The organism is Enterobacter cloacae complex sp. 2024EL-00711 (assembly GCF_047529885.1).
Taxonomy (GTDB): Bacteria; Pseudomonadota; Gammaproteobacteria; order Enterobacterales; family Enterobacteriaceae; genus Enterobacter; species Enterobacter ludwigii.
The window spans coordinates 1-57,671 of record NZ_JBLIZC010000012.1; the positions used below are offsets into that span (position 1 = coordinate 1).

Here is a 57,671-nt window from a genome sequence, read left to right on the forward strand (position 1 = left end):
TCATTTAGTGTCCGAAGACATTAAGAATCCATGTCACTTTGAGTGCCCACACAGATTGTCTGATAAATTGTTAAAGAACAGTGCCGCTTCGTTTTCGCTGCGGCGCGGGGTGTGCATATTACGCTTTCCCGCTTCAGAGTCAAGCATTTATTTTCGCTCATCTCTGCTGACCCGGCGGCGTGTGTGCCGTTGTTCCGTGTCAGTGGAGGCGCATTATAGGGGGTAATTCTGAAGCTGCAAGGATAAAGTGAAAATTATTTACTGACTGCTCACTTTCCAGGCAATTTGCATCCCAGACCTCAATTCTGGCCTGGTTTTTAAACAAAAACGAGCCGCAAGCGGCCCGTTTTTGCGTTTTGTGACTTACTGCACTGCCACAATTTTGTCGTCGTTGGCTTCCAGACGGATAACTTTGCCCGGAATCAGCTCCCCGGAGAGTATCTGCTGCGCCAGTGGGTTTTCGATCTGTTGCTGAATTGCGCGTTTCAGCGGACGCGCCCCATAAACCGGATCGTACCCATTTGCGCTCAAGAGCTTCAGCGCATCATCGGAGATGTGAATTTCATATCCACGCTCTTCCAGACGTTTATACAGACGCTGCAGCTGAATCTGCGCAATCGACGCAATATGTTTCTCACCCAAAGGATGGAACACTACCACTTCATCAATACGGTTAATGAACTCTGGACGGAAGCTATGGCTTACCACGCCCATCACCAGATCCTTCATATGGCCGTAGTCCAGTTCACCGAAACGTTCCTGAATCAAATCGGAACCCAGGTTCGAGGTCATGATCACTACCGTGTTACGGAAGTCGACCGTTCTCCCCTGGCCGTCAGTCAGCCGTCCATCGTCAAGAACCTGCAGCAGAATGTTGAACACATCCGGATGCGCTTTTTCCACTTCATCCAGCAGGATGACGGAATAAGGACGACGGCGCACCGCTTCTGTCAGGTAGCCACCTTCTTCATAACCCACATATCCTGGAGGCGCACCAACCAGTCGCGAAACGGAGTGTTTCTCCATAAACTCGGACATATCGATACGGACCATCGCGTCATCGCTGTCAAACATGAAGTTAGCCAGCGCCTTACACAGTTCGGTTTTACCGACCCCCGTAGGCCCCAGGAACAGGAACGAACCGATTGGACGATTAGGATCAGACAACCCTGCACGGCTACGGCGAATGGCATTAGAGACCGCTTCAACCGCCTCGTTCTGACCAATCACGCGCTGATGCAGATCCTGCTCCATGCGCAGCAGTTTGTCGCGTTCGCTTTCCATCATGCGCGCAACCGGAATACCGGTCCAGCGAGCCAGCACTTCAGCGATCTCCTCATCCGTTACTTTGTTTCGTAACAGACGCATCGTTTTGCCTTCCGATTGCGTGGCGATCTCAAGCTGTTTCTCAAGCTCAGGAATTTTGCCGTACTGCAGTTCAGACATTCGCGCCAGGTCACCCACACGACGCGCTTGCTCAATGGCAATTTTCGCCTGTTCCAGTTCAGCTTTAATTGTCTGAGTACCCGAGAGTGATGCTTTCTCCGCTTTCCACTCTTCTTCCAGCTCAGAGTACTGACGCTCTTTATCGTCCAGTTCTTCGTTGAGCATATCCAGCCGTTTCTTACTGGCTTCATCAGACTCTTTCTTCAGTGCCTGCTGTTCCAGTTTGAGCTGGATGATGCGACGGTCAAGCCTGTCCAGCTCTTCCGGTTTCGAGTCAATCTGCATACGAATGCTCGAGGCCGCTTCATCAATAAGGTCGATTGCTTTATCGGGCAATTGACGGTCAGCGATATAACGATGCGAAAGCGTGGCCGCTGCAACAATCGCCGGGTCAGTAATCTGCACATGGTGGTGCAGTTCATAACGTTCTTTCAGCCCACGCAAAATCGCGATGGTATCTTCAACGCTTGGCTCAGCAACAAACACTTTCTGGAAACGACGCTCCAGCGCAGCATCTTTTTCGATATACTGACGGTACTCATCCAGCGTGGTAGCCCCTACGCAGTGAAGCTCCCCACGAGCCAGGGCTGGTTTCAGCATGTTACCGGCATCCATCGCGCCGTCCGCTTTACCCGCGCCGACCATGGTGTGCAGTTCGTCAATAAACAGGATGACGTTGCCTTCCTGTTTCGCCAGGTCGTTAAGCACGCCTTTCAGACGCTCTTCGAACTCACCGCGGTATTTCGCCCCGGCCACCAGCGCACCCATGTCGAGCGCCAGTACACGACGACCTTTCAGCCCTTCCGGCACTTCACCGTTCACAATGCGCTGCGCCAGACCTTCGACGATGGCGGTTTTACCGACCCCCGGCTCACCAATCAGCACCGGGTTGTTTTTGGTACGACGCTGCAGTACCTGGATAGTACGGCGAATCTCTTCATCACGGCCGATCACCGGGTCAAGCTTGCCCTGCTCGGCACGCTCGGTCAGGTCGACCGTAAATTTTTTCAAAGCCTGACGTTGGTCTTCGGCTCCCTGATCGTTCACGCTTTCACCTCCGCGCATTTTCTCAATCGCCTGAGTCACATTGGCGGTGGTTGCGCCGGCAGATTTCAGCAGGTCGGTCAAGGTACCGCGTGATTCAAGTGCCGCCAGAACGAAAAGTTCTGACGAAATAAAGTTGTCCCCACGTTTTTGCGCCAGCTTGTCGCAAAGATTCAGCACACGCACCAGATCCTGAGACGGCTGAACGTCGCCACCGGTACCTTCTACCTGGGGTAAACGGCTCAGGGCCTGATCGATGGCGGTGCGTAACTGGCCAGCATTAATGCCGGCAGACGTTAATAACGGACGTACCGATCCCCCTTCCTGATTCAACAAGGCGCTCATTAAATGAAGAGGTTCGATGAATTGGTTGTCGTGCCCCAGTGCAAGGGACTGGGCATCGGCGAGAGCAAGCTGGAATTTATTAGTAAGACGATCCAGACGCATAACTCCTCCCATAACAGGTCAAATTTGCTACTGGAGATTAAATGAGGTCATCCCTCAATTATTCAAGGTTAATGACCTGAATTATGTGAAAAGAAAACGGCACGTTCCGGATCGTCTTGATTCTTTAGGTTATATCAGCCAAATAAAACTTGCCATACGACCTGTCGTCTTGTCGCGGCGATAAGAGAAAAAATCACCCTTTTCGGTGAAGGTACAGCGATCGCCGCCGAAGATCTGCGTCACGCCGACATTATTCAGGCGCTGGCGGGCTAACAGGTAAATATCGGCCAGATATTTTTCACCGGCAGGAAGGAAAGCATCCGCGGCTTGCAGATCTTTCTCCATAAAGGCTTCGCGGACCTCGGGTCCCACTTCAAACGCACGAGGACCAATGGCCGGGCCGAGCCAGGCCATGATATTCGCAGGGTCATCTTTAAAGCAGGCGACGGTCTCTTCGAGCACACCTTCACACAGACCACGCCAGCCCGCATGCGCTGCTGCCACCTCGGTACCGGCACGGTTACAGAACAGAACCGGCAGGCAATCGGCAGTCATTACCGCACATACCGTTCCCGGGGTATCACTGTAAGACGCATCGGCCCGTTTAGACGCATAGGGTTCGCCCGTTAACGGCAGTACCGTTTTACCGTGAACCTGTTCCAGCCAGACCGGTTTCGACGGTAAATTCCCGGCAGCAAACAGGCGTTTGCGGTTTTCTTCAACGTGCTCCAGGTTGTCACCACAGTGTGCGCCGAGATTCAAAGATTCCCACGCGCCCTGGCTCACACCGCCGATACGGGTTGAACTGCAGGCAGCCACGCCCTCAGGCAGTGGCCACTCCGGGACAATCAGTTTGGTCATAACCAGTCCACTTGATCTTTATGTTCTTCAAAATCAACACGCATGGCGTCAATAAGGTCGACCATATCCTGTGGGATCGGCGCGTGCCATTCCATCTGAATACCGGTGATAGGATGGTAAAGACGCAGCATCGTTGCGTGCAGCGCCTGGCGATCAAACTTACGCAGTACGCTAATGAACTCATCCGATGCACCTTTTGGCGGACGCGGACGACCACCGTAGACCTGATCGCCCACCAGCGGATGGGTAATGTGCGCCATATGAACACGGATCTGGTGAGTACGACCGGTTTCCAGACGCAGACGCAGACGCGTATGAATGCGGAAATGTTCCATAATGCGGTAGTGCGTCACCGCTGGCTTACCCATCGGGTGCACCGACATATGGGTACGTTTGGTTGGGTGACGGCTGATAGGTTCTTCCACCGTACCGCCAGCGGTCATATGACCAATGGCCACCGCTTCATATTCGCGGGTGATTTCACGCAGCTGCAGAGATTCCACCAGACGTGTCTGAGCTGGAACGGTCTTTGCCACCACCATCAGACCCGTGGTGTCTTTATCCAGACGGTGAACGATGCCGGCGCGCGGAACATCCACGATAGGCGGGTAATAATGGAGAAGTGCGTTAAGCACCGTGCCATCAGGGTTCCCCGCGCCCGGATGAACAACCAGGTCACGTGGCTTGTTGATCACCAGGATGTCATCATCTTCATAGACGATGTTCAGCGGGATATCCTGCGGCTCGAAGCGGATATCCTCTTCGATTTCAGCATTGATGGCGACGGTTTCCCCACCTAACACTTTCTCTTTTGGTTTGTCCCAGATCTTGCCGTTTACCAGCACGCGCTGGTCAAGGATCCATTCTTTTATGCGTGAACGCGAATAATCAGGGAACAATTCGGCCAAAGCCTGATCTAAGCGTTGACCGAGCTGATTTTCGGAGACTGTTGCGGTGAGTTCTACTCGTTGTGCCATAAACTGCTTCTTCGTTTAACGTTGGGTTTTACGGCTTTGCCGTTTAATATAGTGTGCTATTGTAGCTGGTCTTAATCGGGAGCAGGAACAGAGTTTCTCCCGGACAAACATTTGAGGAAAGTCAAAACGTCATGACGCGCATGAAATATCTGGTGGCAGCGGCCACGTTGAGCCTGGCTTTGGTGGGCTGCTCCGGTTCAAATGAACAGGTCCCTGACAATCCGCCGAATGAAATCTATGCGACTGCACAACAAAAGTTGCAGGACGGTAACTGGAAACAGGCGATAACGCAACTGGAAGCGTTGGATAATCGCTATCCATTTGGTCCGTATTCGCAGCAGGTACAGTTAGATCTCATCTATGCCTACTATAAAAATGCCGATCTGCCGCTGGCTCAGGCAACCATCGATCGTTTCATGCGTCTGAACCCGACTCATCCTAACATCGATTACGTCATGTACATGCGCGGTCTTACCAACATGGCGCTGGACGACAGTGCCCTGCAAGGTTTCTTCGGTGTGGATCGCTCTGACCGTGACCCGCAGCATGCGCGTGATGCTTTCAACGACTTCTCCAAACTGGTGCGCGGCTACCCGAACAGCCAGTACGTCACTGACGCGACCAAACGTCTGGTGTTCCTGAAAGATCGTCTGGCGAAATACGAATACTCTGTTGCGGAATACTATACCCGCCGTGGCGCATGGGTTGCCGTGGTTAATCGTGTAGAAGGTATGCTGCGTGATTATCCGGATACACAGGCAACGCGTGATGGCCTGAAGCTGATGGAAAATGCTTACCGTCAGATGCAGATGACCGCACAGGCTGACAAAGTGGCGAAAATCATCGCCGCGAACAGCAGCAACACCTGATATTGCCTCAAAGCAAAACGGCAGCCTTCGGGCTGCCGTTTTTTTATGCGTTCAGAGATCAGCTGAAGCGGTTTAGCCTCAACACATCCTATCAACTATGACCGCAAATCGGGCCTTCCACAAGGTAAATATCACCTCTTCCTGCCCTGCCTCACAAAAAACACTCCCTGACAAAAACCGACAAAATAACGTGATCTAAATCACACATTTTGACATTAGGACAGGTATGCTGGAATCACCAAGACGGAAAGACAAGAGGTAAAATTTATGACAATGAACATTACCAGTAAACAAATGGAAATTACTCCGGCAATCCGCCAACACGTCGCAGACCGTCTCGCCAAACTGGATAAATGGCAAACACATTTGATTAATCCACATATCATCCTGTCCAAGGAGCCGCAAGGTTTCATCGCTGACGCAACTATCAATACTCCAAACGGCCATCTGGTCGCCAGCGCAAAACATGAGGATATGTACACCGCTATTAACGATTTGATCAACAAGCTGGAACGGCAGCTCAATAAAGTGCAACACAAAGGTGAAGCCCGTCGCGCCGCAACGTCGGTGAAAGACGCCAGCTTCGCGGAAGAAGTTGAAGAAGAGTAATCCTTTAAATTGAGTTTACCGCCAACGCGCCTTCGGGCGCGTTTTTTATTGACAGCGTGAAAACAGTACGGGTACTTTAACGGTATCAACGACAGGATGATTTCATGAAACACACACCGTTTTTCTTCGCATTCTTTTTTACCTTCCCCTGATTGGGAGGCGTTTCGTCGTGTGATAAAGAATGCGAAGACGAACAACAAGGCCTCCCACACCGGGAGGCCTTTTTTATTAATAACGATAAACGAGACAGGCAACACTATGACACCGGAAAACCCGTTACTGGACCTGCGAGTGAAAATCAGCGCACTGGACGAAAAATTACTGGCCCTGCTGGCAGAACGTCGCACACTCGCCATCGAAGTGGGAAAAGCCAAGCTGGACTCCCATCGGCCGGTGCGTGATATCGACCGTGAACGCGACCTGCTGGAACGCCTGATTCAGCTTGGTAAAGCGCACCACCTCGACGCCCATTACATCACCCGTTTGTTCCAGCTCATCATCGAAGACTCCGTTCTGACCCAGCAAGCGCTACTCCAGCAGCATCTGAATAAAACGAACCCGCACTCTGCACGTGTCGCCTTCCTCGGCCCTAAAGGCTCTTACTCTCACCTTGCCGCGCGCCAGTACGCAGCGCGTCATTTCGAAGAGTTTATTGAAAGCGGCTGCGCAAAATTTGCTGATATTTTCAATCAGGTCGAAACCGGACAGGCGGATTACGCCGTCGTACCGATTGAAAACACCAGCTCAGGCGCCATTAACGACGTGTACGATCTTCTGCAGCACACTACGCTGTCGCTGGTTGGCGAGATGACCATCCCTATCGATCACTGCGTACTGGTCTCTGGCTCAACCGACCTGAGCCAAATCGAGACGGTGTACAGTCACCCACAACCGTTCCAGCAGTGCAGTCAGTTCCTCAACCGTTATCCGAACTGGAAAATTGAGTACACCGAAAGCACTTCTGCGGCGATGGAAAAAGTGATGCAGGCAAATTCCCCGACGGTGGCCGCGCTTGGCAGCGAGGCGGGCGGAGCGCTGTATGGGCTGCAGGTACTGGAACGCAACCTGGCGAACCAGACGCAAAATATCACCCGCTTCGTGGTACTGGCCCGTAAAGCCATCAATGTCTCTGAGCAGGTTCCGGCTAAAACGACACTGCTGATGGCGACCGGGCAGCAGGCGGGTGCGCTGGTTGAGGCCCTGCTGGTACTGCGTAACCACAACCTGATCATGACGAAGCTGGAATCTCGCCCGATTCATGGTAATCCGTGGGAAGAGATGTTCTATCTGGATATCCAGGCCAACCTGGAATCTGCATCCATGCAGAAAGCCCTGCGTGAACTGGGTGAAATCACCCGCTCAATGAAAGTGCTTGGCTGCTATCCGAGCGAAAACGTCGTGCCGGTTGACCCCGCTTAACGTTCGATAAAGCGGCTTTTCTTCATCCCTGCCACGCTGACGGGCAGGGTGAAGATGGCGCCGGAGAGCGGATACTGCGCCACTTCATCCGCATCCATATTTTCCCGCGTGGTCGTGATAAACAGGGTCTTCATATCCTCGCCGCCAAAGCAGACCATCGTCGGACAACGAACCGGCATGCGATGCTCTTCCAGTTGCTCCCCCTGCGGTGAAAAGCGCGCAATACGCCAGCCATCAAACATTGCGCTCCAGTAGCAGCCTTCTTCATCCATCGCAGCACCGTCGGGTATGCCCTCCCCCTCTTTAAAGCGGCGGAATATCTCGCGTTTCCCCGGCTCACCTTGCTCATCAAGCGGCGTGCGGTAGATAACGCCATTTGGCGTGTCAGAGGTGAACATCCACTGTTTGTCCGGGCTGAATGCCAGACCGTTGTGCCCGTGAATATCACACTGGATCACTTTCGGCGTCAGGTCATTATCGATACGCATCAGCATGGCGCCGTTGTAATCCCCCGGCCCCCAGAAGGTTCCCGCATAGAACCGTCCATGATGATCGGTACCTCCATCATTAAAACGCGCCAGTTGCGGGTTAGAGGGGTTATCACACACCTTGCGCTGAAGCAGACCGTGCTTGTCAGCAAGCCAGATGCCATTGCGCATCGCGACGATAAAGCCGCCACGCTCACGCAGAGCGAAACAGCCTACTTCTTCATGGAAAGAGAGTACCGTGTGTTCCGCGGTAGGCAGATGATAACGGTGGATCTCCCCCTCCAGAATATCTGCCCAGTAGAGCGCATGCTCTTCGGCACTCCACGTCGGACATTCGGGCAGATGCCCGGTGTAATTCAACAGCGGCTGCGGTTCGGCCATAACAGTTCCCCAAAATGAAAAAAGCCAGCATTGCTGGCTTTTAGTATATACATCATCGCATTACTGGCGACTGTCATTTGCCTGACGCAAAAGCGTGCGGCTCTCACTCTGAAAACGTTGCGCATAATCGCCAAACCAGTTCTCGACTTTACGGAAGCTGTCGATAAACGCCTGTTTATCGCCATGCTCCAGTAAGGTGATCGCTTCACCAAACCGCTGGTAGTAACGTTTGATAAGCGCCAGGTTGTTCTCAGAGGACATAATAATGTCGGCGTAAAGCTGTGGATCCTGAGCGAACAAACGCCCGACCATCGCCAGTTCCAGGCGATAGATCGGTGAAGAGAGCGCCAGCAGCTGTTCAAGCTGCACATTCTCTTCCGCCAGATGCAAACCGTAGGCAAAGGTCGCAAAGTGGCGCAGCGCCTGAATGAACGCCATGTTCTGATCGTGCTCTACCGCGCTGATCCGGTGCAACCTGGCACCCCATACCTGAATCTGTTCCAGGAACCACTGATAGGCCTCCGGCTGACGACCATCGCAGTACACCACAACCTGCTTCGCCAGGCTGCCACTGTCCGGACCAAACATCGGGTGCAGGCCAAGCACCGGGCCAGTATGCGCCGCCAGCATCGCCTGCAGGGGGCCATTTTTGACCGATGCAAGGTCAACCAGGATGCAATCTTTCGGCAACGGTGGAAGCTTGCCGATGATCTGCTCCGTCACGTGGATAGGCACGCTGACGATAACCATCCCCGCATCGGCCATCAGCGCTGGCGCGTGTTCCCAGTCCTCTTTTTCCAGAATGCGAACCTGATAACCAGAAAGCGTCAGCATTTTTTCAAACAGACGCCCCATCTGGCCCGCACCACCCACAATAACCACCGGGCGCAGGGACGGACAGAGGGTTTTGAAGCCCTTATCGTTTTCGCTGGAATAGGATTCCCGCATTACGCGACGCAAGACATCTTCAATCAGATCCGGCGAGACGCCCAGCGCCTGGGCCTCTTTGCGCCGCGAGGCCAGCATGGATGCCTCACGCTCCGGGACGTAAATCGGCAGGCCGTATTTGCTTTTTACCTCACCCACTTCGGCAACCAGAGCCATACGGCGCGCCAGCAGGTCCAGCAACGCCTTATCCACTTCATCAATTTGATCGCGTAACGCGGTCAATTCAGCAACCATAACTACCCTCTTAAGCCAGACGCGTCGCCAGCTGGCCGCTTACATCTTTATGGATCTCACGCAGCAGCGCGTCGGTGGTTTCCCAGCTGATGCAGGCATCCGTGACGGATACGCCGTGCTTCATTGCGCTGCGCGGTTGTTCAGATGACTGATTGCCTTCATGAATATTGCTCTCAATCATCAGACCGATAATAGAACGGTTGCCGTCTTTTATCTGTGCCACCACAGATTCCGCAACCGCAGGCTGACGACGGTAATCTTTATTCGAATTACCATGACTGCAATCTACCATCAGTGCCGGGCGCAGTCCCGCCTGCTCCATCTCTTTTTCACACTGTGCCACATCTGCCGGGCTGTAGTTCGGTGCTTTACCACCGCGCAGGATCACGTGACCATCCGGGTTACCCTGCGTTTGCAGAAGGCAAACCTGCCCCGCCTGGTTAATGCCAACAAAACGGTGCGGCATTGCCGCGGCACGCATGGCGTTAATTGCGGTGGCCAGGCTGCCATCGGTACCGTTTTTAAAACCAACCGGCATCGACAGACCAGACGCCATCTCGCGGTGGGTTTGTGATTCTGTGGTGCGTGCCCCAATGGCAGACCAGCTAAACAGGTCGCCCAGGTACTGCGGGCTGTTCGGATCCAGCGCTTCAGTGGCCAGCGGCAGCCCCATGCTGACCAGCTCCACCAGCAGGCGACGCGCAATTTTCAGCCCTGCTTCCACATCAAACGAGCCATCCATGTGCGGATCGTTAATCAACCCTTTCCAGCCAACGGTGGTACGTGGCTTCTCAAAATAGACGCGCATTACCAGATAGAGGCTATCGCTGACCTCCTCCGCTAATGTTTTAAATCGACGAGCGTACTCAATGGCGGCTTCAGGATCGTGAATAGAACAAGGACCACATACCACCAGCAGGCGCGGATCGCGGCCAGCGATAATGTCTGAAATGGTCTGACGCGAGTGCTCAATTTGAGCCTCCTGCGCGACGCTAAGCGGGAATTCCGCTTTCAGTTGATCCGGAGTAATCAAAATCTGTTCGTCAGTGATATGTACGTTGTTCAGCGCGTCTTTTTGCATGATTGCGATCCTGTAGAGCTCGTTTGCGATAGTTGTTTTCCTCGAAGAGGTGAAACAACGATATCATAACAAGTAAAGATTTCAATCCAAAATACGTACACCTTTCTTTACGAATGCCAATTTATTGCAAAAATCAGCCGCCATATCCGTAAACTTTAAATTACACCCCTTCTTTCCGTTACCAGGCTATGCTGAAGAAAAAAGGAGAATGGCTATGCGTTCAATTGCTCTGGTGCTGTTGTCGCTCATTTTATCGGGTTGCCAAATCAATCCTTATACCTTCCACCCGGACTGGACCAGCCCCAGCTGGTTTGATGCAGGTAAAGAAGACGCCATGAATGGTCTGCCGGTTAAAGATAACCAGACGCTGGCCGATAATTTTAATGATCCGCATGTTGATCGTAGTGAATATCTCCGGGGATATGCAGACGGACAGAAGAAAGTGTGTGAAGAAGGTTTTCTCCACGCCTGGGGATTAGCGGGCAAATCTTTTCCTGCCAGCTGCGATACTGCTGAAAATGCAGCAAAACTGCACGAGTCATGGCAAAAAGGCATGGATGAAAGCATGCGCTCCAGCAGACTTAATTAAGCCTCTTTTTATTCACCGGAATATAACAAAGTGTAGGATTTAGCTTAGGTCGAGGCAGGGAAAATTCTGACATAATGACGGCTTTGGTAAACAATGGTATTCTGCCCACAACTCTTAAGGACATCTATTTCCGGAGCGAAGTGGCGGATTCTGGTGAGAAATTTATCCTTGATCTCTTTTTTCCGACTCACTCTGGTGCTAATGCTGTTCCTTATGGTGGGCGCAGCGGCGGCAGGCACGTTCACCGAAACCGATAAATCGGTACGTTCGATCGTTTCAGGTATTGTGAGCTACACCCGATGGCCGTCACTTTCCGGCCAGCCAAAACTCTGTGTTTATGCTTCTTCTCACTACACGCATGCACTCACCAGCAAGGACGGGCAAAGCGAATTACCTTATACCCCCGTTATTGTGCGTAACGATCAGGAAGCCCTGTCCGCGACGTGTGATGCTATTTATTTCGGGGCGGAATCCCCCGTAAAACAACGTGAATTAATAAGTCAGTATCAGGGCAGAGCATTGCTATTAATCTCAGAGCAAAATCCGGAATGTATTATTGGCAGCGCCTTTTGCCTGATAATTGATCGCAACCATGTCCGGTTTTCCGTCAATCTGGATGCGCTGACTCGCAGTGGCGTGAGAGTCAATCCGGATGTATTAATGCTCGCACGGAATAAGCAGCATGGATAAAGATTTCACTTCAGCGCCACGTCCGACGTTTAAAAGAACACTCAGACGAATCAGCATGATAAGCGTCATCATCACGATGACATTAATATGGCTGCTCCTCTGTTTTGCCTCCGTCGTGACATTAAAGCAATACGCACAAAAGAATCTCGAATTAACCGGCGCCACCATGAGCCACAGCCTTGAAGCCTCCCTGGTGTTCAACGATTCAGTGGCAGCCAATGAAACGCTTGCCGCCCTTGGCAAACAGGGCCAGTTTGCCGTGGCTGAAGTCCTCAACGTGCACAAAAAACGCTTTGCGTACTGGTCGTGGAACCCGGCGGATAACAACGACACCCTGGGTGCACTGGTCAGCCGCTGGCTTTTCCCCGAGCCGATTTCCCAGCCTGTATTCCATAACGGCTCAACGATTGGCGAAATACGCCTTACCGCGCGTGACAGCCTGATAAGCCACTTCATCTGGATGTCGTTTGCCGTTCTCACCGGCTGTATTTTGTTTGCGACGGTGGTCGCACTGACCATTACGCAATCCTTGCATCACGGCATGGTTACAGCGCTGCAAAACATTACTGACGTCGTTCATGACGTACGCACTAACCGTAACTTCTCCCGACGGGTGAAAGACGGGCGCATTGAAGAATTTCACCAGTTTGGCGAGGACTTCAACAGCCTTCTGGATGAAATGGAGGAGTGGCAGCTTAAACTGCAGGCGAAAAACGCCCAGCTATTACGCACCGCCATGCACGACCCGCTGACGGGTCTTGCCAACCGTGCGGCGTTTCGTAACAGCATCGCGGCATTAATGAATGACCCCTCAGCAAAAACAAACTCGGCCCTGCTCTTCCTCGACGGTGATAATTTTAAGTTTATTAATGACACCTGGGGACACGCGGCAGGAGACTGTGTGCTGATTGAAGTCGCCAGAAGAATGGTCGAGTTCGGTGATAAGCGCCATCAGTCATACCGCCTTGGCGGCGACGAGTTTGCCATGGTGCTGTACGGCGTCCATTCAGAGCCTGAGGTTCAATATCTTTGTGCTGCCTTATCGCAGCAGTTTATCCGCCCGTTCGAATTGCATAACGGGCAAAAAGCATCAATGTCATTCAGTATTGGCTTTGCTCTGGCGTGGGAAAATGGTTCTGTGGAAGCATTACTGGAGAAAGCCGACCGCAATATGTACCTGGTTAAAAACCAGCGTACAAAAACGATAAATTAGAAGGGAAACGATATGTTAAAGCGATACTTCGCGCCGTTGTTATTAGCCTCAGTCGTGCTGGCAGGTTGCCAGTCACCGCCGCAAGGCAAGTTCACTCCTGAGCAGATTGCGGCGATGAAGTCTTACGGTTTTAACGAACTGAACGGCGACTGGTCTCTTGGCCTGTCAGATACCATCCTGTTTGATAAAAATGACGCCAGGCTGCGTGCGGAAAGTGAAACGCAGATCAAGACCATGGCCTCTCGCCTCGCGGCAACCGGCCTGAACCATGCGCGTATGGACGGTCACACGGACAACTACGGCGAAGATCGCTACAACGAAGCGCTGTCATTGAAACGTGCAAATGCGGTAGCCGACGCCTGGGCGAAGGGAGCCAATATCCCGCGCAGCAACCTCACCACGCAGGGGTTAGGCAAAAAATACCCTGTTGCGAGCAACAGTACTGCAAAAGGGCGCGCTGAAAACCGCCGGGTTGCGGTGGTTATCAGCACGCCATAAGGTTATTTAACCGATGATTCTGCGAGCGACACGCCTGTTGCCGCTCGCCAGCGCAGCCAGTCGACCAGCACAAACAGGGCCAGACTCACACCCATCACCGGCATCGCCAGCCCCAGCAGGACACTCACTATCGCCGTGACGGCTCTTCCCCATCCCGATAGCGCCAGCCAGCTCTGACAGAGCGTCTGAACCGGGTTCACGACCGATTGCGCCGGACGACGCATCCACCACATCCGGTATCCCCAGACGATCAGCACGCACAGGGCAATACCGAACGCGATCAGCAACAGCTGATTGGCTAACCCAAACAAGATCCCCATATGGAAATCCACGCCCCAGCGGGTCAGTTTTGCCATTAACGGGAAATCTTCAAACCGGGTTCTGTCCAGAATGTGCAGGGAGTGCGGATCGACCGACACCGCGTCGACCTGAGTCGGCCAGCTGCGATCGATTTCCGTCAGGGTCCAGGCCTGTTCAGCCGTTTTCGCCGGGCGGATTTCGAGCTTGCTGGCATCTATACCCGCCGTGCGGGCGGCATGCAGGACGTCATCAAAAAGCGTCGGATCCATCACCATCGCGGGCATCATCATCCCGCTATTATGCCCCCGGTGCTCAGCGTGCTCGTCCATGATGGCAGGCGCACCGGAGAGCGTAGTATTGACCTGCGGCGTAAGCCAGTTCATCCGGGCACGCAGTGTATCCACGTTACCGCCCGCCCACTGAGACCACGTCAGGCCTGTCGCTGAGAACAATAACATTCCCCCCAGCAACACCCAGCCCAGTGCCACATGCACACGACGGCGGTTCTGGAAACGGTTGTTCATCCGACGTTTTGGTCGGGTGTAAAACCACAGGGCGATTCCACCCAGCGCGGCAACCCACATCCAGGAGGCGGCCAGCTCGCTATAGAGACGCCCGACATCGCCAAGCATCAACGAGGTGTGCAGATAATCGATGGTCTGGCGCAACGGCAGAATGCCACTCGTGCCGTACACCGTCATATCGCCCCGCACCTCAAGGCTTACGGGATCCACAAAGATAGCGCGGTTCTCCGACGGGCCAAGCGCCGGGTCAGCGAACATCACGCGGGTAGTATCACCGTCAACCAGCCCCGGACGAACGGCATGCAGGCGCAGATCTGAACCCACGGCTTTTTCCGCCACGGTAATCTGCTCGGCCAGAGGCCGTGCCTCTCCCACCGAATCCGTGTGCAACGCGTGCCGGTAGAGCGTGTTTTCCAGCTGCGGCGTCGCCACATACAGCGTACCGGTCAGCGCGGCGAAGAAGATAAACGGGCCAACAAACAGCCCGACATAGAAATGGAGTCGACGCAGCAGGTTTCCCCATGCCGCGCGCGGAGTGCAGGTAGTCATACTTTTCCTTTTTAAGGCAAAAAGTCATCGATTTTTTTAAAGGGAAAAAGCAGACTGCCGCGGCGGCGCGCGGGTATCAGGAAAGAGCCAGGGGAAAAAGTGCCAGTGGCTGACCGGCGGTTGCGGCGGTGTAACGCGGCTCCTTTGTAGTACCACACTGAGCAGTACAATCAGCGCCAGCATCACGCCCGGCACATGCGCTAACAGTACACAGTAGCCACACGCTTCCGCATGGTCTACGGGCATCGAGTGCGGCATATCGCCATGGTGTTCATCCATCGACATCATGCTCATGTCATGATGCATTCCCGGCATGGCGCTCATGGGATCTTTTTGCAGCGAGATGGAGATAAGCGGCGCAACCACGATCAGCAGGATCGCAAACAGCGCGGTCAAAGCCGCTGCGCGTTTCCAGTTATGCCGATGCAGTACGTTATCCACTTTCCCTCCCGTTAAGAGGCCAGCATTGTAAATGATTTATGACGAAAGGGTTAATGCGAGAGGTGCGATGGAATAAAAAAGGGCCAGCCTTTCGGCCAGCCCTTTTTAACAGGATGTCGCTTAAGCGAATCTTAGTTCAGACGCTCTTTAATACGAGCAGACTTACCAGTACGCTCACGCAGGTAGTACAGTTTAGCTTTACGTACAGCACCACGACGTTTAACAGCAATGCTGTCAACTACCGGAGAGTGAGTCTGGAAGACACGCTCAACGCCTTCGCCGTTGGAAATTTTACGAACAGTGAATGCAGAGTGCAGACCGCGGTTACGAATAGCGATAACCACGCCCTCGAATGCCTGCAGACGTTTTTTGGAACCTTCAACAACCCATACTTTCACTTCCACGGTGTCACCTGGACGGAAGGAAGGTACGTCCTGCTTCATCTGCTCTTGTTCAAGTTGCTTAATAATGTTGCTCATAATTTAATCTCTTATCCTGGGTAAACTGATATTCGGGAGCGTATTACGCATTCCCATCATGTTCATGCTGCTGTTGCGCGTGTTCTTTTTTGAACTCGGCCAGCAACTTTGCTTGCTCTTCAGTCAGAGCCAGGTTTTCCAGAAGTTCAGGTCTTCTAAGCCAGGTTCGGCCCAGCGACTGCTTCAAACGCCAGCGACGTATCTCAGCATGGTTTCCTGACAGTAACACTGCCGGTACTTCCATCCCTTCTAACACTTCAGGACGAGTATAGTGTGGACAGTCCAGCAACCCATCAGCAAAGGAATCTTCCGTTGCCGAAGCTTCATGGCCCAGTACACCCGGAATGAACCGGGCAACGGAGTCAATCAGCGTCATCGCTGGTAACTCACCACCGCTGAGTACGTAATCGCCGATAGACCATTCTTCGTCAATCTCGGTTTGAATTACGCGCTCATCTATCCCTTCGTAGCGACCACAGACCAGAATCAATTTTTGATTCGTCGCCAGTTCGCTGACGCCCGCTTGATCAAGCTTGCGTCCCTGAGGTGACAGATAAATCACCTTCGCGCCTTCACCTGCCGCGGCTTTTGCTGTATGAATGGCGTCCCGTAAGGGTTGCACCATCATTAACATCCCCGGTCCGCCGCCGTAAGGACGATCGTCCACGGTACGGTGCCGGTCATGCGTAAAGTCACGAGGACTCCAGCTCTGGATGTTCAGCAGGCCATTCTTTACTGCCCGGCCAGTTACCCCGTAATCGGTAATCGCGCGGAACATTTCAGGAAACAGGCTAATTATGCCAATCCACATAGCGCCGTCTTTTACCGTTTATCCGGAGAATTTAAAAACCAGGATCCCAATCTACTTCAATCGTTTGAGTAGCGAGATCGACTTTCTTGATAACCTGTCCATCGAGGAACGGAACCAACCGCTCCTTGATGCCAAATGCATCTTTCAGGTTTGCCCTAATGACGAGAACGTCATTTGACCCGGTTTCCATCATGTCGATGACTTTCCCCAGGCTATAACCTTCAGTGGTGACCACCTGGCAACCCATAAGGTCTTTCCAGTAGTAGTCGCCCTCTTCCAGCTGCGGCAACTGCGACGAATCCACGATAATTTCACAATTAGTCAGTGCATTCGCGGCATCACGATCGTCAATGCCTTTCAGCTTGATGATGATGTCCTGATTGTGGTGACGCCAGCTTTCCAGCTCGACTTCTTCCCACTTACCGGCTTTCTGGATAAACCAGGGCTGGTAATTAAAAATGCTATCAGCGTCTTCAGTGGAGGAAAACACTCTGAGCCAACCACGAATACCGTAGCAAGAACCCATTTTGCCCAATACAATCGGTTCAACAGGTGCTTTATTGCTCATCATGACCACCGTGACAGATTAAGCTGCTTTGTTTGCTGCTTTGATCAGCGTAGCAACGCGATCGGAAACAGTAGCGCCCTGGCCAACCCAGTGAGCGATACGATCCAGATCCAGACGGGTTTCTTCTTCAGAACCAGAAGCGATCGGGTTGAAGAAACCAACGCGCTCAATGAAGCGACCGTTGCGTGCATTACGGCTGTCAGTAACAACAACCTGGTAGAACGGACGCTTTTTAGCGCCGTGACGTGCTAAACGAATAGTTACCATAACATCCTCTTGTGTGAATAAAACAACCGGGCCCCATCGAGGAACGGAGCCCGGGTGTCATATTAAAAGCCCGAAAATTTTACTGATTTCTGGGGAAAATGCAATCAGCAGTTAAAACTCTGCTGCAAAACACGGCCAGGGTGCGCTTTTCGGGCACACCCCGGCATCAAAATAGCCAACAGCCAGGCGATTAACGGCCAGGGAATCCTGGCGGCATCATGCCCTTCATGCCACGCATCATCTTCGCCATGCCGCCTTTCTTCATTTTCTTCATCATGCGCTGCATGTCGTCGAACTGTTTCAGAAGGCGGTTTACGTCCTGCACCTGCATGCCGCAACCGGCTGCGATACGGCGTTTGCGGGACCCTTTGATGATGTCCGGGTTAGCACGTTCCTTGAGGGTCATCGAGTTGATGATCGCCTCCATACGCACCAGCACCTTATCATCCATCTGCGCTTTTACGTTGTCAGGGATCTGGCCCATGCCCGGCAGTTTGCCCATCAGGCTTGCCATGCCGCCCATGTTTTTCATCTGACGCAGCTGCTCAAGGAAATCGGTCAGGTCAAAGCCGTCGCCTTTTTTCAGCTTGCTGGCCAGCTTCTCAGCCTGGGCGCGGTCAACCTTGCTCTCGATATCTTCGATAAGCGACAGCACGTCACCCATGCCGAGGATACGGGAGGCGATACGGTCCGGGTGGAATGGCTCCAGCGCTTCGGTTTTCTCACCCACACCGAGGAATTTAATCGGCTTGCCGGTGATATGACGAATCGAAAGCGCCGCACCGCCGCGGGCGTCACCGTCCACTTTGGTCAGCACTACGCCGGTTAACGGCAGCGCTTCGTTAAACGCTTTCGCGGTGTTCGCCGCATCCTGACCGGTCATGGCGTCAACAACAAACAGGGTCTCTACCGGATTGATAGCGGCATGCACCTGTTTGATCTCATCCATCATCGCTTCGTCAACGTGCAGACGACCGGCGGTATCCACCAGCAGCACGTCGTAGAATTTCAGCTTCGCCTCTTTCAGCGCCGCGTTAACGATGTCGACAGGCTTCTGGGCAACGTCAGACGGGAAGAAATCCACGCTGACCTGCTGCGCCAGGGTTTCCAGCTGTTTAATCGCCGCCGGGCGATAGACGTCCGCAGAAACGACCAGCACTTTTTTCTTGTGCTTTTCACGCAGGAATTTACCCAGCTTACCCACACTGGTGGTTTTACCCGCACCCTGCAGGCCTGCCATCAGCACGACGGCCGGTGGCTGTGCCGCCAGGTTAAGCACCTGGTTCTCTTCGCCCATCGCCGAAACCAGTTCGTTACGGACGATTTTGACGAACTCCTGACCTGGGGTCAGGCTCTTGTTAACTTCATGACCAACCGCCTTCTCTTTAACGCGGTTGATAAAATCACGAACAACCGGCAACGCGACGTCTGCTTCCAGCAGCGCCATGCGCACTTCGCGCAGCGTTTCCTTGATGTTGTCTTCGGTAAGGCGTCCGCGGCCGCTGATGTTGCGCAGCGTGCGCGACAAACGATCGGTTAAATTATCAAACATTGTCTCTCGCCTGAGTAGAAACGTTGGGTCGCTGGCAGCGACACATACACAGAATTTTGCCGGAGTATAACATGAAGGCGGCTTTGTTGTTATGCAACGGTTGGAGCAGGCGTCACGTAACGTTATACTGCTTCTCTTTCTTATTAAGACAACTGTCGATGCCTATATGCCTGTTTTCGCACTGATCGCCCTTGTTGCCTACTCTGTCAGCCTCGCGCTGATCATTCCTGGACTGCTGCAAAAAAACAGCGGCTGGCGACGCATGGCTATTCTTTCGGCGGTGATCGCACTGATAAGCCATGCGTTCGCGCTGGAATCGCGCATTATCCCCGGCGATGGCAGCGTACAGAACCTGAGCGTGCTCAACGTCGGCTCGCTGGTCAGCCTGATGATCTGTACGGTGATGACCATTGTCGCCTCTAAAAACCGTGGCTGGCTGCTACTGCCGATTGTGTATGCCTTCGCGCTGATCAACCTGGCCCTGGCCACGTTTATGCCCAATGAGTTTATTACGCATCTGGAAGCGACGCCGGGAATGCTGGTGCATATCGGCCTGTCACTCTTCGCTTATGCAACGCTCATTATCGCCGCGCTCTATGCCATGCAGCTCGCCTGGATTGACTACCAGCTGAAAAACAAAAAGCTGGCCTTTAACCATGAGATGCCGCCGCTGATGGTGATTGAGCGTAAGATGTTCCACATCACGCAGGTCGGTGTCGTGCTGCTGACGTTAACGCTGTGCACAGGCTTGTTTTATATGAAGAACCTGTTCAGCGTAGAGAATATCGATAAAGCGGTCCTCTCCATCATCGCGTGGTTTGTCTATATTGTCCTGTTATGGGGCCATTATCATGAAGGCTGGCGCGGTCGTCGCGTGGTCTGGTTCAACGTCGCGGGCGCGGGCATTCTCACCCTTGCCTATTTTGGCAGCCGCTTCATACAGCAATTTGCTGGCTAAGTAACAAAGGAGTTCCCCCTGGAACACATCTCTACCACCACGCTGATCATTACGCTGATCGTCATGGTGGTCATCTCCGCCTATTTCTCCGGCTCGGAAACCGGCATGATGACCTTAAACCGCTACCGGTTACGTCATCGTGCTAAACAGGGTAACCGTGCCGCCCGTCGCGTCGAAAAACTGCTGCGTCAACCGGATCGTCTGATCAGTCTGGTGCTTATCGGTAACAACCTCGTCAACATTCTTGCCTCTGCGCTCGGTACTATCGTTGGGATGCGCCTGTACGGCAACGCCGGCGTCGCCATTGCCACCGGTGTGCTGACGTTTGTGGTGCTGGTGTTTGCAGAAGTGTTGCCTAAAACCATCGCCGCGCTCTACCCGGAAAAAGTGGCCTACCCCAGCAGCTTCCTGCTGGCACCGCTGCTGATCCTGATGATGCCGCTGGTCTGGTTACTGAACATGGTGACGCGTGTTCTGATGCGGATGATCGGTATCAAAGCAGACGTCACCATCAGCAGCGCGCTCAGCAAAGAAGAGCTGCGCACCATCGTGCATGAATCGCGCTCGCAGATCTCCCGGCGTAATCAGGACATGCTGCTGTCGGTACTGGATCTGGAAAAAGTCAGCGTTAACGACATCATGGTGCCGCGTAACGAGATCGTCGGCATTGATATCAATGACGACTGGAAAGCCATCGTCCGCCAGCTGACCCACTCCCCGCACGGCCGTATCGTGCTGTACCGCGACTCTCTGGACGATGCCATCAGCATGCTGCGCGTGCGCGAAGCTTATCGTCTGATGACCGAGAAAAAAGAGTTCACCAAAGAGGTGATGCTCCGCGCCGCCGACGAAATTTATTACGTGCCGGAAGGAACGCCGCTCAGCACCCAGCTGGTGAAGTTCCAGCGTAATAAGAAGAAGGTCGGCCTGGTGGTCAATGAGTACGGGGATATTCAGGGGCTGGTGACGGTTGAAGATATTCTGGAAGAGATTGTTGGCGACTTTACCACCTCAATGTCCCCTTCCCTTGCGGAAGAAGTCACCCCGCAAAACGACGGCTCGGTGCTGATCGACGGTAGCGCGAACATTCGCGAGCTCAATAAAGCCTTTAACTGGCATTTACCGGAAGATGAAGCACGCACCATAAACGGGATGATTCTGGAAGCACTGGAAGAGATCCCGGCGGCGGGCACGCGGGTGCGCATTGAGCAATACGATATTGATATCCTGGACGTGCAGGACAATATGATTAAGCAGGTGAAAGTCCTGCCGGTAAAACCGATTCGGGAAAGTATTGCAGAGTAGAGAGTAGGCCGGGTACGGCGCAAGCCGCCACCCGGCACTACAGATGGCAAATTACGCTTTCGCTTTCGCCACGGTAACCATTGCAGCACGAATGGTACGACCGTTCAGGGTATAACCTTTCTGCATCACGCCAAGCACTTTACCGGCTTCAACGTCTTCTGATTCCACCATCGCAATCGCCTGGTGTACGTTTGGATCCAGCGGAACGTTGGTATCGCCAACCACTTCCACGCCAAACTTACGTACCACATCCAGCATGGATTTCAGCGTCAGTTCGATACCTTCGATCATCGCGGTGTTGTCCGGGTTTGCTTTATCAGCCACTTCCAGTGCGCGATCCAGGCTATCAATCACCGGCAGCAGTTCGTTGATGAATTTCTCCAGCGCAAATTTATGCGCCTTCTCAACGTCCTGCTCGGTACGACGGCGCAGGTTTTCCATTTCCGCCTTGATGCGCAGAACACTGTCGCGTTCGCGATTCTGTGCTTCTACCAGCTGAGCTTCCAGATTCGCAATTTTTTCATCGCGCGGGTCCACCTGCTCAGCAGATGCGTCCGGCTCTACAGCCTCAACATCATCGTGCTGTTCCGTGATAATTTCTTCAGGGGCTTGCCCCTCAGGCGTTTTCTGTTCTTTACTACTCATGAATTTCTCCGCGTTTTTCTGCATTCATATCGCTAACTTCGCTTATTATGGGGATCAGTTTCCGGGATTCAAGGGAACAAGACAGATTGTCATCATTCATCAGGCACAAGGACCTCCAGAAAATGAATAATCATTTCAGGTGTATTGGGATCGTCGGGCATCCGCGTCACCCTACCGCATTGACGACACATGAAATGTTGTATCGCTGGCTGTGTAGCAAAGGCTATGAAGTGATGGTCGAGCAGCAGATTGCTCAGGAGCTGCAGCTGAAGAGCGTCAAAACCGGCACGCTGGCGGAAATTGGCCAGCAGGCAGATCTCGCCGTAGTGGTCGGTGGCGACGGCAATATGCTCGGCGCGGCCCGAACGCTCGCGCGTTATGACATCAAGGTCATCGGTATCAACCGCGGCAATCTCGGCTTTCTGACCGACCTCGATCCGGACAACGCCCAGCAGCAGCTGGCCGACGTGCTGGAAGGTCATTATATCAGCGAAAAACGCTTTTTGTTGGAAGCGCAGGTGTGTCAGCAGGACTGCCAGAAGCGCATCAGCACCGCGATTAATGAAGTGGTGCTCCATCCCGGCAAAGTGGCGCACATGATTGAGTTCGAAGTCTATATCGACGAAATCTTCGCCTTCTCGCAGCGTTCTGACGGGCTGATTATCTCCACGCCGACAGGGTCGACTGCCTACTCGCTCTCTGCGGGTGGTCCGATCCTCACCCCTTCACTGGATGCCATCACCCTGGTACCGATGTTCCCGCACACGCTCTCGGCGCGTCCGCTAGTGATCAACAGCAGCAGCACCATTCGTCTGCGTTTCTCGCACCGCCGTAACGATCTGGAGATCAGCTGCGACAGCCAGATTGCGCTGCCTATTCAGGAAGGTGAAGATGTTCTCATTCGTCGGTGTGATTACCACCTGAATCTTATTCACCCGAAAGATTACAGCTATTTCAATACATTAAGCTCGAAGCTTGGCTGGTCAAAAAAATTGTTCTGATTTTGCATCCAGTACTTTACTGTATATAAAACCAGTTTATACTGTATGAAAACACAGTCATGGTTTTTCATACAGGAAAACAATTATGCTGGCACAACTGACCATCAGCAACTTTGCCATAGTTCGTGAGCTTGAGATCGATTTCCACAGCGGCATGACGGCGATCACCGGGGAAACCGGTGCGGGTAAATCCATTGCCATAGATGCCCTCGGCTTGTGCCTCGGCGGCCGTGCAGAAGGTGACATGGTGCGCAGGGGCGCAAACCGTGCCGATCTCTGCGCTCGCTTCTCCCTGAAAGATACCCCTGCCGCCCTGCGCTGGCTCGAAGAGAACCAGCTGGAAGACGGACGTGAGTGTTTACTTCGTCGCGTTATCAGCAGCGATGGTCGTTCCCGCGGCTTTATCAACGGCACTGCAGTCCCGCTTTCCCAGCTTCGCGAGCTCGGCCAGTTACTCATTCAGATCCACGGCCAGCACGCGCACCAGCAACTCATTAAACCGGAGCAGCAGAAAGCGCTGCTTGATGGCTATGCTGGTGAGTACGCACTTACTCAGCGCATGGCGGAGCACTATCGCCAGTGGCATCAAAGCTGCCGTGAGCTTGCCCAGCACCAGCAGCAAAGCCAGGAGCGTGCCGCCCGTGCTGAGCTTCTGGAATACCAGCTTAAAGAACTCAACGAATTTAGCCCGCAGGCGGGTGAATTTGAGCTTATCGACGAAGAGTACAAGCGCCTGGCTAACAGCGGTCACCTGCTCTCAACCAGCCAGAATGCCCTTAACATGCTGGCTGACGGTGAAGACGTGAACCTGCAGAGCCAGCTGTATAATGTTCGTCAGCTCATCACCGAGCTGGCCGGCATGGACAGCAAACTCTCTGGCGTACTGGATATGCTGGAAGAGGCCGCGATTCAGATTTCAGAAGCCAGTGACGAACTGCGCCACTACTGTGAACGTCTGGATCTCGACCCGAACCGTCTGTTTGAGCTGGAGCAACGCATCTCCCGTCAGATCTCGCTGGCGCGTAAGCACCACGTTACGCCAGAAGAGCTGCCTGGCTATTATCAGTCCCTGCTTGATGAACAACAGCAGCTTGACGATCAGGCTGACTCGCTGGAAACCCTGTCACTGGCGGTGAACCTGCACCATGAACAGGCGCTGACGACGGCGAAACAGCTGCATGAGATCCGTCAACATTACGCCCAGGAACTGAGTCAGTACATCACCGACAGCATGCACACGCTGGCGATGCCGCACGGCGTATTCACCATCGATGTCCGTTTCGAAGAGAACCATCTGACGGCGGAAGGTGCGGACCGTATCGAATTCCGCGTCACTACCAACCCGGGGCAGCCGTTGCAGCCCATCTCTAAAGTGGCTTCCGGCGGTGAACTGTCGCGTATCGCGCTGGCGATTCAGGTAATTACCGCACGTAAAATGGAAACCCCGGCGCTGATTTTCGATGAAGTGGACGTGGGGATCAGCGGCCCTACGGCGGCGGTCGTCGGCAAACTGTTGCGCCAGTTGGGTGAATCAACGCAGGTCATGTGTGTTACCCACCTGCCGCAGGTGGCCGGGTGTGGTCATCATCACTTTATCGTCAGCAAAGAAACTGACGGTGAAATGACGGAAACGCACATGAAGCCACTGGATAAACGCGCACGTCTGCAGGAGCTGGCACGCCTGCTGGGCGGCAGTGAAGTCACGCGAAATACGCTCGCGAACGCGAAAGAACTGCTGGCGGCATAAACTTTTTCGGGATCTCAGGGTCATAGAGAACAACAAAAACGCCGCCAGACCGGTTTCAAAGTGGGGCAAGGTCTATTATCATCGGCATATAACATATGAGCCGCGTTCTGCTCGGGCCCGAAAAGGAATCAAATCACTATGCGTTGTAAAATGCTGACCGCTGCCGCAGCGGTTCTTCTGATGTTGACCGCAGGCTGTTCCACTCTGGAGAAAGTGGTTTACCGTCCTGACATCAACCAGGGGAACTACCTTACCCCTAACGATGTGTCCAAAATCCGTGTGGGGATGACACAACAGCAGGTCGCTTATGCACTTGGAACCCCAATGATGTCCGATCCGTTCGGCACAAACACCTGGTTCTATGTATTCCGTCAGCAGCCGGGCCATGAAGACGCGTCCCAGCAGACCCTGACGCTGACCTTCAGCAGCGCCGGTGTGTTGACCAACATCGACAACAAGCCTGCCCTGACCAAATAATCAGGTGTCAGAGATACAAAAAGGTGCTCAATGAGCACCTTTTTTGTATTCCTTCATCCCCCTCGCCCCTTTGAGATCAGGCTTAAGGTGAAGAGCAAACTACTTACCCGATTTCTCCGCACGCTGGCGACGCAGCTCTTTCGGGTCGGCAATCAGCGGGCGATAAATTTCGACCCTGTCACCCTCATTCACCACATCAGCCAGTTTGACCGGACGGCTGTAAATGCCGACTTTATTTTTCGCCAGGTCGATGTCACGACGAAGCTCAAGGATGCCAGAAGCGCGAATAGCCGCCTCAACGGTCGCACCTTCTTCCAGCATCACACGCTGCAGATATTGCTTCTCCGGCAGCGCATACACCACCTCGACAGCTATCTTATGCGACACTGTAAACCTCTTTGGCGCGGGTCGTGAACGCCTGAACCATATTCGAGGCCAGCTCTTTAAAGATGCGGCCAAACGCCAGCTCAATCAGTTTATTGGTAAACTCAAAGTCCAGCTGGAACTCGATGCGACAGGCATCAGCGCTGAGGGGGGTAAACTTCCAGCCTCCCATCAGGGTTTTAAACGGACCATCTACCAGATGCATCAAAATACTCTGATTGCTCGTCAGCGTATTGCGGGTGGTGAACGTCTTGCTGATCCCCGCTTTGGAGACATCGACCGCCGCCGTCATCTGCGTCGGGCCAGACTCCAGCACTCGGCTCCCGGTACATCCCGGAATAAATTCTGGATAAGACTGAACGTCGTTCACTAACTGATACATTTGTTCCGCGCTGTATGGAACAAGCGCAGTACGGCTAATCTGAGGCATAGCATTTCCCATGGTCACACAACCGACAAATAATAACATTTATCACCTGTTAAAAAAACGCTAAGCCTCATCTCGTGCTAATATAGCGCGTTAGACCTCACAGGACGCAATGAGGTGACTTTTTGAAATCAGATTACCGATGGCTTTACGATACTTATGACGAAGAAAAAAGCACATAAACCAGGCTCGGCGACCATTGCGCTCAACAAGCGTGCTCGCCACGAGTATTTTATTGAAGAAGAATTCGAAGCTGGCCTTGCATTGCAGGGCTGGGAAGTAAAATCGCTGCGCGCCGGGAAAGCCAACATCGGTGATAGCTACGTGATCCTGAAAGATGGCGAAGCCTTCCTGTTCGGTGCCAACTTCACGCCGCTGACCGTCGCCTCGTCACACTACGTGTGTGACCCAACGCGTACCCGTAAGCTGCTGTTGAACAAGCGCGAACTGGAGTCCCTTTATGGGCGCATTAACCGTGAAGGCTTCACCGTGGTTGCCCTGTCGCTGTACTGGAAAAATGCCTGGTGCAAAGTGAAAGTTGGCGTCGCGAAGGGTAAAAAACAGCACGACAAACGTACCGATCTGAAAGAGCGCGAATGGCAGCTCGACAAAGCACGTATTATGAAAAACGCAGGACGTTGATTCTGCGCACTTATTGTACTATTCAATAAGTTAGCGTTCCGGGCTGGTATCCAGGATCTAAAATCTGGTATACTCAGTTCAACACTATTGGGGCTGATTCTGGATTCGACGGGATTTGCGAAACCCAAGGTGCATGCCGAGGGGCGGTTTGCCTCGTAAAAAGCCGCAAAAAAATAGTCGCAAACGACGAAAACTACGCTTTAGCAGCTTAATAACCTGCTCTGAGCCCTCTCTCCCTAGCTTCCGCTCTTAAGACGGGGATTCAAGAGAGGTCAAACCCAAAAGAGATCGCGTGGAAGCCCTGCCTGGGGTTGAAGCGTTAAAACTAATCAGGCTAGTACGTTAGTGGCGTGTTTGTTCGCAGCTGGCGTGCGAATGTAAAGACAAACTAAGCATGTAGTACCGAGGATGTAGAAATTTCGGACGCGGGTTCAACTCCCGCCAGCTCCACCAAAATTCTCCATCGGTGATTACCAGAGTCATCCGATGAAGTCCTGAGAGCCCGCACGGCGCAAGCCCTGCGGGCTTTTTTGTGTCTGTCGTTGTCCGAGGGCAACCAGCTTAATCCAGAGAAATTGATGCAGCTTTCGCGTTTAGGAAAAGGGCTCGTCGTACCCTCGATTGCAATTTCTGTTTACGAAATTTATACCGCTGAGAATAAGGTCTCAGAATCGGGGCGGCAAATAGCGCTAAACGCCGCAGGCTGCGTAATGGCGGGATTGATGTGTGGGCCAGATGCACCTGTTTGTGTACTTATTGGTGGTTTTGTCAGCGGTGCTCTTGGAGTATGGGAGATGGGGAGTGTGTGGAATTGATTATGAAACAGGTTAATTCAATATCTCTGGTAAAGGTTCAGGAAGCGACAGATTTATCCCAGGCGCAGTCTAACGTCGTGATCAATGGCAATAGCACAGACATTATTGTACCAGGGCAAATACTGGAAGCAGCTGTTCAGGTTAATGATCATCGCTATATCCTTTTTTTAACGGATGACATTATTTTCGAGGAGTCACTGACAATTGCTCTTATCGATGTTAAGGATGGCGTTAAAGAAATCGTCCGTTTGGGTAACGAGTATTCGATGGGGAGTTTTGAAGTATTATCCGTTACAGTAGATAGTATCAATTTCAGATTCATTGGTAATTTTCTCTGGACAGTCAACACCGTCGACTCCCCGCGCTTAAGGCTTCCTTTTGGTTCAGACCCCAAGGTGTAAAACGAGAGGCTGGCCTGAAAAAATACATGACGATTTCAGCCACTCCTGCGCCAGAGAAAGTTCGTTGATGCGACTTTCTGCCAAGCGCAACGTCAGTACGTTAACATTGTAAAGGCAACGACAAGACCTCTTATTATGTAGCTCGTAAGGCTACATTCTGCACGCGTCCATTCACACACTTTATTTATCCAGGCATAAGTCTGGAAAAACTCAGTAAATCAACATCCTTAACAGAATCTACAGTTCCGAAATTACGCCACCCGCGTATACTGCATTCACGCCACCAAAAAACACCTGAACGCAAAAGGATTCGCCCCCATGACAGCGTCCTCAAACCGCATCGCAAGCCAGGCTATCGTGGCTCTCACGTTTTTGCTCAGCGGCTGCGTTTACCATGATTATCCCTCCCCTCGTATTGAGGGCACACTGAATAACGCAGGGAAACCGCTGCCCCGGGTAACCGTTTCGTTAGTGGAGTTCGACCGACACATTGCCACGACACAAACGAATAATAACGGGTATTTTTCTTTCGTACCGCAGGGAGACTGGCATGTTTTTATACCCGTCGGACCGCAAGATCGCCTGAGTAGCTGGACACTGACAACAATCGACCCTCAGGGACAAAAACGCGATATTTACACCTCCCGACGCTTTGGCGGGCCTTTTTCAGGCTATTCCAGGAACGACAGCGTGAAACTGTTCTGCGAACTCTCCCCAACAAGCAGTAAGAGTCAAAATATATTTTGCGAAGCTCAGTGAGTTAATTAACTTTACTCATGGCCAAAAGCCACCAGTAATAGGGATATGCACGCCCCTGGTACACGGCATTCAACCTGATAATAATTAATTCCTCTGCGTAACTAAATACGCTTCACGGTATAACGCCAAAATAACATTACAGTTTTTTCCTAAAGCCACGCCGCTTCGTCTGTGCCATGCTGAATCACGCTCATAACCGATAACGTTAAATGAGGATATTATGAAAAAAACAATTATCGCATTATCTGCCGTTCTGCTGGCTTCCCCAGTATTTGCTGCGACCACACATGCAACTGACGATACCGTCGCTGCGGCGAAGGCAAACGCCAACGACGCGAAGCAAAAACTGCACGAAGAGCAGAATAAAGGCGAAGAGCTGAAGCTGAAACAGAAGCATGCTGCAGAGGGTAAAACCGAAAACTTAGGCAGCAAGGTCAGCGAAGATTCCCAGAAAGCCTGGCATAAAACCAAAGAAGGCACCGAGAAAGGGTGGGATGCCACCAAAGAAGGTGCTGAGAAAGGCTGGAATAAAACCAAAGAAGGTGCCAGCGAACTGGAAAAGAAAGTCACTGAGTAATCCCTTCGAAAGGCCGCAGACGCGGCCTTATTTATTCCCTCCTGCCCTGCTTCCTGCAGACTAAACTTGTCTCAGGGGGACTCCATCATGAACAGCGAACACACCGCACCTGAAACCCAGGGCGTTACCGTTGAATTACTCTCCGTCATCGATCTGGGGCCGGAAATAGCGGGCATGGCCGGTCGCCAGCTTCGCATGCGCAGGGTCACTCTCGCTCCCGGCGCGGTCTTTGGTCCGGTGCATAATCATATCGACAGACCGGGCACCGTGTTTATCCTTGAAGGAACCATCACCGATCATCGTCACGGTATTGCGACTGATTACGGTCCCGGTGTCGGCTGGCCGGAAGATCACAACACGGTCCACTGGCTGGAAAACCGGGGTCCGGTAACCGCCGTCGAGATCTCGGTGGATATTATTAAGACGTCCTGACGCCTAAAAGCCGAATAGATCCCCGGGGTTGCGCGTTAACGCCTTGCCACCCCTAAAGAGATCCTGAGATGTTGCGACGCCTGGTTATTCTGTTCGTGTTGCTCTGTCCGCTGGCGCAGGCCGCCCCGCAGAGCTATACCATTGATACTGAAAACACCGCCATACGGTTATCCTGGCACGCCTTCGGGGGGATCCTCTCCTGGGCCAGATTCAGTGGCGTCACGGGTTCCGTAACCCTTAACCCGGAGAAGGATATCGATGACCATATTCATGTCACCCTTCCCGTGGCCACCCTGGTTGCCTCAAACAGCCTGCTCACCTGGCAACTGAAAAGCGACATGTTTTTTGAAGCTGAACGTTATCCTGTTATCGAATTTATCAGCTCACGCGTGGTCGCTCAGGGTTCAGGAACGTTCAGGGTGTTCGGAACATTGACCGTACGCGACATTGCCCGCCCGGTCATTCTGGACGCCGTCGTGAAAGATCCGCACGCGCCGGTCCTTACGCTGGATGCGACAACAACCATTTCGCGCGCGGCCTACGGCATGGATAAATTTGCGCTGGTCGTTGATGACAGGATTGCCATCACCATTGCGATTCAGGCTAACGGTATCCCGTCATCCTGAAATCAGGCTTTGCAGCTGCTCTGCACTGCCCCGCAACTGTGGGAGCGGGTTGCGGCCGATCAGCACAAACTGATATCCCGCTTTCTGCCACCACACCAGGTTCATGTCGTGCCGCTGTTCCTGTTGAGCGGCTGTCGTTGTCTGCTCTGTCGGGGAGATGCACAGCGCCATCGGGCCGTAGTCGGCATTTATCCAGGCTATTTGCGCGATAGAGGTGGTTTCATAGCGCAGCATGCGGACCATTTTAAGCTCTGCTCCATGCAGGATAAGCTGTGACGCCTGAAGTTGCAGGCCGATATCCTGCGCTGCCCGTTCCAGCCCACGCTGCAGAACATGCGGCGCGCTGTCCATATCCAGCAATGTCTCTACGCTGTAAAGCGACATGTATTGCGCTTCGAGGTCACGAATATGGGCGTTTTCATCAGACGGTGCGAAAGCGGGTCGCAACCCATATCCCACGCCGGAACCGACCACCAGGAAACTGACCGACGCGGCAATGAGTGCGCGCCGGCTCACGCCAGCCGGGGTAGCGGGCTTCGGATCGGGCAGTTCCGCCAGCCGGGCCTGCATCTTCTCCAGAGGAGCATCATCCAGCATAGCGGCAAACGCACCGGGGTAATCCGCATTGCTTTTCATTAACTCGGCGGTCCGCCCGGAGAGGCGCTCGTCACGTCTCAACTCTTCTTCAAATTTTTGCGCGTCGGCATGACACATCTCGCCATCTATCCATGCCACGATAGCCTCATCGTTATAGGGCGCTGTAAAACGGTGCGCGTTCAAGAGCGTTTCTCCTTAACCGGGGGCAAGGCATCGGCAGACGCTGCCAGCGTTGCCCGTGCCGTCGCCAGTCGGCTCATTACGGTACCGATCGGCACCGCCAGGGTGTTCGCGGCTTCCTGATAGGTAAAGCCTTCGACATACACCAAAAAAACCGTGTTGCGCTGGGCTTCCGGAAGCACGTTGAAGCGCTGCATCACCTTCAGGTAATGCAGGTGCGTCTCATCCTGTTCACGGGTATCCGGCGCCAGAAGCTCGTCGCTGGCGACAAACCCCTGCCCCTGACGAACATGGCGTGCCCGAAGCTCAGAGATCCAGATGGAGTGCAATATCGCAAACAGCCACCTGTCGATACGCGTACCGGGCATGTACTGACTGCTTTTTTCAAGCGCGCGGACGCAGGTGGACTGAACCAGCTCTTCGGCGACATCCCTGTTTCGCGACAACACCAGCCCATAACGCCAGAGACGTGAGAGGTGTGCGGCTAACTGTTGGCGAACCTCACGGGTAGCGATGTGTTTTCCCTCCACGAGAAAATCAGGATTCCGGATGTCCGTTAATGGCAGCCTGCAGGTCACGGTACTCTTCACAGGACTGGCCGCAAATACCGGCAATCACTTTCAGTTGCTCTTTGGCCAGATCCGGACGTCCCTTGACCATCCACGCCTCGCCCAGGTATTCACGGGCTTTGGCATAATCCGGGGCGATAGCCAGCGCACGCTGGTAGTAACCGATACCTTCATCCGTACGACCCAGTTTGCGGGTGGCATACCCGCGATAGTTCCATGCTTCAGCCGTGTTGTTATTTTTTAACGAATCAAGAAGGTTCAGCGCCGCCTGGTACTCGCCTTTTTTAGCAAGGTGATAGGCATAGTTGGTTTTGTCCTGATCGCTAAGGCTGCTGCTCTTATCGGGCACACATTTCTGAGTTGCACTGTCATACACCTGTCCGGACGGACAGTCGGGTGTTTTACTCTCGGTACTATTATCGCCCATCGCCAGCGCGAGAGGAGACAACAGGGAAAAAATCAGCACCGGGATCAAACGCACAGAGGTCGTGTTCATAAAAGGCTCCAGGGTGAAATGGGAATGACGTCAGTAAACGCGTGAGCGATGCATTTTATTCATTCCCGGGCCCCTCTTTTTTTCTCAGAATCATGTTGACGTCGTATCCCCATTAAATGTTGAGCGGGATATTTTATCTTTACTCCCTGTTAGTTATTATTTTTCTCTCCGTAGCAGAATCCCGGCACCGCACAAGAATATATTTTTAATTAATTACCAACATAATATATGTTATATCAAAAACGTTACCCTAACTTAAACGCACATTAAGCCGGCATAAACAATAGCGTTTAACGCCATCCTAAAAAAAGTCCCCTGCTAAATATTTATTCATGGCAAATGATAAAACACCGCATTTTACAAACAAATAAAAAAACAATAAATACAACATGTTATATTTTTAAAATTATAATAGCCAGCTATAAATTAATGCCCCCTTCAATGCTTCATACAGTGTTTACAGATGCTTAATTTGCACATTCAGACTTTTCTGGCTATATCATTTTTATATCGTCAAAACCAATACCTCTATTAATTACAGGGTTTTATACAACACAAAAATACAAATAAACGACATTCTCTCTCATGAGTAATTAGATTCGCTCTGATGTTGCCACTCTGGATTATGGCGGGCATCGTTCGCTCTAAAAAAAATAACGGTGAGTGCTGCGTAAATAACAGCAACTCCGCCGGGGGCGTGCTTTACCTTCCGCAGAGATGGCGCATCTTGCACGCCGTTCACGACAACTCTGCTGGAGTAATACCTAAATGAGCCAAATCTCTGTTATATCGAAACTTACTGGCGTGGAAACTACCACGGAAGGCACACAGGTTACGCTGAGCCATTCCTCTATCGTTGAGCTTCATGTAGAGCGAGCCGATGTCTCCCACTTCGCCCGCAGTGGTAACGATCTGGTGGTCACGCTGCACTCTGGCGAGGTCATTACCCTGAAGAATTTCTACGTCACCGACGCGGAGGGGGTGAGTCAGCTGGTCCTGGAAGAGAGTGACGGTGCGCTGTGGTGGATTGAAGATCCTACCGGGGCTGCTACCTACGAATCTATCGCCTCCACGGACGTATTACTGGCGGCCTCAGGCGGTGATACCGGTGGCGCAGCTATCTGGCCATGGGTACTCGGTGGTCTTGCTGTCGCAGGCGGGATCGCTGTCGCGGCAAGCAGCGGCGGCGGAGGGGGTGGCGACGATGATGATGACAATACGAACCCCGGCACGCCGGGCAATCCTTCCGATCCGGATACCACACCGCCAAATGCGCCTTCCAACCTTCAATTCTCCTCAGATGGTAAAACTGTCACAGGTACTGCCGAACCCGGCAGTACGATTACGCTGAAAGACGCGGACGGCAACCTGGTCGGCACGGGTAAAACCGGTAGCGACGGCAAATTCACCATTGTTCTGGGCACGCCGCTGACGAATGGCGAGCAACTTACCGCCACAGCAACCGACTCATCAGGCAATACCAGCCAGGCCGGACATGTTACAGCACCGGATACCACCGCACCCGATGCGCCCGATATCGTAATAGTGAATGACGACGTTGGCGGAGAAACCGGACCGCTGACTAACGGTCAGCGTACCGATGATGCCCGCCCCACCTTCAGCGGCATCGGCGAAGCAGGCAGTACCATCACCCTGTACGATAATGGTCAGCCGATTGGCACGACCAAGGTTGATGCCAGCGGAAACTGGACCTTTACCCCGGGTACAAATCTCGCTAACGGAAGCCATTCCATTACCACCACCGCGACCGACGCGGCAGGTAACACCAGCCCAGCCTCCGGCGCCGTGACCTTTGTGGTGGATACCGTCGCCCCCACAGCGCCAGCCATCACGCTCGTGTCAGACGATACCAATCCGGTCACCGGCTCGGTCAGTAACGGTGGTAGCACCAACGATCAGCGACCACAGCTTACCGGCACCGCGGAAGCCGGATCTACGGTCACCATTTATGATGGCGGGATCGCGATTGGCACCGCTGTCGTTGCCAGCAACGGCACCTGGACGTTTACCCCTTCGATCAATCTCAGCGAAAGCACGCATCAGCTCACCGTCCGGGCAACCGACGCCGCCGGTAACACCGGACCGGCTTCCCCGGTGTTCACCGTTACCATCGATCTCACCGCACCAACTGCGCCAACCGCCATCGTGCTGAACGATGAAACGGGTGCCATCAAAGGCGCAATTACCTCTGGCCTGTTCACTGATGCCGCTAAACCTGTTCTTGCAGGGAGAGGAGAGCCCGGTGGGACAATTACGATTTTTGATAACGGGGTGCCCATTGCGACCGTTAAAGTTCAGCCCAACGGCACCTGGAGCATCACACCGGACAAACCGCTGTCGGAGGGGGCTCACTCAATAACGGTGCAGGTCACCGACGCTGCCGGGAACCAGAGTGGGTTGTCGCAGCCAATCAACTTCATTGTCGATACCACGCCGCCGGAAACGCCCGACATCACGCTTAATCCGGCAGGCACGCAGATTACCGGCACTGCCGAGCCAAACAGCAGCATTGTCATCACCAGCAGCGACGGCACCATAATTGGCCGGACGACAACGGACGGCAACGGCAACTTCGTTGCCACGTTAACGCCGGCGCAAACTAACGGCCAGCAGATCTCCGTGGTGGCGTCTGATGCTGCAGGTAACCAGAGCACACCTGCGACCGTCACGGCTACGGACACAACCCCTCCTGTCGCCCCCGGCAACCTTCAGGTGGCAGAAAACGGCCAGAGCGTCAGCGGCACGGCGGAGCCAGGCAGCACCGTCACCATTAAAGATCCTAACGGCGCGGTCATCGGTGAAACCACCGCCAACAGCGATGGCACCTTTACGGCGGTTATTAGTCCTGCACAGACCAACGGTGAAGTGCTGACGGTCGTGGCAACCGACGGCAGCGGTAACGCCAGCCTGCCCGCTACAGCCGATGCACCAGATACCACGGCGCCACTGGCTCCGGACAACGTTGTTGTCTCAGATGACGGTACCAAAGTGACAGGTACCGCAGAGCCAGGCAGCACCGTGACCATCCGTGAAAATGGCGTCACGGTTGGCGAGGCGAAAGCCAATGACGACGGCAGCTTCACCGTCACGCTGACCCCACCAAAAGCCAACGGTGAAACCCTGACCGCAGATGCCACCGATCCCGCCGGCAATACCGGGCCAACAACCCCTGCCATTGCGCCGGATATTACCGCCGCGCAAACGCCGGTTATCGTTTCAGTGGACGACGATGCCTCTGCCACTACAGGCCCTGTCGCCCAGAACGGGCTCACTAATGACCGGACACCAACCATAAACGGAACGGGCGAGCCTGGCACAACCATCACGCTCTCCAGCGGCGGCACGGTTATCGGCACGGTACTCGTTCCGGCATCTGGCGTATGGAGCATCACGCCATCCTCGCCACTTGCTGATGGCGGCCACGTGCTGACCGCAACGGCAGTTGACGCCGCCGGTAACCCAAGCGGGCCATCAAATGCCTGGAGTATCACTGTCGACGGTACCGCACCCGAAGTACCGGTAATTTCGCAAGTGGTGGACGATGTTCAGGGAAGTACAGGCGCGCTCACCGCAGGTGCCATCACGAACGATCCAACCCCGACACTTAACGGCACTGCCGAACCGGGCTCAACGGTCACCATTCGTCTGGACGGTGTTGATATCGGCACCGCGCTGGTCGGTAGCGGCGGCGCGTGGACATTTACGCCAGGCACACCGATTGGTAACGGTGAGCATACCCTGACCGCCGTCACCACCGACACGGCAGGTAACATCAGCCTGCCGTCAGGCGGCTTCACCTTTACGGTCGATATCACCCAGCCACCGGCGGCGACCATCACAACCGTAACCGATGACGTCGGTGACGTTCAAGGCCCGCTCACCAGCGGCGACACCACGGATGACACGCAACCGTTGCTGCAGGGCAGCGCGCCGGCAGGTACGGTTATTACGCTTTATGATGGCAATACCCTGCTCGGTACCGCCACACTCGACGGTACCGGCGGCTGGAGCTTCACCCCTACCACCCCGCTCACCAACGGCTCGCACTCTCTGACAGTTCATGCGACCGATACCGCCGGGAATACGACCGTTTCCAGCCCGTTTGTGCTGGTGGTCGATACCGTGGCACCCGCCACGCCGGAGACGCCAGAAATCACCGTGAACCCTGACGGCGGCACAACAGAAACCCCGCTGAACCCGGGAGAGACCACCCGCGATACCACGCCGACGCTGAGCGGCACCGGCAATCCGGGCGATACCGTGACTATCTACAACGGCACCGACAAAATTGGTGACGCCGAGGTGGACAGCAACGGTAACTGGACATGGACACCGGAGATCCCACTGGCCAACGGTACCTACGACATCACCCTGACCGTCACCAACAAGGACGGCGCGGGCAACGAAAGCGCCCCGTCCCAGCCGGTGACCATCACCATTGACACCGACCCGCCAGCTACGCCAGCAGCACCGGTGATTACGGACAGCGTCAGCCAGATAACCGGACCGGTTGCCGACGGGGAAACCACGAACGATCCGCGTCCGGTCCTGAGCGGCACCGGCACGGCGAACGATGTGGTTATTATTTATGACAGCATTAATGGTCAGCCTGCCACCGAAGTGGGTCGCGTCACCGTAGACAGCAACGGCAACTGGAGCTGGCGCCCTGACGCCAGCATTGATGAGGGAAGCCACGAATTTACCGCCACCGCCACCGACGAAGCCGGTAACGTTTCGGCGGCGTCACCGGGGATCACTATCACCGTTGATACCGTGGCACCTGATACGCCTGTCATTAGCGCCGTTGGCGGTAAGCCAGACGGTGGTGTTACCACGGATACGACCCCCGGTGTGGGCGGTACCGGCCCTGCGGGCGAAACGGTCATCGTTTATAACAATGGCGTTGAGGTAGGGCGCGTCGAAATCGGCAGCAATGGCGAGTGGTCTCTCGATCTTCCGACCCAGACTGATGGCCCACTCAACATCACCGTTGCGGCAGTCGATGCTGCGGGTAACGTCAGCGGCCTCAGCCCGGTCTTCACCGTCACCGTTGATACCACTGCGCCAGAAATCCCGCTGATTAACGCGGTGTCTGACAGCCAGCTCACAAGCAATGTGCTTTATACCCGTGACGGCACGCCGACCCTCACGGGCACCGGCGAACCGGGTACCACCGTTATCGTCTCCGTAGACGGTACAGCATCCACGGTGCCGGTAACGGTACAGCCGGACGGCAACTGGAGCTGGACCGCCGACAGCACGCTGGCGGAAGGCCCGCATACCTTCACCGTCTCCGCGGTCGATCCGGCTGGCAATACGTCCGGTAGCTCTGCACCGCTTAGCGTTAACGTCGATACTCTGGATCCGGCTGCTCCCGCGGTTACTGGCATAGCCGCTCAAGGTACTCCATTGACCGGCACCGCCGAAGCGGGGGCTACCATCACTGTAACCGATAACAATGGTAATGTTCTCGGTACAGGCGTAGCCACCGGTGGCACCTTCTCCATCGCGCTCAGCCCAGCCCAAACGGATGGCGCTGTGCTGACGGTGACCGCGACCGATGCCGCGGGCAACCTCAGTCCTGAGGCATCCTACACCGTCACCGGTACGCTGCCGAATCTTCCGGATGTGCCCATCATTACGGCGATTAACGATGATGAAACGCCTGTCACCGGCGACGTGAAAGACAAAACCACCAACGACATTACCCCGACACTCGTGGGTACGGCCGAAGCGGGCAGCATTATCACCATCTACCAGGACGGCATCGCGGTTCCGCTGATCAACGTGATTGCTGATGCGGACGGTAACTGGAGCTATACCCCACTGATTGCGCTGGGTGAAGGGCTGCACACCTTTGAAGTGACCGCGACAGTCGGGCTCTCGACCAGCGGCCGCTCGCCGGTTGCAACCGTCACCGTTGACCTCACTGCACCGGACACGCCGACCATTGGCTCAGTGATTGATGATGTCGGCCCTGGCACTGGTCAACTCACCAACGGGCAGACCACCAACGACAACCTGCCTACCCTTACCGGCTCCGGCACAGTGGGCGATACCATCTCCGTTTACAGCAACGGAACCCTGCTGGGTACCGCACTGGTCGGCAATACGGGGACCTGGGTCTTCACACCGCCCGCGCTGGCGGAGGGCAATAACGTTCTGACCATCCGCGAGACCGATCCCGCGGGCAATGAAAGTGGTCTGTCGACAGGCTTCACCATCGTCGTTGATACGGTTTCCACCACGCCAGCGATCACTAACGTAACGGATAATGTGGGCAATGCTGCCACCACGATTGTGAGCGGCGATCCGACTAATGACGCCACGCCAACCCTTTCGGGGACGGCGGAAGCGAACAGCGTGGTGAAAATTTTCGACGGCGGTACCCAGATTGCCGTGGTCACAGCTGACGGCACCGGTGCCTGGACATTCACCCCTGACACCGCGCTCAGCGAAGGGCCTCACGCCTTCACCGTTACCGCCACCGATCCACAGGGCAACGTCAGCCAGGTGTCTAACGGCTGGAACGTCGTGGTTGACCTGACGGCGCCAACGGTTCCAACGCTGGATACGGTTAACGACAATGCCCCTGGCGGCGTGACCGGCAACCTCACCAGCGGGCAAGTCACCAACGACACCACCCCGACGATCGGCGGCACCGGACAACCGGGCAGTACAATCCATATCATGAATAACGGTACGCAAATTGGCCTTGCGACCGTCGACGGAAGTGGTTACTGGACCTTTACCCCGAGCACGCCGTTGGGTGACGGCAACTATCTCCTTCGCGCCTACGCCACCGATGCGACAGGCAATGCGTCAGCAAACTCGTCGGTCTTTGCCTTTACCGTGGATGCAGCAGGCCCTGCTGCGCCACTGGTCAGTAGTGTGATTGACGACGTCGGCCCGGTCACCGGTACGCTCACTACCGGCAACAGCACCAACGACGCGCGTCCTACCTTCAACGGTACGGGCGAAGTGGGTGCCACAGTGCATATCATTGTGGATGGCAACGAGATTGGCACCGCGGTGGTTAATGCTCAGGGGAACTGGACCTACACGCCTGACACCGCCCTGAGTGACGGGCCTCATGCCATCACCTTCAATGCCACCGATGCAGCTGGCAACACCGGCAGCACGACGGCACCGTTTAACCTGACAGTGGATACGGCACCACCGGCGGCACCGGCCATCACGACCGCGGGAGACAACGCAGGCAGCGTACAGACGCCGCTGACTTCCGGGCAAAGTACCGACGACACCACGCCAACGTTGACGGGCACCGCGGCAGCCAACGCCACGGTGACCATCTATGAGAACGGACAGCCGGTCGGCACCGCGCTGGCGGATGGCACCGGAGCATGGAGCTTTACGCCGTCATCAGCGCTGAGCAATGGCAGCCATACCTGGACCGCGACCGCGACCGACGCGGCGGGGAACGTCAGCCCGGCTTCGCCTGGCTTTACGCTGGTTGTTGATACCAGCGCCCCCAATGCGCCGGTTATCAGCCAGGCCGTTGACGATGCGGGCAGCATCACCGGCCCGCTCAGTTCAGGACAGACGACCGACGACACCGTGCCACGGCTTGTCGGGACCAGTGAACCGTTTGCGACTGTGAATATCTACGAAGGCACAACGCTTGTCGGAACGGGCACCGCGGATGTCAGCGGCAACTGGAGTATCTTGCTCACGACCACCTTAGCCACGGGCGCGCACAGCTTCACGGCGCAGGCCACGGATGCAGCGGGTAATACCAGCGTTTCGTCAGCGGCCTTTAGCCTGACTATCGACACGACGCCGCCAGCCCTGCCGGTGCTGAGCAGCATTGTGGATGATGTGGGCAATGCGGCTACACCGATTGCCAATGGCGGATTGACTAACGACGCGCAGCCTACCCTCACGGGTACGGCGGAAGCGGGCGCCACGGTGAAAATTTTCGATAACGGCGTCCAGATTGGTAGCGCGGTCGCGACAGGCGGGGCATGGAGCTTTACCCCTTCTCCGGCGCTGAGCAACGGGTCACACAGCCTGACCTTTACCGCCACCGATGCCGCGGGCAATACCAGCGCCCCGACCACCGCCTATGTGATCAACGTGGATGCCGCCGCGCCAGCTGCGCCGGTCATCAGTGCGGTTGTCGATGATGTCGGCAGCATCACCGGACCGGTAACCGGCAATAACCCGACTAATGACGCGCGTCCAGCGCTGAACGGGACCGCCGAAGCCAACGCGACGGTGCGCATCTATGACGGCACGACGCTTGTCGGCACGGTCACCGCCGATGCGAACGGCAACTGGACGCTACCGCAAACCACCACCACACTGACGGAAGGCACGCATAACTTCACCGCCACCGCCACCGATGCCGCGGGCAACACCAGTACGCCATCGGCCACCACCACCATTACCGTGGATCTGACTGCACCGAACGTGCCGGCAAGCCTTGCCGTGATCACCAACGGTACGCACGTCACCGGGACCGCCGAAGCGGGTAGCACCGTTACCATCACCACCAGTACCGGAACAGTGCTCGGTACCGCGACGGCTGACGGCAGCGGAAACTTTAACGCGACAATCACGCCGGCCCAAACCAACGGTGAATCACTGCTGGTCTATGCCACCGATAAGGCGGGTAACGCAGGTGTCAGCACGTCGGTGATTGCCCCTGCGACGCCGGTGCCGAACGCACCGCTTATCACCACCATCAACGATAACGTCGGCACCGTCACCGGTAACCTGACCAACGGTAAAACCACTGACGACACCACGCCAACCCTGAGTGGTACGGCCCTGCCAGGCACCACCGTCACGCTGTATAACAACGGCGTGTCGATGGGAACGGCAGTGGCAGATAGTTCAGGCAACTGGACCTTCACCACCCCGGCGTTAAGCGAAGGTTCTCACGCCTTTACCGCCACGGCGACGAACAGTTCGGGCACCAGCCCGGTCTCTTCCGCCACCAGCGTGGTTGTCGATCTGACGGCACCAACGGCCCCAACCGGAACCTTTAACGCTGACGGTAGCGTATTGACCGGTAACGCGGAGGCAGGCAGCACCGTCTCTATCCGTCTTGGCGATGGCAGCACGGTGACCACAATCGCGGGCAGCAACGGCACCTACAGCTATACCTTCCTCAATAAACAGACGGAAGGTCAGACGCTGCAGATCACCGCCACCGATGCCGCAGGTAATACGTCGCAGCCCGGCTCAGCCCTCGCACCGGTCGTCCCGCTCTCCGCCAGCAATAACGTCGAAGAGCTGGATATCAGCACCACGGCCACCGTCACCAACAGCCAGTACAGTGATTATGGCTTCCTGCTGGTGGGTGCCGTAGGCAACGTCCTCACGTTGCTGGGTAATGATACTGCCCAGGTGGACTTCACGGTGGGCAGCGGCGGCAATGCGGATATTGTGGTGAACGCCAATGCCACGGGGGCGGTGCTTTCCCTGCTCAATACTCTTGAGCTGGTGGTACAGCGCTGGGACAGCGTCAACGGTACCTGGACTACCGTGGTGGATACCGGACAACCCCAGTTTGCCGATCTGCTGACCCTCGGGGCCACCGGCGTATCGCTGAACCTGACCGGGCTGGCGAACGGCGACTACCGGGTGCTGAGCTATAACACTAACCTGCTGGCGACCGGCTCCTACACCAGCCTCGATGTGGCGGTGAAAGAAACCAGCGCCGGTACCGTGACGGGCGACACCAGCCTGAACGGTAACGTAATTCTCGACGCCGACCCGACCGCGGGCAGCGACAACGCCCCGGCAGGGACCACGGTCTCTGCTGTCACCAACGCACTGGGTGTCACCACCAGCGTGAACGCCGACGGCACGGTTGTTCAGGGCCAGTACGGTACGCTGACCATTAACCGCGATGGCAGCTACACCTACAACCTGACCGACACCAGCGCCTCGGTCGTGGGCCGGACAGATAGCTTCACCTACACCATTACCCATAACGGCGTCAGCGCGTCGGCGAACCTGGTACTGTCGCTGGGTGCCGGTACTACCGCTAACGGTATTGTGGCGGTGGATGACACGGCTTCGCTGACCTTTGACACCTCGGTCCATGAAATCAATAACGGCACCTCGTCGCAGGGCGGCTTTACCGTGGTGGGGATCAATCTCGGCAACACGCTGGGGCTGAACCTGCTGGACGATCTGAGCAATCCGATCATCTATAACGTGGAGGAAGGTACCACCCGCACCATGACCATTCAGGCTTCCGTGGGCGGTGTGGCGCTGGCGTCGGTATTCGACCTGTATGTCTACAAGTTCAATAACGCGACGCAGACCTTCGAGCAGATGCGCGTCGAACCGGGCTGGCTGCGTGCGCCGTTGCTGGGCGGTACCTCGTCTCAGCTGACGCTGAACCTGCCTGCCGGGGAGTACCTCTTCCTGCTGAATACGGCTGCAGGGATCACCGCCCTGACCGCCTACACGCTGAACGTGCTGGAAGATCATGTCTACAGCGTGTCGAGCGTGGGCGAGACCACCACCGGAGATGTGCTGGATAACGATGTCGCAACCGGCGCGGTGGTATCAGAAGTGAACGGCGTGGCGGTGAACAGCAGCGGCCTGACCGACATTCAGGGGGAATACGGCACGCTGAGCATCAATGCGTCCGGACAGTACACCTACACCCTGAAAGCCGGTGTGGGTGCTGACGCGATCAGTACGCCGGATACGTTCGTCTATACCATCACCGCACCAAACGGGGCGAAGGATACGGCATCGCTCAACATCACCCCAACCGCGCGGGCGATGGATGCGGTCAACGATGTCAGTACCGCGATGGACGTCACCTCAGTGCATCACACGACGACCTACTCGGATACCACCGTCGGGACGGCCAGCTGGACAACCGCGCTGCTGTCATCAACCCAGGGCAGCGGGAGCGGAACCTTCGTGGTGGATCCGAACACCGCGCTGCATAACGTGTCGCTGCACTTTAACGTGGCATCTCTGCTGGCATTGGGCGGCCTGACGGTGAACTGGTCAATCAGTGACGGTTCGAATGTTGTTCGCAGCGGCTCCTTCAGCGGCGGTTCGCTGTTGGGTGGCAATATCGACATCGCGCTCTCCGGGCTGGACCTGAATGCCGGAACCTATACGCTGAGCTATACCGGTAGTGTACCGGGGCTCAGCGTGGGGAACATTACCATTACCCCAAGCGTGAACGGCACCACCTACTCGCTGACCCAGTTCGACTCTACCAGCGGCCACACCGTTGACGGCAACATCTTCGATGGCACCGACTCTGCCGGGGCGATGGATCAGTTGCACTCAGTGGATACCCGCCTCAGCGTGACCGGCTACAACGGCGTGACCACCACGCTGGATCCGTACACCGGCAGCGCAACGGTCAACGTCGTCGGCCATTACGGCACGCTGGCAATTGCTGCGGACGGCCACTACACCTACACCCTCAACACCGGGGTGTCGCTCTCAACCATCACCTCGAAGGAGACCTTCAACTACACCCTGACAGATGCCGACGGGAAAACAGACAGTGCCACGCTGACCATCAATATGGCGCCGCAGTTCATCAGCTCGGAACATAACGACGTCATTACCGGCACCGCCTACGGCGACACCCTGATTTACCAGGTGCTGAACGCCACCGCAGGCAACGCCACCGCGGGCAACGTCAGCAGCACTGCCGGCGATCACTGGACCAACTTCTCGCTCACGCAGGGGGACAAAATCGATATCGGCGATCTGCTGGTGGGCTGGAACGGGAGCAGCTCAACGCTCGGTAATTATCTGCATGTTACTAATAGTAATGGCAATACCGTGATCTCCATCGACCGTGATGGTTCAGGGAGCACCTACACTAATACGACGCTCGTGACGCTGGATAACGTCCAGACCACCTACGACGAGTTAGTGAACCAGCAACACATCGTTACCTGATAGCACCTGCACAAATGACCCGGGCGCACAGCGCCCGGGCATAAACAATAAAGCAGTACATTTTTATTAGGGATAAGACATGGGAATGAAGATGCCTTACTGGTGGCTCTCGTGCTGCCTGATATCTGTGCCCGCCCTCTCCGCGACGCCGGCGGCGATGATCAATACCGAACAACTCCGTGAAACGCAGGAACTCCCCTCTCTGAATGGCCGCGTGGCACCTGTCGTCGGCAAGGCTGCCCCCGGCACGCTGCAGCTTGGCGAAGCCGTCAACCGCGCCGTCACCTGGCACCCTGCCATCAGTGAAGCCGTGGGGAAACTCTACCAACAAAGCGAAGAGGTGGACGTCGCCAAATCGAAATACTATCCGCAAATTAATGCCGGCATGGATAACGGTTATACCCATGACGGCGACGATAATGGCTTTACCCCGTCGCTGGTGCTCTCCCTCTCACAAATGCTGTACGACTTTGGCAAGGTGGCAAGCCAGGTGCGTGCAGAAAGTGCCGGCGTCGCCCAGCAGCAGGCCAACGTGCTGGTCAGCATCGACACCATCGCTCACGATACCGCCATCGCGATGGTGCAGGTGCAAACCTGGCAGCAAATGGTCGACACCGCCAAAGAGCAGCTTGAGGCGCTCTCCTCGATTGGTACCCTCACCCGCCAGCGTAATGACGAAGGAGCCACCTCACTCTCTGACGTGGTGCAGACCGATGCACGTATCGAAGGCGCGCGCGCCCAGCTGATGCAGTACCAGGCCAGCCTCGACAGCGCCCGTGCCACGTTGATGAGCTTTCTTGGCTGGAACACCCTCAACACGATCAGCAACGATTTTCCACAAAAGCTGGCCCGCAGCTGCGACATTGCCGAGCCGGACGATCGTCTGGTCCCGGCAGTATTAGCCGCCTGGGCGCAGGCTAACGTCGCCCAGGCCAATCTCGACTACGCCGACGCCCAGATGACACCGACCGTCTCGCTGGAGCCGGAGGTGCGCCACTACCTGAACGAACGCTATGCGGGTAACGAAACGCGGGATCGTACCCAATACTCTGCATGGGTGAAAGTGCAGATGCCGCTCTATCAGGGTGGCGGCCTCACCGCCCGGCGTAACGCCGCAGGCCACGCGGTAGAAGCCGCACAGTCCACCATTCAGCGTACCCGCCTCGAGGTACGCCAGAAACTGCTGGAGTCGCGCAGCCAGGTATTAAGCCTGCTGAGCACGCTGCAGATTCAGGGCCGTCAGGAGGCGCTCAGCGCCCGCACCCGTGAACTCTATCAGCAGCAATATCTGGATCTGGGTTCTCGCCCGCTGCTCGATGTGCTTAATGCCGAGCAGGAGGTCTATCAGGCGCGTTTTACCCAGCAGCAGACCCTCGGACAGTTGCACCAGCTGCAGCTCAACTGCCTCTATAACACCGGGCAATTGCGTCACGCGTTCGATCTTGATAACCGCACCATCCAGACCGTGGAGATCCAGCCATGAAGCAACGCGATATCCCGCAAGGTGAGACCATGACGGATGAGGCCCTGGCGCAGTGGGCGCAGGCCTTTGGTTTTGTCGCCACGCGCTACCGCGTCGCCTGCTCCCCCGGTGCGCTGCTCGCGGGCGCGCCGTGGCTAAAAGGCAAACCGATGGTGCCCGCACTGACTCAGCTGGCCCGTGAAGCAGGGCTGTCGTTTCAGCTGCTGACGGCGGATCAGCAGGCGATCAACAGCTGGCGTCTGCCTGTCGTGGCGGCAATGAACGACGGCAGGATCGGCGTGATCGAACATTTCGATGGCGACGATACGCTGGAGGTCAGCTTTTTCGACGATCGGACCTACACCAACCGGCTTTCGATGACCGCCATGCTGCCCGCCATCCGCCACGTCATTGCCCTGCGCCCACTGGCCGCGCTGAAAGACAGCCGCGTGGATGCCTATATTTCGAAATACCGTCCGGACTGGCTTTACCGGCTGGTAATGCGCGACTTGCGCCCCTACAGCTGGGTGATGCTCGCCGCGCTGTTCATTAACGTCCTGTCCCTGTCGGGGATTGTCTTTTCCATGCAGGTGTATGACCGGGTGATCCCCGCGCAGTCCTACCCGACGCTGTATGTCCTGACCATCGGCGTGCTGATCGCCACCCTGTTTGGCTTTGTGCTGCGCGTGGCACGCGGGCACATTATGGATCTGCTGGGCAAACGCTCCGATCTGCGCGTATCGGATCGGGTCTTCGGTCACGCCCTGCGGCTACGCAACAGCGCCATCCCTCGCTCGACCGGCAGCTTTATCTCCCAGCTACGCGAGCTGGAGCAGATCCGCGAGATGGTCACCTCCTCCACCATCTCCACAATTGTCGATCTGCCCTTCTTTTTCCTGTTCGTGGTGGTGCTGGCGATCATCGCTCCCCAACTGGCGTGGATCGCACCGGTCGCCGCGGTGATCATGGTCCTGCCCGGTCTGCTGCTGCAGAAAAAGCTGGCAGAGCTCGCGAAGCAGTCGGCGCACGAATCCACCCTGCGCAACGCCGTGCTGGTGGAGAGCGTGCAGGGGCTGGAGGACATAAAGCTGATGCAGGCGGAAAACCGCTTTTTGCAGCAGTGGAACAGCTACATCCAGATCACCGCTGAATCTGGCCTGCGCACCCGTGAACTGACCCAGAACCTGATCAGCTGGGGAATGACGATTCAGAGCCTGGTCTATGCAGGGGTGATCGTGGTCGGTGCGCCGATGGTGATCGACGGCACGCTGACGACCGGTTCGGTGGTCGCCGCCTCAATGCTGGCCTCGCGCATGATCGCTCCGATGGCCACCCTGTGCGGCGTGCTGGCGCGCTGGCAGCAGGTCAAAGCGGCGAAAGAGGGACTGGACAGCATCATGCAGCTCCCCACAGAAAACCAGCGTGAGGAGACGCCGATCCGCCAGGATGTACTGCGCGGTCACTATCTTTTCGAGCAGGCACAGTTTCGCTATCACCCGGAAGATCCGCGCATGGCCCTGCGCATTAACCGTCTGGAGATTAAGCCAGGTGAAAAAGTGGCGATCCTCGGGCGTAACGGCGCCGGAAAATCGACCCTGCTGCAGGCGATGGCGGGCGGAATGGATCTCGCCGGCGGTGAATTGCGGCTCGATAACTTCAGCCTCCCGCACCTCGATGTCGCCGATGTCCGGCGTAATGTCGGCTTTATGACCCAGAACGCCCGGCTCTTTTATGGCACCCTGCGCGAAAACATCACCCTCGGCATGCCGCGCGCCACCGATGAGGAGATTTTCGAGGTGCTGGAGTTAACCGGCGCTGCGGGCTTTGTGCAGAAACTGCCGAAGGGTCTGGACTACCCAATTATGGAGAACGGCGTGGGGTTATCCGGCGGCCAGCGGCAATCCATTCTGCTGGCGCGCATGCTGCTTCGCGACCCCAATATTGTGCTGATGGATGAACCGACTGCGTCGCTCGATGAGCACACCGAGCGGGAATTTATCCAGCGTCTGAGCGCCTGGCTTGGCAACCGCACCCTGATTGTCGCCACGCATCGCGTGCCGGTGCTGGAACTGGTGGAGCGCGTCGTGGTGCTCAAAGAGGGAATGCTGGTGATGGACGCGCCGAAAGCACAGGCACTGAACAACAGCCGCATGCAGCAGCAACAGCAGCAGGCAGCAACCGGACGGGAGTGGAAAAATGAAAATCAGTCAGCGTGACGTCGCCGCAATGGACGACCTGGACAATGCGCTCGACTCCGAAAGCGGCTACACCGGTGCGCGGCGGATTGTTATCTTCTCTTTACTGATGTTCGTGGTACTTGGCGTCTGGGCGTGGTTTGGCGTGCTGGATGAAGTCTCAACCGGCACGGGCAAAGTGATCCCCAGTTCGCGCGAGCAGGTTTTACAGTCGCTCGACGGGGGGATCCTCACCGAGCTGAACGTCCATGAGGGTGACCAGGTGCAGGCCGGACAAGTGCTGGCGCGACTCGATCCCACGCGTTCAGAATCTAACGTTGGTGAAAGCGCGGCGCGCTACCGTGCCTCGCTGGCCTCCAGCGTGCGACTGTACGCCGAGGTAAACGATCTGCCACTGAAATTTCCCCCTTCGCTGGCGAAGTGGACCGATCTGACCGCTGCCGAAACCCGGCTCTATAATTCACGCCGTGCGCAGCTGGAAGATACCCAGCGGGAGCTGCGTGCGGCATTGGATCTTGCGAATAAGGAGCTGGCGATCACTCAGCGTCTGGTGAAAACCGGCGCCGCCAGCCACGTGGAGGTACTGCGCCTGCAGCGGCAGAAAAGCGATCTGGAGCTGAAACTCACCGACGTGCGATCCCAGTACTATGTTCAGGCCCGCGAGGCGTTATCCAAGGCCAACGCTGAAGTGGATATGGTCTCGGCGATCCTCAAAGGCCGCGAGGATTCAGTGACCCGCTTAACGGTGAAATCTCCGGTGCGCGGGATCGTGAAAAACATCAAAGTCACCACCATCGGTGGCGTCATCCCGCCTAACGGCGAGCTGATGGAGATTGTACCGGTGGACGATCACCTGCTGATCGAAACCCGCCTCTCCCCGCGCGATATCGCCTTTATCCATCCGAATCAGGAAGCGCTGGTAAAAATCACCGCCTACGATTACGCCATTTATGGCGGGCTGCACGGCGTGGTTGAAACCATTTCGCCGGACACCATTCAGGACGAAGCCAAGCCGGAGGTGTTCTATTACCGGGTATTTATCCGCACCAGCCAGGATTACCTGGTGAATAAAGCAGGCAGGCACTTCTCAATCGTGCCGGGGATGATTGCGACGGTGGACATTAAAACCGGTGAGAAAACGGTGCTGGATTACATGATCAAGCCGTTCAACCGGGCGAAAGAGGCGCTGCGAGAGCGCTAATCACTGGCTGTTTGTTTCTCCGGCCCTCTCTCGTGGAAGAGGGCCGGAGTCATGGCATCCATAACCCGCAACAATACCGCTTAAGCCAGCGGCGAAAGTCTGACCTCGTTTACCTTTTCCCTTTCCGCCTTCTGTTAAAATAGCCCAAACTCATTTTTCAGGAAGAAACCATGCGTCAACGAACTATTGTCTGCCCCATCATTCAGAACGACGGGGCGTATCTGCTGTGCAAAATGGCCGATGACCGCGGCGTATTTCCCGGCCAGTGGGCATTATCGGGCGGCGGGATGGAGCCGGGAGAAACCATGGAGCAGGCGCTGCGCCGTGAAATTCGCGAAGAGCTGGGCGACGCGCTGGAGATCACGGAGGTCAAACCCTGGGCGTTTCGCGATGACATTCGGGTGAAAACCTATGCCGATGGCACCACGGAAGAGATTTATATGATTTACCTGATTTTCGACTGCATCAGCACAAATCGGCAGGTAACGTTTAACGACGAGTTTCAGGAGGTTGCCTGGGTTCGCCCGGAAGCACTTAAAGCACTGGATCTGAACGAAGCCACGCGCATTACCTTCGCACAGAAGGGGCTTCTTTAAGCGCCCACTGCCCGGGCGTTTTGCCGGTAAAGGCCCTGAAAACCTCAATAAACGCGCTGATACTGTTGTAGCCGCACGACAGCGCGATCCAGCCAACCGGTTTACCTGCTGCCAGCCACTCCATTGCCCGCATGACGCGGGCAAGTTGCCGCCAGTTAACAACGTTCATTCCCGTTTCCGCACTAAACCGACGGTGGAATGTCCGCACGCTCATTCCCGCAAGGGAGGCATAGTGCTCAACCGTCTGGTTGTCGTCCACACGTTGCATCAGATGGCTGGCTACCTTCTTTAATCGGGGATCGGCTGGCATGGGCAGCAGATAGCGCACCTGACGGCCCCGCGCCAGTTCATCCAGCAGCAGGGTGAGCTTTCGCGGATCGTACCCGCTTCCTTCAGCGTTTAAGCGTGAAAACAACGCACTGGTGAGCTCGTCGGGTTCGAAAAGCGTCGTTTCACCGGGCAGCGCTTCACACCCTGCGGGATCCAGATAGATCGCACGACCGTCAATCGCACTCCCGGAAAAAGCAGCATGCTCCTGACCAGGCGGGATCCAGCCGATATGTTGCGCCGGTACAACCGAACGCCCAGACGCTGTTTCGACAACCAGCAGACCCGTCGTAATCCGCCAGAGCTGACCGGCCTGATGGCTGTGCCACGGCGTATGGTATCCACCTGGATGCAAAAGTGTCTCGAAGCTGACCACGTTATTTGGCCGAAAATCGTTATTCATTGGCTTATTACAGAAACTACGTCTCTGTCTGTCAAGGATAATGGCGGCTCAACGCAACGAGGAGTCACCATGAACATCATCACCCGCCTGATTACCCAGTCTGACAATGCTAGTTTGCGTGAGGAAATGTCCCGTTTACTGACCGGCCTGTTTAAAGGCGAAATTGATCCGAAAGACGTTTTTTCGCCAGCGTATCAGCAGATCACGGACGGTCATTCTCTTGATTATTCTGGATTTATTCAGCACCTGGAGCACGTGCGTTCGCAGATCCGCGATATCGCCTTCCGCGTGGAACAGATAGGGTGTCATGACACACTGCTGGCTGACCGGCATATCGTGACCGTCACGTATCCCGAAGGCCATCAGGCTGAAATAGAGGTTTATATGTTTGCCACGCTATGCGCAGGAAAAATCTGCCGGATCCACGAAGTCACGCGAGTTGCTAACGGTGAAGCTTCTGCTCGCGCGCTGGCCCATGCAACGGGCTAACGTTACTCAGCCGGTTGCGGTGCGCTGCTGAGATATACCCCTACATAGCGCGTAAACTTCCCGATAAAGACCCCGGCAAATACCCCGCCGGAGACTATCGCCAGCGCGCTCATGGCGGACTGTTGCAACGCCTGGGGAGAGAGGGCGTTCATCACCCCCAGCACGTATTTCACACCAAATGCCAGCATCATAAACGGCAGTGCCGTGTAGTCCGGCTGGCGATAAAGGGTGCGCGGCGCGTCGGTGCGGGTGATGACCGTCTGCTTAATCAGCACATACCCCAGCGTCGCGCCCGCCACAATCCCCGCAACCCAAAGGGCCACCGTCGCGAGAGTAAGATCGCGATAGACCACCAGATCGTAGATATCCCAGATAAGAAAGATGGCAGGAATGATGGCCAGCTTTTCCAGCGTAACGGTGGCAGGCTTACGGGCGTTGAGGCCACGGGAGACGAGAAAGATAAACAGGACCCACACCCAGACGGGGGTGTGCGTGAGGATACCGATCAGAAATTCAAACATGGGATTCACCATGAACGCTTGCGGCGCTGGCCGCACTGCACAAGTAATGCGCATAACAGCACAGGTGCCATTATGCGCAGGTCTGTTACAGCGATTTTTTCAGGCGACGAACCGCCTCTTTCAGCTCTTCATCGGTTGGCGTGACAAACGACATGCGCAGCGTCGTATGGTCTGGCTCATTACAATAGAAGAACTCACCCGGCACAAAAACCACGCCGTTGCTTAACGTTTTTTCCAGCCAGCGCGTGGTGTTGATGCCATTGTTCATTTTGGCCCACAGGAACATTCCACCCTTCGGCTTATGGAACGTCATGACATCACCCAGTTCCGCCTCCAGTTCATTTGCAAAGGTCTGGTATTTCTGGCGGTAGGCTTCACGGATCATTTTAATCTGATCGGCCAGACGACCGGTTTTCAGGTACTCGTAGGTCATCAGCTGTGACAGCGTGCTGGTGTGCAGATCGGTGGTTTGCTTGAGATTAACCACCGCGCGTTTCAGCCACTCCGGTACCAGCACCCAGCCCACACGAGTGCCCGGGGCGAGGATTTTGGAGAAGGTCGAGGTATAGACGACGTTCTCTTCATTGCCGATATCTTTGGCATGGGCAATTAACGGGCGGAACACTTCATCGGTATAATTAATTTCACTGTACGGATCGTCTTCGATAATAACGAAGTCATAGCGCTTCGATAATTCCACCAGCTGTTTACGACGCACCTCAGAAAGCGTTACCCCACCCGGGTTACCAAATGTCGGAACAATATAAACCGCCTTGATGGTTTTATTCGCCACCAGTGCTTCAAGTTCATCCACTTTCATTCCGTCGCCATCGGTGCCCACGGATTCAAATTTGGCCTGTGCCAGACCAAATACCTGCAGTGCCGCGAGATACGTTGGACGTTCGACGACGACGGTATCGCCCGGGTTAATTAACGCCCGCGCCAGCACGTCGAGAGATTGTTGCGAACCGGACGTAATGACCACGTCATCGGCCTTGCAGGCGATCCCGCGGCCTTCACAGATGAGCTTAATTTCTTCACGCAGCCCCGGGATGCCTTCGGTCAGACCGTACTGAAAAGCTTCACCAAAATGCTGTGATAATACGGCATCAGCGGCAATTTTCAGGCCTTCATGATCGAACAGTGCAGGGTTAGGAATACCGCCACCCAGCGAAATCACCCCGGCCATTTTGCTATGTTTTAATAATTCACGGATGGCAGATGATTGCAGGCCCTGTGCGCTGCTGGCGAGTTTATTCACAGACATTCTTTGCTTACCTTCTTTTTTATAATGTGCCTAATCTTAGTAGCATAAGTCTGCGGCTTTGATAATTACTTTTCTTCAACTGCATGGCCGAAATATTCCGCGCCCTGCAGAATATGCGCGACAAATTGCGTGAGCTTGGGTAGCGGACGTAAATCCTGGCGCCACAGCAAATGTACCGGTCGTGGCGCAGGCGTGTAGTTCTCCAGCACCTGCACCAGCCTGCCGCTCGCCAGCTCTTCCGCCACCAGCACTTCGGGTTGCAGTAATAATCCCGCCCCCGCTCTCGCCGCCATCCGTAGCCCATAGCCATCGTTGCAGCGCAGAATGGCATCGCGCTTCCAGCGCATCTCGCCTTCAACCCCCGGCAGCCGCCATTCGTTACGTGCGGTCCACACCGTGTGTGACAGGCAGAGATGATCCGCCAGATCGGCAGGCGTTCGCGGCGTGCCGTAACGCGCCAGATACGCCGGGGCCGCGCAGATCACCATTCGATACGGGCAGAGGTATTTCGCCACCAGATCGTCGTTATGAATGTCACCAATTCGAATGGCCAGATCGACCCCTTCATCCACCAGATCCACCATCCGGTTGGTCAGATCCAGCTCCACGCGCACATCCGGGTAGCGCTGCAAAAATGTCGCCGTAAGGGGGGCTATTACACAACCGCCAAACGAGGTGGGCGCCGTGACCCGCAAAGTCCCGGCTGGGGCGGCACGCAGTCGCTCAACCGCGCTTTCGGCGATAGAGACCTGCTCCAGTACCCGCTTCGCCTCGTCGAAATAGACCCGCCCGGCGTCCGTCAGACTTTGACGCCGCGTGTTTCGCTCCAGCAGCCGGGTGCCGAGCTGAGACTCCAGCAACGCAATGTACTTCCCCACCATCACCGCCGACATCTCCAGCCGGCCTGCCGCGCCGGTAAAACTGCCGCTCTCAACGACAGCAATGAAGGTCTCCATGCTGCGAAGCTTATCCATATTCCAAACCCCTGGTTAGCAATCCTCTAACTTTAGCCCAGTTTATCTGAGTTTTGATTTATTAAAGAATGAAGGCTCACAACCTAAGGAGTCAGCTATGAAAATCGTGATTATTGGTGCCAGCGGTACGGTCGGTCGTGCGGTAACAGATGAGCTGAGCCGTCGCCACGACGTGATCCGCGTGGGTCGCACGCAGGGCGACTACCAGGTGGATATCACCTCTCAGGCAAGCGTGCAGGCATTGTTTGAAAACATCGGTGCGGTGGATGCGATTGTCTCTGCCAGTGGCGGCCTGCACTTCGGCCCGCTCGCAACCATGAAAGACAGCGATTTCAACCAGGGCTTGCAGGATAAGCTGCTGGGACAGGTTCGTCTGGCATTGACCGGCCAGCATTACCTCAACGAAGGCGGCTCCATCACCCTGATAAGCGGGATCGTGGCGCATGAGCCTATCGCTCAGGGCGTGAATGCCACCACGGTGAACGCCGCCCTGGAAGGGTTTGTCCGCGCCGCGGCCTGTGAACTGCCGCGCGGGATCCGCATCAACCTGATTAGCCCGACGGTACTTACCGAATCAGCGGAAGCGTACGAAGGCTTCTTCCCGGGCTTTGAAAGTGTTCCCGCCGCAACGGTGGCGCAGGCCTATCGTCGCAGCGTGGAAGGAGTGCAGAATGGACGAGTGTATAAAGTGGGTTACTGAGCCTTAGCGGCAGAAATCAGGACCAGCATCGGACGTTCCGCCTCTTCGGCCAGCGCGGGCCATGCATCAATTTGTGCCTGCGTTGGTCCCCATTCGTTCACTTCCGTTATTGTCAGCCCCGCCTTAATAAGCGCATTGAGCGTGGTACCGAGCGTACGGTGATATTTGATCACCCCGTCCGCCAGCCAGTTGCTGACGCGCTCGCCCTCATCCTGATAGCGATTAACGCCCCAGAAACGCTCGCCGTTATCGTCGGTTAGCCAGCCCTGACGTGAGGCGCAGGTGTAAATCGGATGTTCCATTGAAAAGACGAGGCTGCCGCCGGGTTTAAGCGCCCGCCGGATTTTTTCAAACAGGGTCTCCAGCGCCGGCAGGTAGTGCAGCGCCAGTGAACTGTAGATCAAATCAACGCTGTTCTCAGGTAACGCCAGAGATGCCAGATCGCTGCGCTGATACTGTATTTGCACGTCGTCCGTCAGTTCAGCCGCCCGGGCGAGCATCTTTTCGGAGAGATCAACGCCGGTCACTTCTGCCGCCCCCAGCGCGCGTGCAGCGCGACAGAACCAGCCGTAACCGCAGCCAAGATCGATAACTGACTTGCCGGATAACGGTGGCAGCATGCTTTTCAGCTCAGGCCATTCCGGTGCGCCGTCCAGACCCTGCACCGAACGCGGTAGCCGGGCATAGCCTTCAAAAAACGCCGGGTTGTCGTAGATGTTTTGTGCCATGACGGACTCCTTTATCGCAACAGAGGCGAGGGTAAAACACCCCTCGCCCGTTGACAACATACCCGTCTGAAAATCAGAGTCTGCGCCGGATCTTCTCCACCATGGCGGCAGTCGAAATCCCGTAACGCGCGTGAAGGGTCGGTAGCGCACCCGCATCAAGGAACGCATCCGGCAACGCAACGGTGTCAAAGTCGACGTTAACGCGATGGCGCATCAACAGCGACGCCACGGCTTCACAAAGCCCGCCAACGCTACTGTGGTTTTCAGCCACAATAACCAGACGTCCGGGTTTCGCGGCTTGCGCCAGAATGGTCGCTTCATCCAGGGGCTTAATCGTGGGTGAGTGAAGTACCGCCACGCTGACATTATCCTTGCGCAACTGCTTTGCCGCCTCCAGTGCGCGCATGGTCATCAGCCCTGAGGCGATAATCAGCACATCACTGCCCTCTTCCAGCAGCGCGGCTTTGCCTATTTCAAACCGGTAATTGTACTGATCCAGCACCACCGGAACCTTACCGCGTAACAAACGCATATAAACCGGCCCTTCGTGGCTGGCAATGGCAGGCACCGCCTGTTCGGTGTCAATCGCATCGCAAGGATCGATAATGGTCATGCCCGGAATGCCGCGCATGATCGCAATATCTTCCGTTGCCTGATGGCTTGGCCCGTAGCCGGTGGTCAACCCCGGCAGCGCGGCGCAAATCTTGACGTTGAGGTGTTCCTCAGCAATGACCTGATGAATAAAATCGTAGGCACGGCGGGTGGCGAACACGGCATAGGTGGTGGCAAAGGGAATAAAGCCCTCTTTGGCCATCCCACCTGCCGCCCCCATTAACAGCTGTTCCGCCATTCCCATCTGAAAGAAACGTTCAGGGTATGCCTGGGCAAAGATATGCAGGTCGGTATATTTCGACAAATCTGCCGTCATGCCGACAATGTTCTGACGCTGAGCCGCCAGTTTCACCAGCGCGTGGCCAAACGGCGCGGCCCGGGTTTCCTGCCCTTCCTCTGCAATCGAGGCAATCATGGCGGAGGTGGTTAAACGCGGTTTATTTTCGACGGGCTGGCTCATTACATGACTCCTTCTGGTTTATTTGCATCGAGCACGGCGAGCGCCTGTTGCCACTCATCGGCATCCACGCGAATAAAATGGTTCTTGTCACGCTGCTCGAGGAAAGGTACGCCCTTGCCCATCAGCGTGTCGCACAAGATGACGCGCGGCTGTTGTTCGGGATAGCGTCTGGCATTATCAAACGCCGACACCAGCGCGGGGATATCGTTACCGTTAACGCGTTGTACATACCAGCCAAAGGAGGTCCACTTATCTTCCAGCGGCTCAAAACCGAGGATGTTATGTGAATTACCGTCCGCCTGTTGCCGGTTAATGTCCACCAGCACAATCAGGTTCGAGAGCCCATGATGCGCGGCTGACATGGCGGCTTCCCAGGTCGAACCTTCGTCCAGCTCACCGTCAGACATGGAGTTAATTACCCACGCCGTGCTCTGTTTGTGTTTCAGCCCCAGCGCCATTCCCACACCAATGCTGAGTCCCTGCCCCAGAGAACCGCCGGAGATCTCCATGCCGGGTGTATACGTTGCCATGCCGGACATCGGCAGGCGGCTGTCATCCGAGCCGTAGGTTTCAAGTTCCTCTTCAGGAACGATCCCCGCCTCGATCAGCGCCGCATAATACGCAATGGCGTAATGTCCGTGGGAGAGCAGGAAGCGGTCGCGGCCTTCCCACTCCGGCTCCTGAGCCCTGAAGGTCATACCGTGCGCAAACGCAGTTGCCAGCACGTCGGCATAGCCCAGCGCCTGACCGATATAGCCCTGACCTTGTACTTCGCCCATTCGCAGCGCGTAGCGGCGAATGCGCCACGCGGCCGCGGCAACCTGTTGAACTGTCGTATTCGTCATTCTCGTCTCCCCTTAATGGATCAGCATGCCGCCGTTCACGTCGAGCGTGATACCGGTGGAATAAGAAGAGAGATCGCTCCCCAGGAACAGCGCGGCACGGGCAACATCCTCTGCATCACCAAGACGGTTGAGCGGAATACCCGCCAGAATGGCGGTTTTCATCTCATCGCTCAGCTTGCCAGCGGTGATGTCCGTCTGGATAAGCCCCGGGGTGATGCAGTTCACGCGCACGTTATCCGGCCCAAGCTCACGGGCCATGGCTTTGGCCAGCCCCAGCACGCCGGCTTTTGCAGCGCTGTAGTGCGGGCCGCCAAAAATACCGCCGCCGCGCTGTGCCGAAACTGAAGAGATACAGACAATGCTGCCGGACTTCTGCGCGCGCAGAGTGGGAATCACCGCCTGGGACATCAGCAGCGTACCGCGCAGGCTGACATCCAGTACGGCATCGTAATTGTTGCGCTTAATATCCATCAGTTTGAGCGGCTGGGTTATCCCGGCGTTATTCACCAGAATGTCGATGCGCCCATATTTACCCAGAACCTGCTCAATGGCTGCGTTCACCTGCAACTCGTTGCTGACGTTTGCCGCAAGCCCCAGATGCCCTTCACCCAGACATGCAGCCGCA

General features: G+C 55.5%; 53 protein-coding genes, 1 other RNA gene and 1 other annotated feature (1 of these 55 running past the window's edge). Of the genes, 27 read left to right on the forward strand and 27 right to left on the reverse strand.

What is annotated here, in order from left to right; all coding sequences use genetic code 11:
• Positions 1-363 precede the first annotated feature (363 nt).
• The 3 genes from clpB to rluD all read right to left on the reverse strand — a co-directional run bounded on the left by clpB (position 364) and on the right by rluD (position 4,775).
• Positions 364-2,937, reverse strand: a complete 2,574-nt coding sequence (gene clpB / locus ACMVME_RS21415) for an ATP-dependent chaperone ClpB (protein WP_032680474.1) — start codon at positions 2,935-2,937, stop codon at positions 364-366.
• 129 nt (positions 2,938-3,066) lie between these two features.
• Complete coding sequence (gene yfiH, locus ACMVME_RS21420; RefSeq protein ID WP_020883923.1) at positions 3,067-3,798, reverse strand: purine nucleoside phosphorylase YfiH; 732 nt, start codon at positions 3,796-3,798, stop codon at positions 3,067-3,069.
• A complete protein-coding gene (rluD, locus tag ACMVME_RS21425) occupies positions 3,795-4,775 on the reverse strand; it encodes a 23S rRNA pseudouridine(1911/1915/1917) synthase RluD (RefSeq protein WP_068795476.1) in 981 nt (326 codons plus the stop codon). Before rluD ends, yfiH begins: the two co-directional genes overlap by 4 nt.
• 131 nt (positions 4,776-4,906) lie before the next feature.
• Here rluD and bamD point away from each other — a divergent pair, with 131 nt between their 5' ends.
• The 4 genes from bamD to pheA all read left to right on the forward strand — a co-directional run bounded on the left by bamD (position 4,907) and on the right by pheA (position 7,672).
• Complete coding sequence (gene bamD / locus ACMVME_RS21430; RefSeq protein ID WP_013098339.1) at positions 4,907-5,644, forward strand: outer membrane protein assembly factor BamD; 738 nt, start codon at positions 4,907-4,909, stop codon at positions 5,642-5,644.
• A 267-nt stretch (positions 5,645-5,911) separates the two neighbouring features.
• The gene (raiA, locus tag ACMVME_RS21435; protein ID WP_003863162.1) at positions 5,912-6,253 is read left to right on the forward strand and encodes a ribosome-associated translation inhibitor RaiA; all 342 of its coding nucleotides are present in this window, start codon (positions 5,912-5,914) and stop codon (positions 6,251-6,253) included.
• Between the two features lie 103 nt (positions 6,254-6,356).
• Positions 6,357-6,482, forward strand: a sequence feature (Phe leader region).
• Positions 6,358-6,405: a pheA operon leader peptide PheL gene (pheL, locus tag ACMVME_RS21440; RefSeq protein ID WP_001386991.1), complete on the forward strand. Its 48-nt coding sequence runs from the start codon at positions 6,358-6,360 to the stop codon at positions 6,403-6,405. Its footprint overlaps the feature before it by 48 nt.
• Positions 6,483-6,511: 29 nt before the next feature.
• Positions 6,512-7,672, forward strand: coding sequence for a bifunctional chorismate mutase/prephenate dehydratase (gene pheA / locus ACMVME_RS21445; protein ID WP_020883922.1), 1,161 nt, complete (start codon positions 6,512-6,514; stop codon positions 7,670-7,672).
• On the opposite strand, the gene ACMVME_RS21450 is transcribed toward pheA, so the two are convergent.
• The 3 genes from ACMVME_RS21450 to aroF are packed head-to-tail and all read right to left on the reverse strand — an operon-like array spanning position 7,669 to position 10,804.
• Entirely contained in the window at positions 7,669-8,541 is an 873-nt protein-coding gene (locus ACMVME_RS21450) for an SMP-30/gluconolactonase/LRE family protein (RefSeq protein ID WP_014171237.1), read from the reverse strand. The two genes, pheA and ACMVME_RS21450, sit on opposite strands and share 4 nt — an antisense overlap.
• A 60-nt stretch (positions 8,542-8,601) precedes the next feature.
• Complete coding sequence (gene tyrA, locus ACMVME_RS21455) at positions 8,602-9,723, reverse strand: bifunctional chorismate mutase/prephenate dehydrogenase (protein ID WP_068795475.1); 1,122 nt, start codon at positions 9,721-9,723, stop codon at positions 8,602-8,604.
• Positions 9,724-9,733: 10 nt separating this feature from the next.
• Positions 9,734-10,804, reverse strand: a complete 1,071-nt coding sequence (gene aroF / locus ACMVME_RS21460) for a 3-deoxy-7-phosphoheptulonate synthase AroF (RefSeq protein ID WP_032680469.1) — start codon at positions 10,802-10,804, stop codon at positions 9,734-9,736.
• A 214-nt stretch (positions 10,805-11,018) separates the two neighbouring features.
• On the opposite strand from aroF, the gene ACMVME_RS21465 reads away from it, so the two are divergent.
• The 4 genes from ACMVME_RS21465 (at position 11,019) to ACMVME_RS21480 (ending at position 13,794) form a co-directional block, all read left to right on the forward strand.
• Positions 11,019-11,393, forward strand: a complete 375-nt coding sequence (locus ACMVME_RS21465) for a DUF2799 domain-containing protein (RefSeq protein WP_020883919.1) — start codon at positions 11,019-11,021, stop codon at positions 11,391-11,393.
• 201 nt (positions 11,394-11,594) lie between these two features.
• Positions 11,595-12,083 carry a YfiR family protein gene (locus ACMVME_RS21470; RefSeq protein WP_020883918.1) on the forward strand — a complete coding sequence of 163 codons (489 nt, stop codon included), beginning with the start codon at positions 11,595-11,597 and terminating at the stop codon, positions 12,081-12,083.
• Positions 12,076-13,296 (forward strand): diguanylate cyclase DgcN, encoded by a 1,221-nt coding sequence (dgcN, locus tag ACMVME_RS21475; protein ID WP_414743495.1) that lies wholly within the window; start codon positions 12,076-12,078, stop codon positions 13,294-13,296. The genes ACMVME_RS21470 and dgcN overlap by 8 nt, the downstream gene beginning before the upstream one ends.
• Before the next feature lie 12 nt (positions 13,297-13,308).
• Positions 13,309-13,794 carry an OmpA family protein gene (locus tag ACMVME_RS21480; protein ID WP_068795474.1) on the forward strand — a complete coding sequence of 162 codons (486 nt, stop codon included), beginning with the start codon at positions 13,309-13,311 and terminating at the stop codon, positions 13,792-13,794.
• A gap of 2 nt (positions 13,795-13,796) precedes the next feature.
• Here ACMVME_RS21480 and ACMVME_RS21485 read toward each other — a convergent pair whose 3' ends face one another.
• The 7 genes from ACMVME_RS21485 to ffh form a co-directional block, all read right to left on the reverse strand.
• Positions 13,797-15,167: a PepSY-associated TM helix domain-containing protein gene (locus tag ACMVME_RS21485; protein WP_414743496.1), complete on the reverse strand. Its 1,371-nt coding sequence runs from the start codon at positions 15,165-15,167 to the stop codon at positions 13,797-13,799.
• 36 nt (positions 15,168-15,203) lie between these two features.
• Positions 15,204-15,608, reverse strand: a complete 405-nt coding sequence (locus tag ACMVME_RS21490) for a DUF2946 domain-containing protein (protein ID WP_025203431.1) — start codon at positions 15,606-15,608, stop codon at positions 15,204-15,206.
• Between the two features lie 131 nt (positions 15,609-15,739).
• A complete protein-coding gene (rplS, locus tag ACMVME_RS21495) occupies positions 15,740-16,087 on the reverse strand; it encodes a 50S ribosomal protein L19 (protein ID WP_002914145.1) in 348 nt (115 codons plus the stop codon).
• A 43-nt stretch (positions 16,088-16,130) separates the two neighbouring features.
• Positions 16,131-16,898: a tRNA (guanosine(37)-N1)-methyltransferase TrmD gene (gene trmD / locus ACMVME_RS21500; RefSeq protein ID WP_014171247.1), complete on the reverse strand. Its 768-nt coding sequence runs from the start codon at positions 16,896-16,898 to the stop codon at positions 16,131-16,133.
• A gap of 31 nt (positions 16,899-16,929) precedes the next feature.
• On the reverse strand, positions 16,930-17,469 hold the full coding sequence (gene rimM / locus ACMVME_RS21505) for a ribosome maturation factor RimM (RefSeq protein ID WP_032670210.1): 540 nt from the start codon (positions 17,467-17,469) through the stop codon (positions 16,930-16,932).
• Between the two features lie 15 nt (positions 17,470-17,484).
• Complete coding sequence (gene rpsP / locus ACMVME_RS21510) at positions 17,485-17,733, reverse strand: 30S ribosomal protein S16 (protein WP_014171249.1); 249 nt, start codon at positions 17,731-17,733, stop codon at positions 17,485-17,487.
• 190 nt (positions 17,734-17,923) lie between these two features.
• Positions 17,924-19,285, reverse strand: a complete 1,362-nt coding sequence (gene ffh / locus ACMVME_RS21515) for a signal recognition particle protein (RefSeq protein ID WP_014171250.1) — start codon at positions 19,283-19,285, stop codon at positions 17,924-17,926.
• A gap of 166 nt (positions 19,286-19,451) precedes the next feature.
• On the opposite strand from ffh, the gene ACMVME_RS21520 reads away from it, so the two are divergent.
• Together ACMVME_RS21520 and ACMVME_RS21525 are read left to right on the forward strand one after the other, a co-directional pair.
• Complete coding sequence (locus ACMVME_RS21520; RefSeq protein WP_003863130.1) at positions 19,452-20,243, forward strand: inner membrane protein YpjD; 792 nt, start codon at positions 19,452-19,454, stop codon at positions 20,241-20,243.
• Positions 20,244-20,261: 18 nt separating this feature from the next.
• Positions 20,262-21,548 (forward strand): HlyC/CorC family transporter, encoded by a 1,287-nt coding sequence (locus tag ACMVME_RS21525; RefSeq protein WP_032670206.1) that lies wholly within the window; start codon positions 20,262-20,264, stop codon positions 21,546-21,548.
• Between the two features lie 51 nt (positions 21,549-21,599).
• On the opposite strand, the gene grpE is transcribed toward ACMVME_RS21525, so the two are convergent.
• Positions 21,600-22,193, reverse strand: a complete 594-nt coding sequence (grpE, locus tag ACMVME_RS21530; RefSeq protein ID WP_020883911.1) for a nucleotide exchange factor GrpE — start codon at positions 22,191-22,193, stop codon at positions 21,600-21,602.
• Between the two features lie 122 nt (positions 22,194-22,315).
• Here grpE and nadK point away from each other — a divergent pair, with 122 nt between their 5' ends.
• The 3 genes from nadK to bamE all read left to right on the forward strand — a co-directional run bounded on the left by nadK (position 22,316) and on the right by bamE (position 25,418).
• Positions 22,316-23,194 carry an NAD(+) kinase gene (gene nadK / locus ACMVME_RS21535; protein WP_020883909.1) on the forward strand — a complete coding sequence of 293 codons (879 nt, stop codon included), beginning with the start codon at positions 22,316-22,318 and terminating at the stop codon, positions 23,192-23,194.
• An 85-nt stretch (positions 23,195-23,279) separates the two neighbouring features.
• Positions 23,280-24,941, forward strand: coding sequence for a DNA repair protein RecN (recN, locus tag ACMVME_RS21540; RefSeq protein ID WP_068795471.1), 1,662 nt, complete (start codon positions 23,280-23,282; stop codon positions 24,939-24,941).
• Between the two features lie 138 nt (positions 24,942-25,079).
• Positions 25,080-25,418: an outer membrane protein assembly factor BamE gene (gene bamE / locus ACMVME_RS21545; protein WP_014171256.1), complete on the forward strand. Its 339-nt coding sequence runs from the start codon at positions 25,080-25,082 to the stop codon at positions 25,416-25,418.
• Positions 25,419-25,517: 99 nt separating this feature from the next.
• On the opposite strand, the gene ACMVME_RS21550 is transcribed toward bamE, so the two are convergent.
• Together ACMVME_RS21550 and ACMVME_RS21555 are read right to left on the reverse strand one after the other, a co-directional pair.
• Positions 25,518-25,805 carry an RnfH family protein gene (locus ACMVME_RS21550; RefSeq protein WP_032680464.1) on the reverse strand — a complete coding sequence of 96 codons (288 nt, stop codon included), beginning with the start codon at positions 25,803-25,805 and terminating at the stop codon, positions 25,518-25,520.
• The gene (locus ACMVME_RS21555) at positions 25,795-26,232 is read right to left on the reverse strand and encodes a type II toxin-antitoxin system RatA family toxin (RefSeq protein ID WP_024908332.1); all 438 of its coding nucleotides are present in this window, start codon (positions 26,230-26,232) and stop codon (positions 25,795-25,797) included. Before ACMVME_RS21555 ends, ACMVME_RS21550 begins: the two co-directional genes overlap by 11 nt.
• 156 nt (positions 26,233-26,388) lie before the next feature.
• Here ACMVME_RS21555 and smpB point away from each other — a divergent pair, with 156 nt between their 5' ends.
• From smpB to ACMVME_RS21590, 7 genes are all read left to right on the forward strand, one after another.
• On the forward strand, positions 26,389-26,871 hold the full coding sequence (gene smpB / locus ACMVME_RS21560) for an SsrA-binding protein SmpB (protein ID WP_008502505.1): 483 nt from the start codon (positions 26,389-26,391) through the stop codon (positions 26,869-26,871).
• A gap of 89 nt (positions 26,872-26,960) precedes the next feature.
• Positions 26,961-27,324, forward strand: a transfer-messenger RNA (tmRNA) gene (gene ssrA, locus ACMVME_RS21565).
• Between the two features lie 364 nt (positions 27,325-27,688).
• Positions 27,689-28,087, forward strand: coding sequence for a hypothetical protein (locus ACMVME_RS21570; RefSeq protein WP_251859118.1), 399 nt, complete (start codon positions 27,689-27,691; stop codon positions 28,085-28,087).
• Positions 28,088-28,405: 318 nt separating this feature from the next.
• Positions 28,406-28,846, forward strand: a complete 441-nt coding sequence (locus ACMVME_RS21575; RefSeq protein ID WP_068794934.1) for a carboxypeptidase-like regulatory domain-containing protein — start codon at positions 28,406-28,408, stop codon at positions 28,844-28,846.
• A 220-nt stretch (positions 28,847-29,066) separates the two neighbouring features.
• Positions 29,067-29,423 carry a hypothetical protein gene (locus ACMVME_RS21580; protein WP_014171277.1) on the forward strand — a complete coding sequence of 119 codons (357 nt, stop codon included), beginning with the start codon at positions 29,067-29,069 and terminating at the stop codon, positions 29,421-29,423.
• 87 nt (positions 29,424-29,510) lie between these two features.
• Positions 29,511-29,855: a cupin domain-containing protein gene (locus tag ACMVME_RS21585; protein ID WP_032678804.1), complete on the forward strand. Its 345-nt coding sequence runs from the start codon at positions 29,511-29,513 to the stop codon at positions 29,853-29,855.
• Positions 29,856-29,923: 68 nt separating this feature from the next.
• Complete coding sequence (locus ACMVME_RS21590; RefSeq protein ID WP_068794935.1) at positions 29,924-30,481, forward strand: YceI family protein; 558 nt, start codon at positions 29,924-29,926, stop codon at positions 30,479-30,481.
• Here ACMVME_RS21590 and ACMVME_RS21595 read toward each other — a convergent pair.
• From ACMVME_RS21595 to ACMVME_RS21605, 3 genes are read right to left on the reverse strand one after another with little or no spacing between them, the layout of a single operon-like run.
• Entirely contained in the window at positions 30,473-31,261 is a 789-nt protein-coding gene (locus tag ACMVME_RS21595) for an anti-sigma factor family protein (protein WP_014171280.1), read from the reverse strand. The two genes, ACMVME_RS21590 and ACMVME_RS21595, sit on opposite strands and share 9 nt — an antisense overlap.
• Positions 31,258-31,788: a sigma-70 family RNA polymerase sigma factor gene (locus ACMVME_RS21600; RefSeq protein ID WP_081308096.1), complete on the reverse strand. Its 531-nt coding sequence runs from the start codon at positions 31,786-31,788 to the stop codon at positions 31,258-31,260. The genes ACMVME_RS21595 and ACMVME_RS21600 overlap by 4 nt, the downstream gene beginning before the upstream one ends.
• 7 nt (positions 31,789-31,795) lie before the next feature.
• On the reverse strand, positions 31,796-32,323 hold the full coding sequence (locus ACMVME_RS21605; protein ID WP_032678808.1) for a tetratricopeptide repeat protein: 528 nt from the start codon (positions 32,321-32,323) through the stop codon (positions 31,796-31,798).
• 768 nt (positions 32,324-33,091) lie between these two features.
• Between ACMVME_RS21605 and ACMVME_RS21610 the strand changes: the two genes are divergently transcribed.
• The 5 genes from ACMVME_RS21610 to nudI all read left to right on the forward strand — a co-directional run bounded on the left by ACMVME_RS21610 (position 33,092) and on the right by nudI (position 49,720).
• Entirely contained in the window at positions 33,092-44,266 is an 11,175-nt protein-coding gene (locus tag ACMVME_RS21610; RefSeq protein WP_068794937.1) for a BapA/Bap/LapF family large adhesin, read from the forward strand.
• A gap of 79 nt (positions 44,267-44,345) precedes the next feature.
• Complete coding sequence (locus tag ACMVME_RS21615) at positions 44,346-45,749, forward strand: TolC family outer membrane protein (protein WP_068794938.1); 1,404 nt, start codon at positions 44,346-44,348, stop codon at positions 45,747-45,749.
• Positions 45,746-47,944, forward strand: coding sequence for a type I secretion system permease/ATPase (locus ACMVME_RS21620; RefSeq protein WP_068794939.1), 2,199 nt, complete (start codon positions 45,746-45,748; stop codon positions 47,942-47,944). Before ACMVME_RS21615 ends, ACMVME_RS21620 begins: the two co-directional genes overlap by 4 nt.
• Before the next feature lie 10 nt (positions 47,945-47,954).
• On the forward strand, positions 47,955-49,124 hold the full coding sequence (locus ACMVME_RS21625) for an HlyD family efflux transporter periplasmic adaptor subunit (RefSeq protein WP_086462978.1): 1,170 nt from the start codon (positions 47,955-47,957) through the stop codon (positions 49,122-49,124).
• Positions 49,125-49,294: 170 nt separating this feature from the next.
• Positions 49,295-49,720: a nucleoside triphosphatase NudI gene (gene nudI / locus ACMVME_RS21630; RefSeq protein ID WP_049023133.1), complete on the forward strand. Its 426-nt coding sequence runs from the start codon at positions 49,295-49,297 to the stop codon at positions 49,718-49,720.
• Here nudI and ACMVME_RS21635 read toward each other — a convergent pair.
• On the reverse strand, positions 49,692-50,450 hold the full coding sequence (locus ACMVME_RS21635; protein WP_239511602.1) for an AraC family transcriptional regulator: 759 nt from the start codon (positions 50,448-50,450) through the stop codon (positions 49,692-49,694). The genes nudI and ACMVME_RS21635 overlap by 29 nt on opposite strands.
• Before the next feature lie 69 nt (positions 50,451-50,519).
• Here ACMVME_RS21635 and ACMVME_RS21640 point away from each other — a divergent pair, with 69 nt between their 5' ends.
• The gene (locus ACMVME_RS21640) at positions 50,520-50,939 is read left to right on the forward strand and encodes a hypothetical protein (RefSeq protein ID WP_047356650.1); all 420 of its coding nucleotides are present in this window, start codon (positions 50,520-50,522) and stop codon (positions 50,937-50,939) included.
• 2 nt (positions 50,940-50,941) lie between these two features.
• Here ACMVME_RS21640 and ACMVME_RS21645 read toward each other — a convergent pair whose 3' ends face one another.
• The 3 genes from ACMVME_RS21645 to ACMVME_RS21655 form a co-directional block, all read right to left on the reverse strand.
• Complete coding sequence (locus ACMVME_RS21645) at positions 50,942-51,460, reverse strand: DUF6622 family protein (RefSeq protein ID WP_068794940.1); 519 nt, start codon at positions 51,458-51,460, stop codon at positions 50,942-50,944.
• An 85-nt stretch (positions 51,461-51,545) separates the two neighbouring features.
• Positions 51,546-52,727, reverse strand: coding sequence for a PLP-dependent aminotransferase family protein (locus ACMVME_RS21650; RefSeq protein ID WP_014171291.1), 1,182 nt, complete (start codon positions 52,725-52,727; stop codon positions 51,546-51,548).
• Positions 52,728-52,792: 65 nt separating this feature from the next.
• Positions 52,793-53,701 (reverse strand): LysR family transcriptional regulator, encoded by a 909-nt coding sequence (locus ACMVME_RS21655; protein ID WP_032678815.1) that lies wholly within the window; start codon positions 53,699-53,701, stop codon positions 52,793-52,795.
• A 97-nt stretch (positions 53,702-53,798) separates the two neighbouring features.
• On the opposite strand from ACMVME_RS21655, the gene ACMVME_RS21660 reads away from it, so the two are divergent.
• A complete protein-coding gene (locus tag ACMVME_RS21660) occupies positions 53,799-54,401 on the forward strand; it encodes a short chain dehydrogenase (protein ID WP_044859261.1) in 603 nt (200 codons plus the stop codon).
• On the opposite strand, the gene ACMVME_RS21665 is transcribed toward ACMVME_RS21660, so the two are convergent.
• The 4 genes from ACMVME_RS21665 to ACMVME_RS21680 all read right to left on the reverse strand — a co-directional run.
• Positions 54,395-55,129, reverse strand: coding sequence for a class I SAM-dependent methyltransferase (locus ACMVME_RS21665; RefSeq protein WP_068794941.1), 735 nt, complete (start codon positions 55,127-55,129; stop codon positions 54,395-54,397). The genes ACMVME_RS21660 and ACMVME_RS21665 overlap by 7 nt on opposite strands.
• Before the next feature lie 73 nt (positions 55,130-55,202).
• Positions 55,203-56,201 carry a transketolase family protein gene (locus ACMVME_RS21670; RefSeq protein ID WP_020883880.1) on the reverse strand — a complete coding sequence of 333 codons (999 nt, stop codon included), beginning with the start codon at positions 56,199-56,201 and terminating at the stop codon, positions 55,203-55,205.
• Positions 56,201-57,046, reverse strand: a complete 846-nt coding sequence (locus ACMVME_RS21675) for a transketolase (RefSeq protein ID WP_307372752.1) — start codon at positions 57,044-57,046, stop codon at positions 56,201-56,203. The genes ACMVME_RS21670 and ACMVME_RS21675 overlap by 1 nt, the downstream gene beginning before the upstream one ends.
• Before the next feature lie 12 nt (positions 57,047-57,058).
• On the reverse strand, positions 57,059-57,671 hold the 3' portion of the coding sequence (locus ACMVME_RS21680; RefSeq protein ID WP_333054707.1) for a glucose 1-dehydrogenase. It continues 137 nt past the right edge of the window; 613 of the gene's 750 nt are visible here — the last part of the coding sequence; its start codon lies beyond the right edge, outside the window; the stop codon is at positions 57,059-57,061.

Coding starts and splice junctions, on each gene's coding strand:
- rimM (WP_032670210.1), bottom strand. CDS start 17,469: ATGATGAGCAATAAAGCACCTGTTGAACCGATTGTATTGGGCAAAATG.
- ACMVME_RS21635 (WP_239511602.1), bottom strand. CDS start 50,450: ATGAATAACGATTTTCGGCCAAATAACGTGGTCAGCTTCGAGACACTT.
- ACMVME_RS21570 (WP_251859118.1), top strand. CDS start 27,689: ATGAAACAGGTTAATTCAATATCTCTGGTAAAGGTTCAGGAAGCGACA.
- ACMVME_RS21450 (WP_014171237.1), bottom strand. CDS start 8,541: ATGGCCGAACCGCAGCCGCTGTTGAATTACACCGGGCATCTGCCCGAA.
- ACMVME_RS21575 (WP_068794934.1), top strand. CDS start 28,406: ATGACAGCGTCCTCAAACCGCATCGCAAGCCAGGCTATCGTGGCTCTC.
- dgcN (WP_414743495.1), top strand. CDS start 12,076: ATGGATAAAGATTTCACTTCAGCGCCACGTCCGACGTTTAAAAGAACA.
- smpB (WP_008502505.1), top strand. CDS start 26,389: ATGACGAAGAAAAAAGCACATAAACCAGGCTCGGCGACCATTGCGCTC.
- ACMVME_RS21615 (WP_068794938.1), top strand. CDS start 44,346: ATGGGAATGAAGATGCCTTACTGGTGGCTCTCGTGCTGCCTGATATCT.
- ACMVME_RS21670 (WP_020883880.1), bottom strand. CDS start 56,201: ATGAGCCAGCCCGTCGAAAATAAACCGCGTTTAACCACCTCCGCCATG.
- pheA (WP_020883922.1), top strand. CDS start 6,512: ATGACACCGGAAAACCCGTTACTGGACCTGCGAGTGAAAATCAGCGCA.
- ACMVME_RS21620 (WP_068794939.1), top strand. CDS start 45,746: ATGAAGCAACGCGATATCCCGCAAGGTGAGACCATGACGGATGAGGCC.
- ACMVME_RS21520 (WP_003863130.1), top strand. CDS start 19,452: ATGCCTGTTTTCGCACTGATCGCCCTTGTTGCCTACTCTGTCAGCCTC.
- ACMVME_RS21580 (WP_014171277.1), top strand. CDS start 29,067: ATGAAAAAAACAATTATCGCATTATCTGCCGTTCTGCTGGCTTCCCCA.
- ACMVME_RS21480 (WP_068795474.1), top strand. CDS start 13,309: ATGTTAAAGCGATACTTCGCGCCGTTGTTATTAGCCTCAGTCGTGCTG.
- yfiH (WP_020883923.1), bottom strand. CDS start 3,798: ATGACCAAACTGATTGTCCCGGAGTGGCCACTGCCTGAGGGCGTGGCT.
- ACMVME_RS21485 (WP_414743496.1), bottom strand. CDS start 15,167: ATGACTACCTGCACTCCGCGCGCGGCATGGGGAAACCTGCTGCGTCGA.
- rplS (WP_002914145.1), bottom strand. CDS start 16,087: ATGAGCAACATTATTAAGCAACTTGAACAAGAGCAGATGAAGCAGGAC.
- ACMVME_RS21470 (WP_020883918.1), top strand. CDS start 11,595: ATGCTGTTCCTTATGGTGGGCGCAGCGGCGGCAGGCACGTTCACCGAA.
- ACMVME_RS21640 (WP_047356650.1), top strand. CDS start 50,520: ATGAACATCATCACCCGCCTGATTACCCAGTCTGACAATGCTAGTTTG.
- clpB (WP_032680474.1), bottom strand. CDS start 2,937: ATGCGTCTGGATCGTCTTACTAATAAATTCCAGCTTGCTCTCGCCGAT.
- ACMVME_RS21645 (WP_068794940.1), bottom strand. CDS start 51,460: ATGTTTGAATTTCTGATCGGTATCCTCACGCACACCCCCGTCTGGGTG.
- raiA (WP_003863162.1), top strand. CDS start 5,912: ATGACAATGAACATTACCAGTAAACAAATGGAAATTACTCCGGCAATC.
- ACMVME_RS21610 (WP_068794937.1), top strand. CDS start 33,092: ATGAGCCAAATCTCTGTTATATCGAAACTTACTGGCGTGGAAACTACC.
- recN (WP_068795471.1), top strand. CDS start 23,280: ATGCTGGCACAACTGACCATCAGCAACTTTGCCATAGTTCGTGAGCTT.
- ACMVME_RS21465 (WP_020883919.1), top strand. CDS start 11,019: ATGCGTTCAATTGCTCTGGTGCTGTTGTCGCTCATTTTATCGGGTTGC.
- ACMVME_RS21590 (WP_068794935.1), top strand. CDS start 29,924: ATGTTGCGACGCCTGGTTATTCTGTTCGTGTTGCTCTGTCCGCTGGCG.
- ACMVME_RS21660 (WP_044859261.1), top strand. CDS start 53,799: ATGAAAATCGTGATTATTGGTGCCAGCGGTACGGTCGGTCGTGCGGTA.
- ACMVME_RS21655 (WP_032678815.1), bottom strand. CDS start 53,701: ATGGATAAGCTTCGCAGCATGGAGACCTTCATTGCTGTCGTTGAGAGC.
- ACMVME_RS21625 (WP_086462978.1), top strand. CDS start 47,955: ATGGACGACCTGGACAATGCGCTCGACTCCGAAAGCGGCTACACCGGT.
- ACMVME_RS21665 (WP_068794941.1), bottom strand. CDS start 55,129: ATGGCACAAAACATCTACGACAACCCGGCGTTTTTTGAAGGCTATGCC.
- grpE (WP_020883911.1), bottom strand. CDS start 22,193: ATGAGTAGTAAAGAACAGAAAACGCCTGAGGGGCAAGCCCCTGAAGAA.
- ACMVME_RS21585 (WP_032678804.1), top strand. CDS start 29,511: ATGAACAGCGAACACACCGCACCTGAAACCCAGGGCGTTACCGTTGAA.
- bamE (WP_014171256.1), top strand. CDS start 25,080: ATGCGTTGTAAAATGCTGACCGCTGCCGCAGCGGTTCTTCTGATGTTG.
- ACMVME_RS21555 (WP_024908332.1), bottom strand. CDS start 26,232: ATGCCTCAGATTAGCCGTACTGCGCTTGTTCCATACAGCGCGGAACAA.
- tyrA (WP_068795475.1), bottom strand. CDS start 9,723: ATGGTTGCTGAATTGACCGCGTTACGCGATCAAATTGATGAAGTGGAT.
- ffh (WP_014171250.1), bottom strand. CDS start 19,285: ATGTTTGATAATTTAACCGATCGTTTGTCGCGCACGCTGCGCAACATC.
- rluD (WP_068795476.1), bottom strand. CDS start 4,775: ATGGCACAACGAGTAGAACTCACCGCAACAGTCTCCGAAAATCAGCTC.
- nadK (WP_020883909.1), top strand. CDS start 22,316: ATGAATAATCATTTCAGGTGTATTGGGATCGTCGGGCATCCGCGTCAC.
- aroF (WP_032680469.1), bottom strand. CDS start 10,804: ATGCAAAAAGACGCGCTGAACAACGTACATATCACTGACGAACAGATT.
- ACMVME_RS21605 (WP_032678808.1), bottom strand. CDS start 32,323: ATGAACACGACCTCTGTGCGTTTGATCCCGGTGCTGATTTTTTCCCTG.
- ACMVME_RS21675 (WP_307372752.1), bottom strand. CDS start 57,046: ATGACGAATACGACAGTTCAACAGGTTGCCGCGGCCGCGTGGCGCATT.
- trmD (WP_014171247.1), bottom strand. CDS start 16,898: ATGTGGATTGGCATAATTAGCCTGTTTCCTGAAATGTTCCGCGCGATT.
- nudI (WP_049023133.1), top strand. CDS start 49,295: ATGCGTCAACGAACTATTGTCTGCCCCATCATTCAGAACGACGGGGCG.
- rpsP (WP_014171249.1), bottom strand. CDS start 17,733: ATGGTAACTATTCGTTTAGCACGTCACGGCGCTAAAAAGCGTCCGTTC.
- ACMVME_RS21650 (WP_014171291.1), bottom strand. CDS start 52,727: ATGTCTGTGAATAAACTCGCCAGCAGCGCACAGGGCCTGCAATCATCT.
- bamD (WP_013098339.1), top strand. CDS start 4,907: ATGACGCGCATGAAATATCTGGTGGCAGCGGCCACGTTGAGCCTGGCT.